At 70.8% G+C, this 57386-nt stretch carries 48 protein-coding genes (1 of these 48 running past the window's edge); 26 read left to right on the top strand and 22 right to left on the bottom strand.

All coding sequences use genetic code 11. The annotated features are described in order from the left end of the window. The 3 genes in view from ACPW96_RS17090 to ACPW96_RS17080 are tightly spaced (at most 5 nt apart) and all read left to right on the top strand, a layout consistent with a single transcriptional unit that may run on beyond the window. A protein-coding gene (locus ACPW96_RS17090) for a Gfo/Idh/MocA family protein (RefSeq protein ID WP_425823306.1) crosses the window boundary here: on the top strand, positions 1–359 show its end. 769 nt of this gene lie to the left of the window's left edge; only the last 359 of its 1128 coding nucleotides appear in the window; its start codon lies beyond the left edge, outside the window; it ends in the stop codon at positions 357–359. Between the two features lie 5 nt (positions 360–364). Continuing rightward, positions 365–1672 (top strand): dihydrodipicolinate synthase family protein, encoded by a 1308-nt coding sequence (locus ACPW96_RS17085; protein ID WP_425884501.1) that lies wholly within the window; start codon positions 365–367, stop codon positions 1670–1672. Then, the gene (locus ACPW96_RS17080; RefSeq protein WP_425884500.1) at positions 1669–2628 is read left to right on the top strand and encodes a sugar phosphate isomerase/epimerase family protein; all 960 of its coding nucleotides are present in this window, start codon (positions 1669–1671) and stop codon (positions 2626–2628) included. The genes ACPW96_RS17085 and ACPW96_RS17080 overlap by 4 nt, the downstream gene beginning before the upstream one ends. Before the next feature lie 24 nt (positions 2629–2652). On the opposite strand, the gene ACPW96_RS17075 is transcribed toward ACPW96_RS17080, so the two are convergent. From ACPW96_RS17075 to ACPW96_RS17060, 4 genes are all read right to left on the bottom strand, one after another. Continuing rightward, entirely contained in the window at positions 2653–3453 is an 801-nt protein-coding gene (locus tag ACPW96_RS17075) for a ThuA domain-containing protein (protein ID WP_425822989.1), read from the bottom strand. A 97-nt stretch (positions 3454–3550) separates the two neighbouring features. Next, positions 3551–4294 (bottom strand): cupin domain-containing protein, encoded by a 744-nt coding sequence (locus tag ACPW96_RS17070; protein WP_425884499.1) that lies wholly within the window; start codon positions 4292–4294, stop codon positions 3551–3553. Beyond that, a complete protein-coding gene (locus tag ACPW96_RS17065; protein WP_425884498.1) occupies positions 4291–5253 on the bottom strand; it encodes a PmoA family protein in 963 nt (320 codons plus the stop codon). Before ACPW96_RS17065 ends, ACPW96_RS17070 begins: the two co-directional genes overlap by 4 nt. Beyond that, entirely contained in the window at positions 5250–6404 is a 1155-nt protein-coding gene (locus ACPW96_RS17060; RefSeq protein WP_425884497.1) for a Gfo/Idh/MocA family protein, read from the bottom strand. Before ACPW96_RS17060 ends, ACPW96_RS17065 begins: the two co-directional genes overlap by 4 nt. 193 nt (positions 6405–6597) lie before the next feature. On the opposite strand from ACPW96_RS17060, the gene ACPW96_RS17055 reads away from it, so the two are divergent. Beyond that, a complete protein-coding gene (locus ACPW96_RS17055) occupies positions 6598–7635 on the top strand; it encodes a LacI family DNA-binding transcriptional regulator (RefSeq protein WP_425884496.1) in 1038 nt (345 codons plus the stop codon). 129 nt (positions 7636–7764) lie between these two features. On the opposite strand, the gene ACPW96_RS17050 is transcribed toward ACPW96_RS17055, so the two are convergent. The 4 genes from ACPW96_RS17050 to ACPW96_RS17035 form a co-directional block, all read right to left on the bottom strand. After that, positions 7765–8985: an ROK family protein gene (locus tag ACPW96_RS17050; protein WP_425884495.1), complete on the bottom strand. Its 1221-nt coding sequence runs from the start codon at positions 8983–8985 to the stop codon at positions 7765–7767. A 21-nt stretch (positions 8986–9006) separates the two neighbouring features. Then, positions 9007–10038: a sugar phosphate isomerase/epimerase family protein gene (locus tag ACPW96_RS17045; RefSeq protein ID WP_425884494.1), complete on the bottom strand. Its 1032-nt coding sequence runs from the start codon at positions 10036–10038 to the stop codon at positions 9007–9009. Between the two features lie 53 nt (positions 10039–10091). Then, entirely contained in the window at positions 10092–11309 is a 1218-nt protein-coding gene (locus ACPW96_RS17040; RefSeq protein WP_425884493.1) for a Gfo/Idh/MocA family protein, read from the bottom strand. 166 nt (positions 11310–11475) lie between these two features. Beyond that, positions 11476–12525: a substrate-binding domain-containing protein gene (locus tag ACPW96_RS17035; RefSeq protein ID WP_425822975.1), complete on the bottom strand. Its 1050-nt coding sequence runs from the start codon at positions 12523–12525 to the stop codon at positions 11476–11478. A gap of 182 nt (positions 12526–12707) precedes the next feature. Between ACPW96_RS17035 and ACPW96_RS17030 the strand changes: the two genes are divergently transcribed. From ACPW96_RS17030 to xylB, 3 genes are read left to right on the top strand one after another with little or no spacing between them, the layout of a single operon-like run. Next, positions 12708–14225, top strand: a complete 1518-nt coding sequence (locus ACPW96_RS17030; RefSeq protein ID WP_425884492.1) for a sugar ABC transporter ATP-binding protein — start codon at positions 12708–12710, stop codon at positions 14223–14225. Then, entirely contained in the window at positions 14222–15280 is a 1059-nt protein-coding gene (locus ACPW96_RS17025) for an ABC transporter permease (RefSeq protein WP_425822971.1), read from the top strand. Before ACPW96_RS17030 ends, ACPW96_RS17025 begins: the two co-directional genes overlap by 4 nt. Then, a complete protein-coding gene (gene xylB, locus ACPW96_RS17020; RefSeq protein WP_425884491.1) occupies positions 15277–16734 on the top strand; it encodes a xylulokinase in 1458 nt (485 codons plus the stop codon). Before ACPW96_RS17025 ends, xylB begins: the two co-directional genes overlap by 4 nt. 1 nt (position 16735) lies before the next feature. Here the strand turns inward: xylB and ACPW96_RS17015 are convergent, their stop codons facing one another. From ACPW96_RS17015 to ACPW96_RS17000, 4 genes are all read right to left on the bottom strand, one after another. Further along, complete coding sequence (locus ACPW96_RS17015) at positions 16736–17578, bottom strand: hypothetical protein (RefSeq protein WP_425884490.1); 843 nt, start codon at positions 17576–17578, stop codon at positions 16736–16738. A gap of 213 nt (positions 17579–17791) precedes the next feature. After that, a complete protein-coding gene (locus tag ACPW96_RS17010; protein ID WP_425884489.1) occupies positions 17792–20539 on the bottom strand; it encodes a PQQ-dependent sugar dehydrogenase in 2748 nt (915 codons plus the stop codon). A 176-nt stretch (positions 20540–20715) separates the two neighbouring features. Then, on the bottom strand, positions 20716–21819 hold the full coding sequence (locus tag ACPW96_RS17005; protein WP_425884488.1) for a glycerate kinase: 1104 nt from the start codon (positions 21817–21819) through the stop codon (positions 20716–20718). Next, positions 21816–22877 carry a LacI family DNA-binding transcriptional regulator gene (locus tag ACPW96_RS17000; RefSeq protein WP_425884487.1) on the bottom strand — a complete coding sequence of 354 codons (1062 nt, stop codon included), beginning with the start codon at positions 22875–22877 and terminating at the stop codon, positions 21816–21818. Before ACPW96_RS17000 ends, ACPW96_RS17005 begins: the two co-directional genes overlap by 4 nt. A gap of 116 nt (positions 22878–22993) precedes the next feature. Between ACPW96_RS17000 and galT the strand changes: the two genes are divergently transcribed. Together galT and galK are read left to right on the top strand one after the other, a co-directional pair. After that, on the top strand, positions 22994–24151 hold the full coding sequence (gene galT / locus ACPW96_RS16995; RefSeq protein WP_425884486.1) for a galactose-1-phosphate uridylyltransferase: 1158 nt from the start codon (positions 22994–22996) through the stop codon (positions 24149–24151). Continuing rightward, on the top strand, positions 24148–25311 hold the full coding sequence (gene galK / locus ACPW96_RS16990) for a galactokinase (protein ID WP_425884485.1): 1164 nt from the start codon (positions 24148–24150) through the stop codon (positions 25309–25311). The genes galT and galK overlap by 4 nt, the downstream gene beginning before the upstream one ends. A gap of 61 nt (positions 25312–25372) precedes the next feature. On the opposite strand, the gene ACPW96_RS16985 is transcribed toward galK, so the two are convergent. Beyond that, positions 25373–25918, bottom strand: a complete 546-nt coding sequence (locus tag ACPW96_RS16985) for a gluconokinase (RefSeq protein WP_425884484.1) — start codon at positions 25916–25918, stop codon at positions 25373–25375. 298 nt (positions 25919–26216) lie between these two features. Between ACPW96_RS16985 and ACPW96_RS16980 the strand changes: the two genes are divergently transcribed. Next, a complete protein-coding gene (locus tag ACPW96_RS16980) occupies positions 26217–27707 on the top strand; it encodes a carboxylesterase/lipase family protein (RefSeq protein WP_425884483.1) in 1491 nt (496 codons plus the stop codon). A gap of 20 nt (positions 27708–27727) precedes the next feature. Here ACPW96_RS16980 and ACPW96_RS16975 read toward each other — a convergent pair whose 3' ends face one another. After that, positions 27728–28711: an LLM class F420-dependent oxidoreductase gene (locus ACPW96_RS16975; RefSeq protein WP_425822951.1), complete on the bottom strand. Its 984-nt coding sequence runs from the start codon at positions 28709–28711 to the stop codon at positions 27728–27730. A gap of 108 nt (positions 28712–28819) precedes the next feature. Here ACPW96_RS16975 and ACPW96_RS16970 point away from each other — a divergent pair, with 108 nt between their 5' ends. Further along, positions 28820–29218, top strand: coding sequence for a hypothetical protein (locus ACPW96_RS16970; protein ID WP_425884482.1), 399 nt, complete (start codon positions 28820–28822; stop codon positions 29216–29218). Positions 29219–29309: 91 nt separating this feature from the next. On the opposite strand, the gene ACPW96_RS16965 is transcribed toward ACPW96_RS16970, so the two are convergent. The 6 genes from ACPW96_RS16965 to ACPW96_RS16940 all read right to left on the bottom strand — a co-directional run bounded on the left by ACPW96_RS16965 (position 29310) and on the right by ACPW96_RS16940 (position 37850). Then, complete coding sequence (locus ACPW96_RS16965) at positions 29310–32465, bottom strand: S8 family peptidase (RefSeq protein WP_425884481.1); 3156 nt, start codon at positions 32463–32465, stop codon at positions 29310–29312. A gap of 153 nt (positions 32466–32618) precedes the next feature. Then, positions 32619–33515: a DNA-methyltransferase gene (locus ACPW96_RS16960; RefSeq protein ID WP_425822945.1), complete on the bottom strand. Its 897-nt coding sequence runs from the start codon at positions 33513–33515 to the stop codon at positions 32619–32621. Continuing rightward, positions 33512–34561, bottom strand: coding sequence for a lipoate--protein ligase family protein (locus ACPW96_RS16955; protein WP_425884480.1), 1050 nt, complete (start codon positions 34559–34561; stop codon positions 33512–33514). Before ACPW96_RS16955 ends, ACPW96_RS16960 begins: the two co-directional genes overlap by 4 nt. Positions 34562–34623: 62 nt before the next feature. After that, entirely contained in the window at positions 34624–34950 is a 327-nt protein-coding gene (locus ACPW96_RS16950; protein WP_425822941.1) for a hypothetical protein, read from the bottom strand. A gap of 142 nt (positions 34951–35092) precedes the next feature. Then, complete coding sequence (locus tag ACPW96_RS16945; RefSeq protein WP_425884479.1) at positions 35093–36646, bottom strand: glycoside hydrolase family 6 protein; 1554 nt, start codon at positions 36644–36646, stop codon at positions 35093–35095. A gap of 352 nt (positions 36647–36998) precedes the next feature. Further along, on the bottom strand, positions 36999–37850 hold the full coding sequence (locus tag ACPW96_RS16940) for an alpha/beta fold hydrolase (protein ID WP_425884478.1): 852 nt from the start codon (positions 37848–37850) through the stop codon (positions 36999–37001). A 127-nt stretch (positions 37851–37977) separates the two neighbouring features. On the opposite strand from ACPW96_RS16940, the gene ACPW96_RS16935 reads away from it, so the two are divergent. Both ACPW96_RS16935 and ACPW96_RS16930 read left to right on the top strand, forming a co-directional pair. Continuing rightward, entirely contained in the window at positions 37978–38436 is a 459-nt protein-coding gene (locus ACPW96_RS16935) for a MarR family winged helix-turn-helix transcriptional regulator (protein WP_425884477.1), read from the top strand. Then, positions 38433–39797 carry an MFS transporter gene (locus tag ACPW96_RS16930; RefSeq protein ID WP_425884476.1) on the top strand — a complete coding sequence of 455 codons (1365 nt, stop codon included), beginning with the start codon at positions 38433–38435 and terminating at the stop codon, positions 39795–39797. The genes ACPW96_RS16935 and ACPW96_RS16930 overlap by 4 nt, the downstream gene beginning before the upstream one ends. Positions 39798–39998: 201 nt before the next feature. Here the strand turns inward: ACPW96_RS16930 and ACPW96_RS16925 are convergent, their stop codons facing one another. Further along, complete coding sequence (locus ACPW96_RS16925; protein WP_425884475.1) at positions 39999–40736, bottom strand: FadR/GntR family transcriptional regulator; 738 nt, start codon at positions 40734–40736, stop codon at positions 39999–40001. A gap of 115 nt (positions 40737–40851) precedes the next feature. Between ACPW96_RS16925 and ACPW96_RS16920 the strand changes: the two genes are divergently transcribed. From ACPW96_RS16920 to ACPW96_RS16880, 9 genes are all read left to right on the top strand, one after another. Continuing rightward, positions 40852–42249 (top strand): MFS transporter, encoded by a 1398-nt coding sequence (locus ACPW96_RS16920; RefSeq protein WP_425884474.1) that lies wholly within the window; start codon positions 40852–40854, stop codon positions 42247–42249. Beyond that, positions 42246–44024, top strand: a complete 1779-nt coding sequence (locus ACPW96_RS16915) for a dihydroxyacetone kinase family protein (RefSeq protein ID WP_425884473.1) — start codon at positions 42246–42248, stop codon at positions 44022–44024. The genes ACPW96_RS16920 and ACPW96_RS16915 overlap by 4 nt, the downstream gene beginning before the upstream one ends. Position 44025: 1 nt before the next feature. Beyond that, on the top strand, positions 44026–44505 hold the full coding sequence (locus ACPW96_RS16910) for a ribose-5-phosphate isomerase (protein WP_425884472.1): 480 nt from the start codon (positions 44026–44028) through the stop codon (positions 44503–44505). Beyond that, complete coding sequence (locus tag ACPW96_RS16905) at positions 44505–45314, top strand: triose-phosphate isomerase family protein (protein ID WP_425884471.1); 810 nt, start codon at positions 44505–44507, stop codon at positions 45312–45314. The genes ACPW96_RS16910 and ACPW96_RS16905 overlap by 1 nt, the downstream gene beginning before the upstream one ends. Beyond that, positions 45311–46105 (top strand): sugar phosphate isomerase/epimerase family protein, encoded by a 795-nt coding sequence (locus tag ACPW96_RS16900; RefSeq protein WP_425884470.1) that lies wholly within the window; start codon positions 45311–45313, stop codon positions 46103–46105. The genes ACPW96_RS16905 and ACPW96_RS16900 overlap by 4 nt, the downstream gene beginning before the upstream one ends. Then, on the top strand, positions 46102–47019 hold the full coding sequence (locus tag ACPW96_RS16895; RefSeq protein WP_425884469.1) for a phosphogluconate dehydrogenase C-terminal domain-containing protein: 918 nt from the start codon (positions 46102–46104) through the stop codon (positions 47017–47019). The genes ACPW96_RS16900 and ACPW96_RS16895 overlap by 4 nt, the downstream gene beginning before the upstream one ends. An 11-nt stretch (positions 47020–47030) precedes the next feature. Beyond that, a complete protein-coding gene (locus ACPW96_RS16890; protein ID WP_425822919.1) occupies positions 47031–47795 on the top strand; it encodes an SDR family NAD(P)-dependent oxidoreductase in 765 nt (254 codons plus the stop codon). Next, entirely contained in the window at positions 47792–49663 is a 1872-nt protein-coding gene (locus tag ACPW96_RS16885) for a hypothetical protein (RefSeq protein WP_425884467.1), read from the top strand. The genes ACPW96_RS16890 and ACPW96_RS16885 overlap by 4 nt, the downstream gene beginning before the upstream one ends. A 67-nt stretch (positions 49664–49730) precedes the next feature. Next, positions 49731–50150, top strand: coding sequence for a hypothetical protein (locus ACPW96_RS16880; protein WP_425822915.1), 420 nt, complete (start codon positions 49731–49733; stop codon positions 50148–50150). Positions 50151–50234: 84 nt separating this feature from the next. Here the strand turns inward: ACPW96_RS16880 and ACPW96_RS16875 are convergent, their stop codons facing one another. Beyond that, positions 50235–51158: an NAD-dependent epimerase/dehydratase family protein gene (locus tag ACPW96_RS16875; RefSeq protein ID WP_425884466.1), complete on the bottom strand. Its 924-nt coding sequence runs from the start codon at positions 51156–51158 to the stop codon at positions 50235–50237. An 87-nt stretch (positions 51159–51245) separates the two neighbouring features. On the opposite strand from ACPW96_RS16875, the gene ACPW96_RS16870 reads away from it, so the two are divergent. From ACPW96_RS16870 to ACPW96_RS16855, 4 genes are all read left to right on the top strand, one after another. Beyond that, positions 51246–53873 carry a family 78 glycoside hydrolase catalytic domain gene (locus ACPW96_RS16870; protein ID WP_425884464.1) on the top strand — a complete coding sequence of 876 codons (2628 nt, stop codon included), beginning with the start codon at positions 51246–51248 and terminating at the stop codon, positions 53871–53873. A gap of 66 nt (positions 53874–53939) precedes the next feature. After that, complete coding sequence (locus ACPW96_RS16865; protein ID WP_425884462.1) at positions 53940–54917, top strand: sugar-binding transcriptional regulator; 978 nt, start codon at positions 53940–53942, stop codon at positions 54915–54917. Positions 54918–54974: 57 nt separating this feature from the next. Beyond that, positions 54975–55802: an FAD-binding protein gene (locus ACPW96_RS16860; protein ID WP_425884460.1), complete on the top strand. Its 828-nt coding sequence runs from the start codon at positions 54975–54977 to the stop codon at positions 55800–55802. 388 nt (positions 55803–56190) lie between these two features. Next, complete coding sequence (locus ACPW96_RS16855; RefSeq protein WP_425884458.1) at positions 56191–57234, top strand: hypothetical protein; 1044 nt, start codon at positions 56191–56193, stop codon at positions 57232–57234. Positions 57235–57386 lie beyond the last annotated feature (152 nt).

Below are 57386 nucleotides of genomic sequence, written 5' to 3'. Positions count from 1 at the left end.
TCCGCGTGAACCGCGACGAGCTCGTCGAGTTCCACGTGGACGGCACCCACGGCTCGGCCGTGGTCGGCCTGTTCGGCGCCAAGATCCAGCCCCGCAACGCCACCCCGAAGCCGGTCTGGAACCCCGATCTGGCCGACGACCACGACTACGACGCCGACTGGATCGACGTACCGACGAACGAGATCTTCCAGAACGGCTTCAAGCAGCAGTGGGAGGAATTCCTCGTGTCGGTCGTCGAGGGCACCGACTACGAGTTCGATCTCCTCTCCGGCGCGCGCGGCGTGCTGCTGGCCGAGGCCGGCCTGCAGTCCAGCCGCGAGGGCCGCAAGGTCGAACTGCCGAAGCTCGCGCTGGGCTGACGTTGATGCTTCGACAGAGCTCAGCGACCGGGCAACTCACGCTCCTCGACGTCTCGGGCGCCACGACCCGCATCGAACTCGCCCCGGCGCCCTCGTTCTCCAAGCCCACCGCAACGCTGCGCAGCCGCGTGGCGTACGCCGCCGCGCACGTGGTGCCGGTGGCGTGGGGCGAGAACACCCCCGGCAGCCCGGCCGACATCGATTGGGACTCGACCCTGGCGTTCCGCCGCCACGTGTACTCGTGGGGTCTCGGAGTCGCCGACGCCATGGACACCGCGCAGCGGAACATGGGCCTGGACGCCACGGCGACGCGGGAGCTGATCGCCCGCAGCGCTGAGGTCGCCCGCGAAGAGGGCGGCTCGGTTGTCGTCGGCGTCAACACCGACCACGTCGATGAGGAGTTCATCGGCCTGGACGCGATCATCGACGCGTATAAGGAGCAGCTGCACTTCACCGAGGAGCAGGGGGCGGGCCCTGTGCTCATGGCCAGCCGCCACCTGGCTCGCGCGGCGACGTCGGCCGACGACTACCGCCGCGTCTACCGCGAGGTGCTCTCGGCGGCCACCACGCCCGTCGTGCTGCACTGGCTCGGAACGGCCTTCGACCCCGTGCTCGCCGGCTATTTCGGCTCGAGCGATTGGCCCGCGGCATCCGAGGTGCTGCTGGAGGTCATCGCGGAGAACACCGACAAGATCGCCGGCGTCAAGATGAGCCTGCTGGATGCCGCGGCCGAGGTGTCGGTGCGCGAGCGCCTCCCCGAATCGGTGCGCATGTTCACCGGCGACGACTTCAACTACGTGGGCCTGATCGGCGGAGACTCGCTTCCGGCCACGGGAACGGTCCCCGAGCCTGTCGAGGGGTCGAGCGCACGGCATGCCGCCCAGAGAACGGGCTCGCTGAGCGCCGAAGCCGTGCACTCGACGGCAACCGGTACCCTCGCGGCCGAGCGGGGACACTCCGACGCGCTCCTCGGCGCATTCGCGGCTCTCACGCCCGTCGCCTCGGCGGCCATCCAGGCGCTCGACGCGAACGACCCCGACGCGTACCTCAGCATCCTGGGCCCGACCGAGGAGCTCAGCCGGCAGGTCTTCGCCGCCCCGACGTTCTACTACAAGACCGGCGTCGCGTTCCTGTCGTGGCTGAACGGCCACCAGAGCGCCTTCCAGATGGTCGGCGGCCTGCACTCGGCGCGGAGTCTCCCGCACCTCAGCGAGATCGTCCGCCTCGCCAACGCCTCGCAGGCGCTCGAGCGCCCGGAGCTGGCGGCCGAGCGCTGGAACGGCCTGCTGCGCCTGAACGGAGTGGACGCATGACCGCCGGAGACACGGTCACGACAAGCACAGACACGGTCACGACAAGCACAGACACGGCCACGACGAGCGCAGCCACGGCTTCGCGGCCGGATCCCCGCCTCTCGATCAACCAGGCGACGATCAAGTACGCCGACCTCGCCACCGCCCTGCGGGTCACCGCCGAAGCCGGCGTGCAGGCGATCGGCCTGTGGCGCGAGCCCGTGCAGGCGGTCGGCCTGAAGACCGCCGCGGAGCTGCTGGCGGCCTCCGGTCTGCGCTTCACGACGCACTGCCGCGGCGGATTCTTCACGCTCCCGGAGGGACCCGCCCGACGCGCTGCCATCGACGACAACCGTCGCGCCATCGAGGAGGCGGCGACCCTGGCCGCGGCCGGCGCGGAAGGATCCACGGCGATCCTCGTGCTCGTCGCCGGCGGCCTGCCCGAGGGCTCGCGCGACCTGATCGGCGCGCGCCGGCGGGTGCGCGACGCGATCGGGGAGCTGGTTCCGGATGCCGCGGCCGCCGGCGTCACGCTGGCGATCGAGCCGCTGCATCCCATGTACGCCTCCGACCGTGCGGTCGTATCGACGCTCGGCCAGGCCCTGGACATCGCCGCGGACTTCGAGCCGTCGGTGGTCGGAGCGACCGTCGACACCTTCCACATCTGGTGGGATCCGGACGTGCTCGCACAGATCGCGCGAGCGGGCCGCGAGGGCCGGATCGCGACCTACCAGGTGTGCGATTGGAAGACCCCGCTGGCCGCCGACGTGCTGCTCAGCCGGCACTATCCGGGCGACGGGGTCATCGACTTCGGCTCGTTGACCGGCGCCGTGGTGGATGCCGGGTACACGGGCGACATCGAGGTCGAGCTGTTCAACGAGGACATCTGGGCGACCCCGCACGACGAGGTCGTACGCCGCACGGCCGCGGCCTTCGGCGCGGCGGTCAGCCCGCACCTCGCGCCGCTGGGGCGCTGACGCCCTGCTGAACCGACCCGGCGCTCAGCCCTCGGCATCCAACCGCGCGGCCCAACGTGCGGCGCCGCGCAGCAGGTCGACGTGCTCCGGGGACGCGAAGGACCGCTCGTCATGCCCGAGGGCGGATACGACGGCGCGCGTCGCACCGTACTCGTGCGTCCACACCAGCGGATGCGTCCGGCCCTCGTGCTCGTGCACCGCGAGGACCGTGACGTCGGCGTCGACCGCCAGGTCCGTGTAACGCTCGTCGAACAGCCGAAAGGCGCCGGTCTCGCCGGTGGTGACACGTGCGGTGACCGGATGCCGCGCCAGGACGCGCACCGTCGCCTCGGAGATCTCCGGATGGAATGACCGCCCCTCGATCCACGCGCCGCCGATCGCCGAGCGCCACTCGGGATAGTCGCGCAGCGTCGAGACCGCGTTGTGCACCGCGAGGATGCCGATGCCACGGTCGAGTGCGGCACGCAGTCCTGCCACCGCGGCATCCGGAGCACCGTGGCCCGTCTCGCCGTTCCGCCACGGGTCGCCCGCGTTCACGACCAGCAGGTCGGGCGGCTCGGCGTCGGGAAGGACCACGCCGTGGGGAAGGGGCGCGCCCTCGGGAAGGACCGAGCCGTCGGAATGGTCCGCGCCGTCGAGATCGAGCGCCCTGTCGGGAAGGACCGCGCCCCCGAGGCCCGCGAGCGCGGAGTCCAGGTCGTCCTCGAGGGTCACGGTCCAGCCATCGGCCTCGAGCGCCTCGGCGATCAGGCGCGAGGTGGAGACGAACGGGTGCCAGGGGTCCGAGTAACGGCCCGTTCCTGCGGCGACGATCGCGTGCGGCATCCGGTCAGTCTCCCTCATCGGTTCGGTTGTCTCGCGCGGATCGCTCCCGCGCCGAGTTCGGCCGCACTGTCTTCGTCAGGGCTTCCGGGCAGCACGTTCAGTCGACGTCGTAGGTGCGCAGCAGGCCGCACATCCCGAAGCGACGCTCGCCCTCCGCGCCGGAGCTGGAGCGCGGCTCCGCAGCGCCCAGCAGCGCGGCCGATCCGGAGGCGATCTCGGCCAGCAGCTGCTCGCCGCGGCGGGCGTCGGCGAGCACGCTGTCCTCGCGCAGCCGCGACCACTCGACGGAACGCGGAGCGACGAGCGCCGCGGCCCGCTCGTAGAAGCGCTCGAGCGGGGCGAGGTCGCCGCCCTGCACCGCCGCCCGCAGCGCCACGAAGCCCCGCACGGCGGCGTCCCGCCGGGCACGGGCGGCCTCTGCGGCCGCGGACCGGTCGGGCGCGGCATCCGGCAGCCGTGCCGCCTCGCCGTACCGCTCGGCATCCGCGAGCACCTCGTCGGCGAACGTCATCACCGCGTCGCCCGCCTCGGGCAGGCCGCGGTTGCTCATGATCACGACGACCTCGAGGCCGCCGCCATTGACGACCCGGTGGATCGTGCCGGGTGCGAACCATACGGTCGCGCCCGGTGCCAGGTCGTGCTCGCGGTAGCCGGTGCGGTCGAGGGTCTGAAGCGATCCGGAGCCCGCCGTGACGACGTAGGCCTCCGTCGACACGGTGTGCAGATGCGGGGTGCCGCCGGGCAGGCCGTCCGGACCGACGCCGAACCCGGCGGGCACGGCGTCGTCGTAGACGCGCAGCCGGCTCACCGACGTGCCGCCGGGAAACACGACGTCGGTCACACCGACACCCTGCTCTCGTCGCGCTCGGCCGCCTCGCTGCCGATGAGCGCCGCGAGCCCCTGATCCGCCAGGGCCTCGACCTCCGCGCCGGGGGCCGAGCCGTCGGCGATCACCACCGCATAGCGGAAGGTCACCTCTTCGCCGCGCGCGAGCAGCACCTCCTCAGAGAAGAACGGCGCCGGGCACATGCACGCGAACTCTTCGGTGCGCGCGAACCACTGCGGCGGGTGATGGATGTTGCCGGGGTCATCGACCATCACCAGAGTGGATGCCTCATCGATGCCGTCGTGCCGGCCGGTGAATCCCATCCAGGCGTGCCGGGTGCCCCGGAGCTCGTCGCCGCCGTCGCCGTCGACGGTGCGCAGCCGGCCGTTGGTGAACGATCGGGGTCCGCGCCAGAACAGCCCGCCGTAGCCGGCATTCTCGCGGCCCCTGGTGGTCGGCGATCCGATCCACAGATCCTCGGGGCCGACGTTGCGCATGCGCGACTCGAAGGTCAGGACCCATGCCCCCGCGGCGACGCCCGCATCGGGGAGCGTCGCCGTCAGGCTGCGGGTCTCGTCGATGATGTGCACGCCGGCCTGGGTGATCCACCTCAGGCGATGCGCGAGAACGGCAGAGTCGGCATCCGCCCGCAATTCGGTCAGCTCCGCGTGCTCGGCGCGTCCGTTGTTCTCGAGCTGCACGTAGAACCGGTCGCGCACGAAGGTCGGCCCACCCCAGAAGTTCTCGGTGCCCACATGAGGCAGCGACCACGCGATGCCCTTGTGCCACACGTGATCGTGCGGGCGGAAGAGGCTCACGAGGTGCCCCGCGCGGGTGCGGAGCGGGTGCAGGTAGGGCTTCGGCGACTCGAGCGGCACGGTGTCGGGCGCGTACACGTACTCGGCGAGCTCCACGCCGTCCAGCCGAACGGAGACGCTGCGATCGAGCTCGTGGACGATGCTGAAGCCGCTCATCGCGCCTCCCGCCTTGCCGACGGCGCGGCTGCAGCCGCCGAAGACACAGCGGCCCAGGGTGCGCCCGTGCCCTCCATGCTCTCGTAGAACGGATGCCCCGGGCCGATGTCCCCTGCCGCGATCGTGGTGTCGGTGAAGGCGGAGGCGTAGAGCGCCGCCGCCAGCGACAGGGTCTCGCGGGCATCCGTGATCGTGACGGGGGCCGGCGTGCCGGCCTCGCGTGCTGCGACGATCGCGCCGAACTGCGCGGCATGACCGCTCGGGACGCCGGTGGCACGCTCGGCCCACGTTTCGGCCAGTGCCTCCGAGCCGGGCGCCGGGGTGAGGCTCCAGTTGCCCGCGTCGTAGCCGTAGAGGTGCACGAGCTCGGCCGTCGCGTTCTCGAAGTCGAAACGCAGCCGCGAGACCTGGCTCGGTGACACAAGGGAGTTGAGCACGGTGGCGATCGCCCCGTTCTCGAATGTCACGATCGCGGCCGAGACGTCCTCGGTCTGAGTGGTGCGGGCCTGCCGAGCGGCGACGGCGCGGACCGTGGACCACGGCCCCAGCACCGAGAGCAGCAGATCCATCTGGTGGATGCCGTGCCCCATGGTCGGCCCGCCGCCCTCGACATCCCACTTGCCGCGCCACGGCACGGCGAAGTAGTCCTCGTCGCGGTACCAGAGCGTCTCGCAGACGGCCACCAGGGGACGTCCGAGCAGACCCTCTGCGAGCGCCGAGCGCAGGGCTTCCGCACCGGCGCCGAATCGCTGCTGGAAGAGCCCGATGGCGCTGATGCCCGTCTCGAGCTCGACGGTATGCAGGCGGTCGAGCTCGGCGAGGGACAGCGCCGGGGGCTTCTCGATGATCGGGACCGACCCGCCGCGCAGCACCTCGATGGCAAGCGGCACGTGCGAACCGGGAGGGGTGCAGATGTGCACGTAGTCGGGTCGCGTCTGCTCGAGCAGCTCGGCCACGCTCCCGTACGTCGCGGGCACCGCGAACCGCTCGGCGAAGTCCCGGGCTCGGGTGGGGTCCAGGTCCACGACTCCTACGAGCCGGGCGCCCTCGGGCTGCGTGCAGCCCGGCTGGCTGTCGCCGAGGTGGAGGAGTGCCTCGGCGTGCGCGTGGGCGATGGCGCCCGTGCCGACGATGGCGGAGGTGATGGTCATGACTCTCTTCCGGTGGCGTGAACGTCGGTGGTCGGCGCAGACCCTCGCGGCGACGACGGCGCACTCTGGCGAAGGAGAGATCGCCACCGTCGGCTTGATGGGAAAGCGCTTGCCCGGTGCGCCTCCAGTCTCGCATCCTCACCGGCGGCGCGCAAGGCGCAGCAATCGCTTTCCGGGCCCTAGACTCTCGGCTGTGACGGATGACACGGGAAATCAGCATCGGTCAGCGGCGACCCTGCACGATGTTGCCCGCGAAGCCGGCGTCTCGCTCGCCACCGCCTCCCGCGTGCTCAACGGATCCGCACGGAAGGTGGCCGAGAGCTACCGCGAACGCGTCGAAGAGGCGGCCGCGCGCCTCGGCTACACGGCGAACCTCTCCGCTCAGGCGACCGCGCGCGGGACGTCCGCGATCATCGCTCTGCTTGTCGCCGACATCGCCGACCCGTACTTCGGGCAGCTCGCCGCCGGCGTGGCCCGCGGCGCCGACGAGGCGGGTCTCGTCGTCACGATCGCGATCACCGAACGGGATGCCGAGCGCGAGGCCCGGCTCGTCCGCGCCCTCCGGGGCCAGCGCCCGCAGGGGCTGATCCTTGCGGCATCCCGGACCGAGGACGAAGACGGCGACGGCGTCCGAGCCGAGCTCGACGCCTTCGGTGCCATGGGCGGGCGGGTCGTCGCCCTCGGCCCCGGTGGGGGCGATGTGCGATCGGTGGCCGTGGACAACGTCGGTGGGGCGCGCGCCCTCGGCGCCGCCCTCACGGGCCTCGGCTATCGCGACGCCATCATCCTCGGCGCGAGCAGTGGCGTGCGCACCTCGGATGACCGCATCGCGGGTTTCACCGACGGCTTCGTCTCCGGTGGCGGGCGGGTGCGAAACATCCTGCGCGGCGGCTTCGCGCGGGAGGCCGGGTACTCCCTGATGACCGAGGCCCTGGAGGAGGGAGTGGAGCCGGGCACCCTGGTCTTCGGCGTCAGCGACGTCGTGGCGATCGGTGCGCTCTCCGCCATCCGCGACGCGGGCCGTGAACCCGGGGCCGACATCGCGGTCGCGGGCTTCGACGACATCCCGACCAGCCGGGACGTCCGCCCCGACCTCACCACCGTGCACGTGCCCCTGGAGGATCTGGGCTACCGCGCCCTTCGCGCGGTGATCGAGGACGAGTGGACGGGCGACGCCGCGCCCCTGCCCCTCGACGTGCTGGTGCGCGCCAGCACCCCGGCGCGCAGCTGAGCCGGACGCGGGGTCCGACGCATCAGGGATGTGCACCGGGTCAGGTGATGGGCACGGGATCAGGACGATCGGGGCGCCAGCGGCCTGAACTGGCGCACATCGCCTGAAGCCGCGCACAGGGGCCGGGCGCTAGACCGTGGCCGGCTCGAGCTCGAGCGGCATCAGCGTCGGGTCCTCGAGCACCGGGGCGAAGACCATCTCCGCGGCCCCGACCAGCAGCACGTCCTGTCCGAGCGTCGCCGCCACGAACCCCACGTCGTACCGCGCTCCTGGCAGGGCGACCCCGAGGTGCGACGCGATGCCGGCCTCGCCGACGACCTTGAGCAGCGTCGCGAGGAACCCCCCGAGCACCACGCGCCGCGGGTTCAGCCCGTTGACGATGTTGCGGAGCGCGATGCCGAGGTATGCCACCTGCCGCCGGACCTCCCGTGCTCCCGCGCTGTCCGGCTCCCGCCAGGCGAGCGCCAGCGCGGCCGGCAGGCGGTCGACATCCGCATCGTCAAGGCCCACCGCCCGGAGCAGCGCGTCGCGGCGCACCTCGGTCTCGAGGCATCCGATCGCCCCGCAATGACACGCGGCGCCCGCCGATTCCACGAGCGTGTGCCCGTACTCGCCCGCGTAGCCGCCGGCGCCCATCAGCAGGGTGCCCCCCTGCGCGATGCCCCCGCCGATGCCGCTCGCACCGCCGTTGAGGTACACCACGACGTCCACGCCGCGGGCGGCCCCGAAGACGCTCTCGGCCACCACGCCGCAGCTCGCATCGTTGCCGGCGACCACCGGCATCCCGGTCACCTTCGCGAGGATCGCGCTCACGGGCGCCTCGCGCCAGCCCAAGTGCGGGGCGAGCAGCACCCGGCCGTCCTCGCGGCGGACCAGCCCCGGCACCGCGAGCCCCATCCCGAGCGTGCGGTACGACGCGTCCAGTTCCGGCCGCATGCCGTCGACGATCGCCGAGACGATGTTCACGAACTCCGTGGGTGTAGGGATGCGCTCGTTCTTGTAGCGCACCCGCCGGATCACCCGCCCGCCGAGCGAGACGATGCCGACGTCGACGGCATCGATCTCGGGGTTCACGGCGATGGCGACGGTATCATCCGCCGCGACCACCATGGGGCTCGGCCGGCCGACCTTGCGCGTGGGGTGCGGCTCGCTCTCCTCCACCAGTCCCCTCGCCCGCAGCTCGGAGACGAGGCCGCCGACGGTCGAGCGGTTGAGCCCGGTGGCACGGGTGAGCTCCGCCCGCGAGATGGGACCGTCGCGGTGCGCCAGCCGGAGCACCTGGGTGAGGTTCTGCCGGCGGACGACATCGAGGGTCGTCCCGGGCGAACGCGACACCTCCTCACCCGACATCCGCAGCCCCCTCTGTCTGAGTCAGCGCGTGGAGAACGCCGCGTCGAAGGCCGCCGCGGGCGCCGCGAAGGCGTTGCGCTTCACGAACTCGAGCGCCTCCGGTGCGCCGAGCAGGCGGTCCATTCCCGCGTCCTCCCACTCGACCGAGATCGGTCCTTCGTAGCCGATGCTGTTCAGCGCGCGGAACGACGCCTCCCACGGCACGTCGCCGCGCCCGGTCGACACGAAGTCCCATCCGCGTCGGAGGTCGGCCCACGCGAGGTGCGATCCAAGTCGTCCGTTGCGGCCGTTGCCGACGTTCAGCTTCACGTCCTTGCAGTCCACGTGATAGATCAGGTCCTGGAACTCGAGGATGAAGTCCACCGGGTTCAGCTGCTGCCACATGAAGTGCGACGGGTCCCAGTTCAGGCCGAAGGCGGGGCGGTGCCCGATGGCCTCGAGCGTGCGCACGGTCGTCCAGTAGTCGTACGCGATCTCGCTCGGGTGCACCTCGTGCGCGAAGCGCACGCCGACCTCGTCGAACACGTCGAGGATCGGGTTCCAGCGGTCGGCGAAGTCCTGGTAGCCGGCGTCGATCGCCTCCTGCGACACCGGCGGGAACATCGCGACGTACTTCCAGATGCTCGAGCCGGTGAAGCCGACGACCGTCTTCACGCCGAGCTTCGCGGCGAGGCGGGCGGTGTTCTTCATCTCCTCGGCCGCGCGCTGACGCACGCCTTCCGGGTCGCCGTCGCCCCAGACGCGGTCGGACAGGATGTCGCGGTGACGCTGGTCGATCGGGTCGTCGCAGACCGCCTGGCCCTTGAGGTGGTTGGAGATGGCCCAGACCTTGAGGCCGTGCCGCTCGAGCAGGTCGAGGCGACCCTGCACGTACTCGTCGTCGTCCCAGCGCCAGGGGTCGAGGTGGTCGCCCCAGCAGGCCAGCTCGAGCCCGTCGTAGCCCCAGCCGGCGGCGAGGCGCGCCACCTCTTCGAGCGGAAGATCGGCCCACTGGCCGGTGAACAGGGTGATCGGGCGCGAGGTCGCGCCGGTGTCGTGAACGTTGTCGGACATGGTGGTTGCCTTTCAGGAGAAGAGTGTGGATGCCGGCGTGGGCCGGCCGCGGGCTATCCGGCGGTGGGGATCCAGGCGCTGCCCGAGAGCGAGCTCTGCTCGACCGCATCGAGCACCCGCTGCACGTGCAGGCCGTCCTCGAAGGAGGGGCGCGGCTGCTCCCCGGCGGCGATCGCCTCGATCAGGTCGACCACCTGGTGCGAGAAGCCGTGCTCGTACCCGAGCATGTGGCCGGCCGGCCACCACGGCGCGAGGTAGGGGTGGTCCGGCTCGGTGACGAGGATCGTGCGGAAGCCCTGCTCGGTGGCGGGGAGCGTCGCGTCGTAGAACTGCAGCTCGTTGAGGCGCTCGAGATCGAACGAGAGAGCGCCGAGCGATCCGGAGACCTCGACGCACAGCGCGTTCTTGCGCCCGGTGGCGAAACGGGTCGCCTCGAAGGAGCCGAGCGCGCCGAACCCGCCTGAGGGGTTCGAGAATCGGCCGTTGAAGAGGGCGACGTCATCGACCGTGACCTCGCCTCGTTCGTCGGAGGCCGTTCCGCCCTTCGACAGGCTCAGGGACCGGTCGGCAGTGCCCGGGAGCGGACGCTCCCTGACGATCGTGTCGATCACCCCCGAGACGCTCTCGAGCCGGAGACCCGTGATGTATTCCGAGAGGTCCACGGCGTGGGCGCCGATGTCGCCGAGGGCACCCGATCCCGCGCGGTCCTTCTGCATGCGCCAGGTCAGGGGCGCTTCGGCATCCATCAGCCAGTCCTGGCGGTACGACGCTCGCACCTGCCGCACGTCGCCGATGCGCCCCGCCGCGACGAGGTCACGGGCGAAGGTGGCGGCGGGCACTCGGCGGTAGGTGAAGCCCACCATCGACCGGATGCCCTTCTCGGCCGCGCGGGCAGCGGCATCCACCATCGCCTCCGCCTCGGCGACGGTGTTCGCGAGCGGTTTCTCGCAGAGCACGTGCTTGCCCGCGTCCAGCGCCGCGATCGCGATCTCGGCGTGCGTGTCGCCGGGGGTGACGATGTCGACGACATCGATGTCATCGCGGGCGATCACCTCGCGCCAGTCGGTGGCCGACTCGCGCCAGCCCCACTTCTCGGCGGCGGCGGCGACCGCGGACGCGTCGCGGCCCACCACGACGTCCATGGACGGCTGGGCGGCAAGGTCGAAGAAGCGCGGCGCCACGCGCCAGCCCTGGGAATGCGCGGCGCCCATGAAGCCGTAGCCGATCATGGCGACGCGCAGCTTCTCGGCGACGGGTGGGGTGTCGGACACGGGGAGATCCTCCGGTTGTGCGGGGGCGGGTGAGGGAAGCGGCGAGGAATCGGAGAGACGGGCGAGGAATCGGAGAGATGGGGTGATCGGAGCGGAGAGATGAGGTGACGAGAGGGGACACCCGCGAGCGGCGGACGCCCCCTCTCAGAGAGCGGAATGCCGCGGCTCAGGACTCGAATGCGAGGTCGATGTATTCCTCCACGTTGTCCTTGGTCACGACGGGGGCGTCGAGCACGATGCGGTTGGCCACACCGGGCGTGATGAGGTCGCTCATCGTCTTGCCCTGGGCGATCAGGCGGGCGAGGGCGATGCCGTCCGCTGCCTGCGTCGAGGGGTAGATGATGGTGGCCTTCAGCACCGAGTCATCCGCCTGGATGAGCTCCATGGCGTCCTTGCTGCCGGCGCCGCCGACCATGAAGAACTCGTCGCGACCCGACGACTCGATGGCGGCGAGCACGCCGATGCCCTGGTCGTCGTCGTGGTTCCAGATGGCGTCGATCTTCGGGTTGGCGGACAGCAGCTGAGACGTGACCTCCTCGCCGCTCTCGACGGTGAACTCGGCGGCAACCCGGGCCGACACCTCGAGTCCGCAGTCGGACAGCGCGTCGGCGAAGCCCTCGGAGCGGTCCTGCGTCAGCGGGAGCGCGTCGATGCCGGCGATCTCCGCGACGACCGCGTCGGGGTTGTCGCCGAGCTGCTCGCAGATGTAGGTGCCGGCACTGACGCCCATGCCGTAATTGTCGCCGAGGATCGTCGCCCTGGCGGCGAACGGGCTGGAGAACTCGCGGTCGACGTTGACGACCGGGATGCCTGCCTCCATGGCGGCGATGGCGGCCTCGGTCATCAGGTCGCCGTCACTCGGCAGCAGCACGATGGCGTCGACGCCGTCATTGACGAACTGCTCGACCGCCGCGATCTGGGCGGTGACGTCGTTGGTGCCCTCGGCGGTCTGCAGGTCGACGTCGGGGAAGCTCTCGGCAGCCGCGATGGCGCCCGAGTTGATGGCGGCGAGCCAGCCGTGGTCGGCGGCGGGACCCGAGAAGCCGATCGTGACCGTGTCGCCCGTCTCGGCGTTCTCTTCGGAGGTCGTGCCCTGGTCTACGACATCCCCTTCGTCCGCCCCGCTGCCGGTGCAGCCGGCGAGGAGGGCGATGGCGGCGAGCGATGCTCCCGCCCCGAGCGCGAGCCGTCGCCCGAGCGTCAGTTTCCGTGTCATGTGCTGTCTCTTCCTTGAGTGTGATGCGGGTGTGCTGCAGGTGCGCCAGCCGGCCGACGCGCTCGGCGTCGTTCCCCCAATTGGCGTTTGGCACAACATAACAGCCGATCCGGGGCTCGTCTACCCTGCCCCGCCAGGAGCAGACGGGTGCGCTCCAGCGGACCGTCTGTTATGTTGCGAGCATGATCAAAGTCGACCAAGAGGTGCTCCTCGACGTGCGAGGGATCACCAAATCCTTCGCCGGGGTGCGCGCTCTTCGCGGCGTCGACCTGCAGATCGTGCCGGGCGAGGTGCATTGCGTCCTCGGTCAGAACGGTGCAGGCAAATCGACGCTCATCAAGACCCTCGCGGGCGTGCACCGCCCCGACGACGGGACCATCTCCTGGCAGGGCCAGGTGGTCGAAATTCCGAACCCGCAGGCCGGCCTGGCGCTCGGCATCGCCACGATGTACCAGGAGCTGGATGTCGTCGACGGCCTGACGATCGCGGAGAACATCTTCCTCGGGCACGAGCTCGCGCGTGGCGGCTTCACAAAGCGCTCGGAGGCGCACCGCGAGACGCGCGCGCTGCTGAAGCGCCTCGGCCACGGCAACCTCTCGCCGAACCTCGAGGTGGGGCAGCTGAGCGCCGCGAACAAGCAGATCGTCAGCATGGCGCGAGCGCTCTCGCACGACATCAAGCTCATCATCATGGATGAGCCGTCGGCCGTGCTCGACAACGAAGAGGTGAAGAACCTCTTCCATGTCGTGCGGGAACTGACATCCGAGGGGATCGCCGTCGTCTACATCACGCACCGCCTCGAGGAGATCCGCGAGATCGGCGACCGCATCACGGTGCTGAAGGACGGTGCCAGCATGGCCACCGGCCTGCTGGTCTCGGAGACGCCCACCCCCGAGCTCATCAAGCTGATGACGGGCCGCGCGGTCTCGAACGTCTTCCCGCCCGCCGCAGCGCGGCCCGCCGATGCGCCGGTCGTGCTCGAGGTGGACGGGCTGACGTCGGCAGGCGTGTTCGAAGACGTCAGCTTCACGGTGCGTGCGGGCGAGGTGCTCGGGCTCGCCGGGCTGGTCGGCTCCGGCCGCTCGGAGATCCTCGAAACCGTGTACGGCGCGCGGCGCGCGACCTCCGGGACCGTGCGGGTGGCCGGAACCCGCCTGCGCAACGGCTCCGTCGTGCACGCCGTCGAATCGGGGATCGGGCTCTCTCCCGAAGAGCGCAAGAGCCAGGGGCTCGTGCTCGAAGAGCCGATCTTCGTCAACGTCACCCTCGCCTCGTTCGGCCGGTTCGCGAAGGCCGGCTTCCTCGACGAGCGCGCCGAGCGCAAGGCCGCGCGCGAGCAGATCGAGGCGCTCGAGCTGCGCCCCGCCGACCCGGACCGCCCGGCGATCACCCTTTCCGGTGGCAACCAGCAGAAGATCCTGCTGGCGCGCTGGCTCGTGCACGGCACGCGGGTGCTGCTGCTGGACGAGCCGACACGAGGGGTGGATGTCGGCGCTCGCGCCGAGATCTATGCGCTCATCCGCCGTCTCGCCGCAGCGGGCAACGCCGTCGTCGTCGTCTCGAGTGAGATCGAGGAGGTGCTCGGGCTCGCCGACACCGTTCTCGTCATCGCCGACGGCCGCGTGCTGAGCACCGTACCCGCGAACCAGATCGACGAGCACGGCGTGCTCGACCTCGTGATGAAAGGATCCGCCGCGTGAGCGATCAGACCCGGGCCGAGACCGTCGGCTCCGCACCACAGCCGGCGCACGCCGGGCCCCCCACTCCCGTCGGTCCGGCCACGCCGGCGTGGCGCCGCGTGCTGAGCGGCTCAGCCGGCCGCAACTTCGGGCTCGTGCTCGCGCTGGTGATCATCGTGATCATCGGCGCGATCACCGCCGGCGAGAGCTTCACGAGCATCAACAACGTGCTCGTGATCCTCCGCCAGGCATCCATCATCGGCGTGGTCAGCATCGGCATGACCTTCGTCATCATCTCCGGCGGCATCGACCTGTCGGTCGGCGCCGTCATGGGGCTCGCGTCGGTCGCCGCGACGCTCGATGCCATGCAGGAGTTCACCGAGGCGACCCACTGGATCTTCATGGTCCTCGTCGCGCTGGGTGTCGGCGTCCTCGCCGGGTTCATCAACGGGATCGTGATCGCCTACGGCAAGGTCGTGGCCTTCATGGCCACCCTCGCCATGCTGGTCGCGGCCCGTGGCCTCGCCGAGATCCTGGCCGAGAGACGCACCCTGCGCGTCGACTCACGCGACTTCATCGAGGCGTTCAACGCCGATATCCTGGGCATCGACATCCTGATCTGGATCTTCGTCCTCGCCGCGGTGCTCGGGTGGGTGCTGCTGAACCGCACGACGTTCGGTCGCCGCACGGTCGCGATCGGCGGCAACCGCGAGGCGGCGCGCCTGGCCGGCATCAACGTCAACCGCCATACCGTGTGGATCTACGTGCTCTCGGGCCTCGCCGCCGGCATCGCGGCCGTCATGATCCTCGGCCGCACCACCGCCGGCACGTCCACCCACGGAACCCTGCTCGAATTGGATGCGATCGCTGCCGTCGTGGTCGGGGGCACCCTGCTCGTCGGGGGCCGTGGAACGATCACCGGCACCGTGTTCGGGGTGCTGATCTTCGCGACGCTCAACAACGTGTTCGTGCAGAACAACCTATCCTCGTCGGTGCAGAACGTCGCAAAGGGCGTCATCATCGTGGTCGCGGTGCTGCTGCAGCAGCGCTTCGCGCGCCGGGGAGCTCGAGAGTGACCGCGGCGCAGACGACAGGAGCGAACAGGAGGCTCGTCGCGGGGGTCGACTCCTCGACCCAGAGCTGCAAGGTGCTCGTCGTCGATTCGGCGACCGGCGCCGTCGTCCGCTCGGGACGGGCGTCGCACCCGGCCGGCACGTCGGTCGATCCGGCCGCGTGGTGGGACGCGCTGCGCTCGGCGATCGCCGATGCGGGCGGGCTGGCGGATGTCGATGCGCTCTCGATCGGCGGTCAGCAGCACGGCATGGTCGCCCTGGATGCCGAAGGCAGGGTCGTGCGCGACGCGCTGCTGTGGAACGACACCCGCAGCGGAGGGGCCGCCCGGGCGCTGCGCGACGAGGTCGGCGATGAGCAGTACGCCGCCCGCACGGGCCTCGTGCCCGTCGCGTCGTTCACCGCGACCAAGCTGCGGTGGCTGCGGGACGCCGAACCCGACAACGCCGCGCGGGTGGCCGCGGTGGCGCTGCCGCATGACTGGCTGACGTGGCGCCTGGCGGGGTTCGGGCCGGAGGGCGAGTCGCCCCTCGGGCCCGACCTCTCTGCGCTCACGACCGACCGCTCCGACGCGAGCGGGACGGGCTACTGGTCCGCGGCCACGGGCGAGTACGACCGCGAACTGCTGGTGCGTGCGCTCGGGCGGGATGTCGTGGTGCCGCGCGTGCTCGCACCGGACGGGCGGGCCGGGTCCACCGTCGAACAGGAGGGCATCCCCGCCGGCATCGCGCTCGGCGCCGGTGCCGGCGACAACGCGGGCGCGGCCCTCGGCCTCGGCGCGTCGGTGGGCGACGTCGTGGTGTCCATCGGCACCAGCGGCACCGTGTTCGCGGTCACCGACACCCCGGCAGCCGACGCCACGGGCGCGGTCGCCGGGTTCGCCGACGCATCGGGGGCGTATCTTCCGCTGGTGGCGACGCTGAACGCGGCGCAGGTCGTGGACGTCACGGCCGCCCTGCTCGGCGTCGATCACGACGGGTTCGGGGCGCTGGCGCTTTCTGCCGCGCCCGGAGCCGGCGGGCTCGTGCTGGTGCCGTACTTCTCGGGCGAGCGCACTCCGGATCTCCCTGACGCGACGGCGCAGCTCGCGGGGCTCAGGCTCGGCTCGACGACGCGCGAGAACGTCGCGCGCGCCGCGATCGAGGGCATGCTCTGCGGTCTCGCCGATGGGCTCGAGGCGATCGTCCGGGTCGGCGCCGACCCGCAGCGCCTGCTGCTGATCGGCGGCGGCGCCCGGCTCGAGGCGACGCGCCGCATCGCGGCCCAGGTCTTCGGGCTGCCGGTGACGGTGCCTCCGCCCGCGGAGTACGTCGCCCTCGGCGCGGCGGCCCAGGCGGCGTGGATGCTGAGCGGCGAGCGCCCCTCGTGGACGATCGAGGGCTCGGAGACGCTGCCGGCGGATCCGCGGCCGGAGATCCGTGAGGGCTATCGGGCGGTGGCCGGGCAGGTGCGGGGCTGAGCTACCGGGCCGAGACCGCACGGACGCGGCGGCTGCGGAGAACCCGCGTGACGATGGTCGAGCCGACCACGACAGCGACGCCTGCCCCGAGCGCGATCGCGAGCGCCGGAAAACCGCCGAGCGCCGACGATGTCCCCGCCCCGACGAGGGCGTAGCAGGCGGCCACCGCGTACCAGAGCGAGCCGCCGCTCGTCACCACGAACAGCACGGCCGTACCGGCAGCGGCGGCGATGACGAGGAGCTGCCACGTCGTCCCCCACGGGCCGGTGATCGGAGCGCCGGTCGCCTGGAGCACCGTCGCGACGTTGACGAAGAGGGCCATCGAGGTCCACCCTGCGTAGAGACCCTCCGAGAGATACAGCACTCCGCGGTCCAGCCTCGTCCAGGTCGCCAGCTCGGCGCGAGCGGCGCTGATCCGTCGCCAGGCCACGAAGTGGGCGCCGACGATGAAGACGAAGACCACCAGTGTCAGCGGCGACTCCTGTCCGAGCGATGCGGCGGCGAGCCACGCGCCGAAGCCTGCGTAGACCACGCACAGCGGCGCCACGAGCCGGTCCATCAGCACAGAGTCCCGCACCGCCGGTCGGAACTGCAGCACCGCGTAGAGGATGCTGGCGACGATGATGACGGCCCAGATCGAGAACATGGCACCAGGGGGCACCAGCGGCGAGAACTCAACCCCCGACTGCAGCTGGTTGGGGAAGAGCACACTGAAGATGAGGTTGGATACGAGCTGGCCGACGGCGAAGAAGAGAACCAGGCCCCTGCCCAGCCGCAGGCGGTCCGACAGTGGCCTGCGCGAGCGCTCGACCTTTGACGACGATGTCCTCAGTGATTCACTCATTTCGCTAGTTTATCTAGCGAAATGAGTGAAAGGGCCAATTCAGCCGAGGCCGCGCGCGAAGCGCCGTCCCGCCTCGCGCAGCCAGTCGCCGGGTCCTCCATAGCGGCCTCCGGCGAACCGGCGAGGTCGTTCCGCGAGAGGGATGCGGCGGACGCCGAGTGCTCGAGCCTTCATCGGTCGGCGCCGAGCCGCAGCGCCTGCTCTTGGCCGCCGTCACCGAGCTACGACTTGCGAGGGCGCTGCCGTCCCGATGCCGACGGCGGTGATCGCGCTCACCGTGAGCGTGTAGGTTCGCCCGGCGACGAGCCTCGTGAAGGCGAAGGTGCGAGCGGTGGGAAGAAGCGTCGTCGACCAGGGCCCGCCGCCATCGAGATCCGTGCCGTCCCGGGCGACGCGGTAACCCGTGATCGGCTGCCCGCCGGTGGTGCTCGGCGGCAGCCATGACAGGGTCGCGCCGGCAACCACGGGGGTCGTGGCAGTCACTGAGGTCGGTGGTCCGGCGAGCGTGCCTGCGACGGTCCTCACCGTCGCCGACGACGCCGGCCCCGCGCCGGCCGATGAGATGGGCTGCACGCTCAGCGTGTAGAGGGAGGCCGGAACCAGCTTCGCGAAGGTGAAGCTGGTCGTCGTCGCCGGCACGGTGTACGACCATGGTCCCGCCCCGGCTGTGTCCGTGCCGTCTCGAGACACTCGGTATCCACTGAGGGGCGCCCCTCCGGTGATGGCCGGAGGCATCCAGCGGAGTGTCGCGGCATCCTGACCGGTCTGCGCCGCCACAATCGAGGCAACCGGGCCCGGGGGTGCCGGCCGCAGCCGCAGGGTCGCCGTGTACGTCGTCGCGACGGGAGGCGTGGTGATCGTGTGGCTCGCGGCGCCGCCGTCCGACCACGAGGCGAACTCGTACGCCGTGCCGTCGGCGGTGGACTGCGTCGGCACCCGAACCTGCAGCAGCGCGCCCGCCCACGAGCTGAGAGTGGTCGGACCGGAGTAGGGAGTGCCGCCTACGAGCACGGTCCGGCCGGTCGGCGTGGTCGCGAATGTGACATTCACGCGCTGGGGCGCGAAGGTACGCGTCGTCGTGGTCGAAAGGCCCTTGGAGTCGGTCGCCTTGAGGATGACGCGGAGGTCGCTCGTTGCAGCCGCGGCCAGGTCCTCCGGGCCAGGGGCGACGAAGGTCGCGGTTGCCCCCGTCACCGGACCGAGGAAGGGATGTGTGTGCCCGCCGTGCCGGCGTTCGATGGTCCACGTGAGTCTGCTGGCCGCCAGGGTTCCGTCCTCGGCGTCCGTGGCGCTGCCCGAGACGGTGTACGTGCTGCCGACGACGAACGTCGCGCCGACCGCGGGTGCAGCAATCACGGGCCTCGGAGCGTGATTGCCCGAGCTGATCGTGACCGTGGCTGCCGGAGAGACGGCGCCCTTCGCGTCGCGGACGCGGAGTGTCGTCGTCCAGGTTCCGGCGCGGAACGAATGCGTCGTGCTCGGCGTGGTGGTCGTGAGCCCGGTCGTGCCGTCGCCGAATGCCCAGATGTAGGTGAGCGCGTCCCCGTCGGGGTCGGTGGACCCGCTGCCGCTCAGCGTGACGTTCAGCGGTGCCGCTCCGGATGACGGCGTCCCGGTCACGACCGCGGTGGGTGCACGGTTCGCCGTGCCGGTGTAGCGGAGCTTGTGGACGGTGCCCCCGCCGGCGTAGGAGGTGTAGTACAGCGACGTGGTCGCTCCATCGCGCGCGAAGGCGAGAGCGACCGCGCTGCCCACGCCGAGCCCGGTGACGAGGTCGGTCGCGGTGCCGGCAGGGCTGAGCGAGCGGATCTTGCCGCAGACGTAGTCGGCGAAGAGGTACGACCCGGTGTGGGCGGCCGGCCAGATGCCGTTCGGAACGTACGCGCCGCCCGTGATCGACCTGCACCCGGTGGAATGCCCGTACGCGTAGACGGGGTCCGTGAGGCCGGAGGGCGCGGGCGCTCCGCAATCGGACTCGGCGCCGGTTCGCGCGCATCGGCCTTCGCGCATGTTCCAGCCGTAGTCGGATCCCTTGATCCCCTGGTCGATCTCCTCCCACGCGTTCTGCCCGACGTCGTTGATCCGGAACACCGTCCCGGAGGCGTTCGGATCGGCTGCGATCCGGTAGGGGTTGCGCAGTCCGGATGCGAAGGTCTCCTGGCACACCATGCCCGCCGGCGCGGGACCGCGAGCACAGGACGCGCTGTTGTCCCCCCTGAACGGGTTGTCGGCCGGCACCGCCCCGGCCCGCGTGATGCGCAGGATCTTGCCGTTGAGGATGTTCGGGTCGCGGCTCGCATCGTTGGCGCCGCCGCACCCGCTCCCGCCCGGATCAGCCACCCCGCCGCGGTAGTCGCACCCGCCGTCGCCCGTGGAGACGTAGAGATTGCCGTCCTTGCCGACGAACAGATCACCGGCGTTGTGGTTTCCAGCCGGTGAGAGGATGCCGTCGATCAGGACCGACTCCGTCGCGGGGTCGATCGTCCCATCCGCCCGCATGACGAATCGCGACACGCGGTTCGTCGGCGCCCCGGCCGGCAGGACGGTGCCCGATGCGTTCGTCGGGCACGCGGCGTCCGACCCCTTCCGCGTGTAGAACACGAACACCGCCCGAGTGGTCGGATCCGGATCCGCCGCCAGACCGAGCACACCGCGCTCCGAGTTGGCGCAGATCTTCGCACTCAGATCGAGCACGGGTGTCGGGGCAACCACCCCGCCCGAGATGGAGTACACCGGGCCACGCTGCGACGCGACCAGCAGGCGACCGTCCGGCAGCGGGGCGAGGGCGGTCGGCGCGACCACGGCGCCGACCACCGAAGTCGAGAATCCGGCAGGCGTAGCGACAGCCGCCGACGCGGTGGCTCTCGCCGCCGCGGGCGGCGCATCGGCCGGCACGGCTGCGGAGACAACGAGGAGAGCGGCGAGCAGGATGGCGGGGACGCGCATGACGGTCCAGTTCACGGAGACCAGGTCGAGAGACGTGTGATGGTGCTCCAGCAGGAGCAGGTGCTGCTGGTGCGATTGGAGACGATCGAGTGATCGAGGTGGGCCGCCACGTGCACGCTAGCACTCGACGGTCTTCGGCGACAGCCGGGTCGTGAACGGCTCGCGGCTGCTACAGATGCGCCGAGGACGGGTCAGCCGAGGTCGCGGGCGAAGCGGCGGCCGGCCTCCCAGAGCCAGGTGGCGGGGTCCTTCATGGCCGCCTCCGGCGAGCCGGCGAGGTCGGTGAGGGAGAGCGACGCCGCGAAGGCGGAGGTGTCGGCATCCGGGGTGATGCGCCCCGCAACCAGCGCGACGGGCGTCGGGCCCGCGGCCTCGGCGACGTGAGCCGGGACCTTGCCCGCCGCGGACTGGCCGTCGAACGAGCCCTCGCCGGTGACGACGACGGATGCCGCCACCGCGGCCGCCGGCAGCCCGAGAAGCTCGGCCACCGCCACCGAGCCGGGTTCGAGGGTCGCGCCCCAGGCGAGCAGGCCGAAGCCCGTTCCGCCGGCGGCGCCGGCGCCCGGAGTGAGGGGGTCGACCTCCGGCAGCAGCGCCGCCAGCTTCGCCAGGGCGGCATCGAGCGCCGCGACGTCGTCGGGGGTGGCGCCCTTCTGCGGACCGAACACCGCGGCGGCGCCGCGCCGCCCGAGCAGCGGGTTGGTCACGTCGCTCAGCGCCCGCACGCCACCGGACGGAAGCGCGGGGAGGCCGGAGACCGAGGCCGCCGACGCCAGGCCCGCACCGCCGAGGGGAACCTCGGCTCCGGCGGCATCCAGCACTCGCGCGCCGAGCGCGCGCAGCATCCCTGTGCCGCCATCCGTGGAGGCGGAGGAGCCGAGGCCGACGACGATCCGCGAGACGCCCGCCTCGAGGGCCGCGGCGATCGCCTGACCCAGACCGAAGGTGTGAGCCGCCAGCGGCCGAAGCTCGGTGAGCAGCTCGATGCCGCTCGTGGCGCCCAGCTCGACGATCGCGGTTCCGCCGGGTGCATCGTCGGAGGCGGGCAGCCGCAGCCAGAACGTCTCGACCTCCCGATCGGCGGGCCCGACCACCGTCACGGGCACCCGTTCGGCGTCGGGCACCGCGGTGGCGAACGCCTCCAGCGTCCCCTCGCCACCGTCGGCCATGGGAAGCAGGCGGATGTCGTCGTCTGGGCGCTCCTGCCGCCAGCCGGCGGCGATCGCCTCCGCGGCATCGGCCGCGGCGATGGTGCCTTTGAAGGAATCCGGGGCGATGACGACGGTACGGGTCACGGTGCCACGCTAGCGGCCGGGCCGGTGCTTTCGCGCACCACGAGCCGGGTCGGCACGACGTCCCGCCACAGCGGCGGGAGCACCGCGGGCTCCTCGCCCTGGGCCGGTTCCGCAATCGGACCTCCCTCGATGCGGGCGACCAGCGCCTCCACGGCACGCTGCCCCAGAGTGTCGAAGTCCTGCCGTACGGTCGTCAGCGGTGGTGTGTAGTCCGCGGCATCCGCCACGTCGTCGAAACCGATCACGCTGACCTCGCCCGGCACGGACCGCCCCTCGCCGTGCAGGGCTCGCAGTAGTCCGAGGGCCATCTGATCGTTCGCGACGAACAGCGCCGACACGTCTGGTCGAGGGGCGAGTTCCAGCCCCGCGACGTGGCCGGATGCCGCACTCCAGTCGCCTCGGATCACTGGGGGTGCCACGATCCCCGCCTCTTCGAGCGCCGCACGCCAGCCGGCCTCGCGCTCGGCCGCGGCGTACGACGTCTCCGGCCCACCGAGGTGCCACACCGTCGGGTGGCCGAGCGCCAGCAGATGCGCCGTCGCGATATGCGCACCCCCGGCATGGTCGGACTCGACGACGGCGAACCGCTCGTCCGGCGGCGAATCGACCACGACGAGGTCGAGCGCGCGCGGCAGCTCGGCGCCCCGGGCGAGCGCCGTCGCCTCATTCAGCACGATCGCGCCGTCGACGCCCTGGTCGCGCAGCGTCGTGAACGCCCCGTCGAGCCCCGAGCGATCGGTGGGCGAGACGACGACCAGCGCATACCCCTTGGTGGATGCCGCGGCCGACACCGCTTCGAGCATCCGGGTGTTGCCCACCGTGGCGAGGGTCGCGACCACGACGCCGATGCTCTGGCTGCGGCCGGTGCGCAGCGCGCGGGCCGCGCGGTGCGGCCGATACCCGAGTTCCGCCATCGCGGCCTCCACGCGGGCGCGGGTGGTGGCATCCACTCGAGGATGACGGTTCGCGACCCGGGAGACGGTCTGGCCGGACACTCCCGCGAGGGCCGCGACATCCGCCATCGATGCGCGCCCTCGTCCCAGAATCGATTCGTCCACGTCCACCTCCTCCCGACGGCATGTTGACGTTATCACGGCGACGCGCTAGTCTGCATGTTGACGTAAACACGCTCGCTCCGGTCTCCCGCATCGCCGCGCCGGGGACGGAGCACGACATGGAGGTCTCCGTGAACACTGCCATCGCCCTCGGCGCGGGAGTCGTGAAGCGCCCCACGCGCCTCGCCGACGGCCGTGAGCTCGTCTACTACGACGACCCCGACACCACGCTCGGCGAGGTGCGCGCCGTCGACCAGCGGACACTCGACCCGCGCCCGGCGACGGCGACGATGCGCCAAGACGTGCTCACGGGCGACTGGGTGTCGATCGCGGCGGCTAGGCAGAACCGCGCGTTCCTGCCGCCGGCGCACCTGGATCCCCTCGCCCCGCAGTCGCCGGCCAACCCCTCCGAGATCCCGGCCCTGTACGACGTCGCCGTGTTCGAGAACAAGTCGCCGTCGTTCGGCCCCGCCCTGATCCACGAGCACGAGGGCGCCCCCGCCGCATCCGACCCGCCCCTCGGACTCGACGACCTCGGCACCCTCGGCCTGGGGCGCTCCCGCACGTCCGTCGGCCGGTGCGAGGTGGTGTGCTTCAGCCCCGAGCACGAGGGATCGTTCGGCGGTCTCACGCAGACCCGCGCCCGCACGGTGATCGAGGCGTGGGCGGACCGTACCAGTGCCCTGCAGGCCCTTCCCGGCGTCGAGCAGGTCTTCCCGTTCGAGAACCGTGGCGAGGCCATCGGTGTGACCCTGCCCCACCCGCACGGTCAGATCTATGCCTATCCCTACGTCACGCCACGCACTCAGCGCCTGCTCGCCTCGATCGACGCGTACGGACCCGAGCTGTTCGCCGACATCCTCGCGTTCGAGCGCGACTCGGAGCGCGTCATCCTGAGCGGTGAGCACTGGACGGCGTTCGTGCCGTTCGCGGCTCGCTGGCCGCTCGAGGTGCACCTGCTCCCCCACCGCCATGTGCCCGACTTCGCCGCCACCACGGCGGAGGAACGCGACGAGCTGGCGCCTCTCTACCTGCGACTGCTGAAGGGCATCGACGCCCTCTACGACACCCCCACTCCCTACATCGCGGCGTGGCATCAGGCGCCGGTGAACGCCGGACGCGACACGGCCCGCCTGAACCTGCAGCTGACCTCGCCCCGCCGGGCGGCGGACAAGCTGAAATTCCTCGCTGGCTCCGAAGCCGCGATGGGCGCGTGGATCGCCGACGTCGCCCCCGAGACCCAGGCCGCGCGCCTGCGAGAGGTGGTGCCCGCATGACCGCCCAGGATGCCGCGACGGCGCTGCTGCGCGAGGTGACCGGCCACGAGGCCGACGGAGTCTGGTCGGCCCCCGGCCGCGTGAACCTCATCGGCGAGCACACCGACTACAACGAGGGCTTCGTGCTGCCGTTCGCCATCGAGCACCGCACCGCGGCCGCCGTTGCGCGGCGCGAAGACGACGTGATCCGTGTGATGTCGACCTTCGCCGAGGAGCCCGTTCAGGTCTCCCTGGGTGAGCTCGACGACGCCATCGCGCGCGGGGGGCTCGATTGGGCGGCGTACCCGCTCGGCGTCGCGTGGGCGCTGCGGCGGGCGGCGCCGGACGCCGAGACCTTCGGCGTCGACATCGCGATCGCCTCGGATGTGCCCGTGGGCGCGGGGCTCTCGTCCTCCGCCGCCATCGAGGGCTCTGTCGCGTCGGCCCTCAACGACGAGTGGGACGCCGGGCTCTCCCGCGTCGAACTCGCTCGCGTGGGGCGCACGGCCGAGAACGACGCCGTCGGGGCGCCGACCGGGATCATGGATCAGATGGCCTCGATGCTCGGCGTGGCCGATGCGGCGACCTTCCTCGACTGCCGAACCCTCGAGACCGACTCGATCGAGCTGGGCTTCGGCCCCGCCGGGCTCACGCTGCTCGTCATGGACACGAACGTCGAGCACTCCCACGCGACCGGCGGATACCGGGAGCGCCGGGAGTCCTGCGAGGCCGGCGCCGCCGGGCTCGGCGTCTCGTCGCTGCGCGATGTCACGGTCGAGGACCTGCCCCGCGCGGAGCAGGTGCTGGATGATGTGACCTTCCGCCGCGTGCGGCACATCGTGACTGAGAACCAGCGCGTGCTCGACACCGTCTGGACGCTGCGCTCCGCCGGCCCGCGGGCCATCGGCGAGCTGCTGGTCGCGTCGCACGCGTCGATGCGGGACGACTTCGAGATCTCGGTGCCGGAGCTCGACCTCGCGGTCGAGACCGCGCTGGCGAATGGAGCCATCGGAGCCCGCATGACCGGAGGCGGCTTCGGCGGTGCCGCGATCGCGCTGATCGACGACGAGAAGACGGCGGATGTCGGAGCGGCCGTGACGGCCGCGTTCGCGGCATCCGGCTTCACGGCCCCCACCATCTTCACCGTCCGTCCATCGGAGGGTGCGCGCCGCGACGCGTGAGCGGCGGCGGGGGGGCAGGATCCCGTCAGAGTCCCGGCCGGTCGCCGGCGCCGACCGGGGCTCAGGCCGGCAGTCCTGCCAGCACCTCGTCGACGATCTCATCGGGAGCCTGGGCGATGTCCACGACGACGCCTGCCTCGTCGGGCGTGAGCGGCTCGAGCGTCGCGAGTTGCGACTCGAGCAGCGCCGGCGGCATGAAGTGGTCGGCGCGGGCATGCATGCGGGCGGCGAGGACGGCCGGCTCGCCGTGCAGGTGCACGAAGAAGAGGGGTGTTCCGGCATCCCGGCGCAGCGCGTCGCGGTAGGCACGGCGCAGCGACGAGCACGCCATCACGACCCGGCGCGGGTTCGAACCGGGGTCGAGCGGCGATGCGTTCGCTGCATCGCCTTCGGGGTGGTCGATGTGCTCCGCCACACGCTTCAGCCACGGGGCCCGATCCTCGTCGGTGAGCGGGATGCCGGCCGCCATCTTCTCGCGAGCATCGTCGGAGTGCAGGTCGTCGGCGTCCAGGAAGATCGCGCCGAGGCGCTGAGCGAGGGCGGCGGCGATCGTTGACTTGCCGGAGCCGGAGACCCCCATCACGACAAGGGCGGAGGGTGCGGGCATGTCTCCATCATGCCCGGCGGTATGGCGCGGCGCTGGAGCCGGGCCTCTCGCGCTGCGCAGATGTCGCCAACTTCGGAGAATCGCGCGAACTTCGGACGATTCGGCAGGAATCGTCGGAAGTACATGACATTCTCCGAAGCTCGGGGCGCGCGGGAGGCGACGGGAGGAGGGGATGCCCAGGGACCGAGCCCCCGCGTTCAGTCGGACACGAACAGCGGGTCCGACTGAACGAGATTCGGTATATCGGGTCGCGCCCGGCACGATGGAACCGTACGACTGTCCTCTCAAGGAGGAATCGATGACCGACGCACACATCGGTGACGCCAGCGGTTCCGTCGTGCACACCGCCGCCGGGTCGGTGCGCGGGTTCTGGCGCGGCGGCTCGGCAGCGTTTCTCGGCATCCCGTTCGCGGAGCCGCCCGTGGGCGCCCTGCGGTTCGCCGCCCCGGTTCCACAGCGGGCGTGGAAGGGAGTGCTCGAGGCGACCACGATGGGCGCCACACCCCAGCGCGGCGGCGACGGGGGGACCACCCTCATCCCGGAGCCGTCGGTCAAGGGGGACTCCACCCTCAACGTCAACGTCTTCTCGCCATCGCCGACCCCGGATGCCGCGCTGCCGGTGCTCGTCTACATCCACGGCGGCGCGTACTTCTCGGGATCGCCGGCGAGCCCGTGGTACGACGGAGCCGCGTTCAACCGCGACGGGGTCGTCACCGTGACCGTCTCCTACCGCCTCGGCTTCACCGGCTTCGGATACATCGAGGACGCCCCGGCCAACCGGGGCGTGCTCGACTGGCTGCTGGCGCTGGAGTGGGTGCGCGAGAACATCCGCGCCTTCGGCGGAGATCCGGACCGGGTCACCATCGCCGGCCAATCAGCCGGCGGGGGCGCCGTGCTCCGGCTGCTCGGCATGCCCGCCGCTCAGCATCTGTTCCGGGCGGCGTGGTGCATGTCGGGGGCGGCCGCCGACGTGCCGCTCGAGCGTGCGCGAGGCATCTCCGAACGTCTGGCGGCGCTCACGGGCGTGGCGCCGACGAGCGAGGGCTTCGGCACGCTGACTCCGGGAAAGATCAACCACACGCGCGAAGATGCGACGTACCCCGAGGGAGCGAGCCAGATCGACCGGCTCCGCGGCGTGCTCGGCCTCGGGCTGTCGCACGGACCCGTGCTCGATGGTGAGCTGCTGACCGACACGACGGTGGAGGCGATCGCAGCGGGCGTCGGTGCCGACAAGCTGCTCGTGCTCGGCGCTACCGACGACGAGTTCACGATGGCGACCGACGGCTACCGCGGCAAGCTGCGCTTCGTGCCGGCCGGGCTCGCCCTCGGTCGCGTGATCGGGCTGCGCGGTCCGCAGCGGCGCCCCTACCTCAAGGCGAACCGCGACGTGCGCCGCAAGGGCACCGCCGCCGTGCTTGGGCATTACGCCACCGACCGGATCTTCCGCACGCTCGTCGCCCGGGTCGCCGCCGCCCGCGGGCCGGCGCCCACCTGGGTGTACCGGTTCTCGTGGGTGTCCCCGACGAAGGGGTGGTCGTGCCACTGCCTCGACGTGCCCTTCTTCTTCGACCACCTCGACGCCGAGCGCGTGGACAGGATCGCCGGCGAGGACCCGCCTCCCGCCCTCGCGGACGCGGTACACGGCTCGGCCGTCGCCTTCGTGCGCACGGGAGACCCCGGCTGGCCGGCGTGGTCGAAGAATCCGGGCACGACGCGCGTGTTCGGCGGCCCGCCATCCGCTCCCGACACGATCCCCGACGGCTACGCCGAAGTCGCCGCGCTCCTCTAGAGCGAACCCGGCGACCGCCTTCAGGCGAGCGCGGGGATCACCCTGCTCTCGAACAGCTCCTGGCTCGAGGTGTCGTAGGCGGAGTCAGGGAAGTAGTGGATGGCGTAGCCCAGCCCGTGCTTCGCGCGCTCCGACAGCCGTTCCACGACGCGGTCGGGCGTGCCGACCGCGTCGGACCCCTCGAAGTCGCGCGCGATGGCGTCGGCCCGGTCCTCGCCGACGAAGGGCAGCACCCGCGCGCGCAGCGCGGCGATGCGCTCGCGCACCTCCGCCTCGGTGTCGCCGATGATCGTGTTGAAGTTGGACGAGCGCGTGATGCTCGCGAAGTCACGGCCGAGGTCGTCGCAGTGTCCGCGCAGCACATCGCTCTTGTGGTCGAACTCCTCGAGCGAGCCGGCGAAGTTCGTGTAGGCGGCGTACTTCGCCGCGACCTTGAGCGTCACCTTCTCGCCGCCTCCGGCGATCCAGAACGGGATGCCGTCCTGCAGCGGGCGGGGCTGAACGATGGCGCCGTCCACCTGGTAGTGCTTGCCGTCGAGGGTCGCCCGACCCGTGGTCCAGGCCTGGTCCATGATCTCCACACCCTCGCGCAGCTTGGCGAGGCGGTCGGGGATCGGCGGGAAGCCGTACCCGTAGGCGCGCCACTCGTGTTCGTACCAGCCGCCGCCGATGCCCATCTCCACCCGGCCGCCCGAGACGATGTCGACCGTCGCGGCCACCTTGGCGAGGTACGCCGGGTTGCGGTAGCCCATGCACGTGCACATCTGACCCAGCCGCACTCGGGAGGTGGATGCCGCGAACGCGGCCATGAGGGTCCACGCCTCGTGCGTGGCCTCGTCGCTGGGCACGGGGGTCGTGTGGAAGTGGTCGTAAACCCACAGCGACTCCCATGCTCCGGAGTCGGCACGCTGGGCGAGCCCGTTCATGACCTCCCACTGCCGAGCGGGCTCGATGCCCACGAGATCGAAACGCCAGCCCTGGGGAATGAATACACCGAATCGCATGGTGCAAGCCTAGGGTCGGTGATCGGCTACACGGCTCCTCAGGGGCAAGCGTTTCCCAGTCAACTCGGAGCGCCGCGCCCTAGGCTGAAGCCGACCAAGGGGAGTCGGATGTCTCGGTTACACATCGCCGCCGCCGCGTTCCTCCTTCTCTCTCTCACCGCGTGTTCCGGGGATTCCATGGACGATTCGACCGAGGCATCGACACGGCCGCCGTTCCTCACCACGACGCCCGGACCCGTCTCGGCATCCGGAGCACCCACCGACGTGCCTCCGGCCCGCTGGGACGCCATCGTGGCGGATCTGATCGCCAGGGACGTGACCGGCGCCCCCGAACTCGTCTCGGCGAAGGCGGTGACCTGGAACAACGGCGCACTGGGCTGCCCGAAACCGGGCGCCTCCTACACGCAGGCGCTGGTCGACGGCATGCGGGTCATCGTGCGCGTGGACGGGGAGACGTACGACTATCGCTTCGGTTCGACGGACTCGCCGAAGCTCTGCGAACGCTGAAGGGGAGTCGCGACCGGGACGCGGCATCCGCTTCGCACGGACGAAGGTGGCGCCCCGCAGAAGCGGAACGCCACCTTCGTCGCAGCAGCGGCTACTGGGCCTTGACCAGCAGGGCCTCTCCGCCCGACGCGTTGTCCAGAACGACAGCCATGACTCCGAGCGGCTTCTGGGCAGCGAACTCGTCCGCATCCACCGTGACCGGCACGGAGACAGTGCCGTTGCGGGGCACCGTGACGAACTGGCCGTTGCTCAGCGCCGGCGCCCACGGGTTGTAGGTCGCCATGCCATCGATCGCGTCCTCCCCGTCGTTCACCGAAGAGAAGCTCTCCACGGTGTAGCGGAACGTCGCGTTCTCCGCCGTGATGCCGAGGTCGCTGGCGTACAGCGGCAGCAGGATCGTGCTGCTGTCGGTCGGCGCAGACGCGAGGAAGCCCGAGGCGTAGGTGTTTTCTGTGGCAACCTCGTACTCGAACACCTGCGAGATGCCGTTCGCGGACCCGGCCGTGACGAGTCCGGCATCCGCCGAGAAGACGATCCAGTCGGGCTTCCCGTCGCCGTTCGTGTCGACGATCACGTCGAACTGGTTGCTCGCCGCATTCGACCAGCGGTTGTGCGTGTTGATCGCGAAAACGAGGAACTGGTCCTCGCCGTCGGCGAAGGACTGCACGCCCGCGGCACGCACGTCGTACCCGGTGTCGACGATCGACTCGGTCACGTCCTTCTCGTCGCTCAGACCCCACGTGTAGAAGTCCGCGTCCGCTGCGAGAGCCCCGAGAGGGTTCTTCAGCTTGATGGACTTCTCTCCGTCGGTGACCGAGGCGTCTTTGATCAGCGGGCTGCCGCCGGCGACTGCGACGCGACTGGTCGAGCGGGGCACGAGCAGGTACGGCACGCGCAGCGTGTCGGCGGAGGACTTCAGGACGATGTCGCCCGAGAACTCGTAGAACGAGAACTGATCCGGTCCAGCCGTCGACGAGCCCACCGCGCTGGTGGTGGCGCCGAGCGCCACCACGACCTTGGCCGTACCACCGGCCGGCACCGTGACCTTGCTCCGGCTGAGCACGATCTTCGCCTTCTCCGACTGAGCCGACGGCGCGGAGGTCACGCTGTAGGTGACGGCTTTGTCGCCGTAGTTGGTCACGGTGATCGTCTTCACTCCGCCGAACGCGAAGGACGACTCCTGGAAGCCGAAGCTGAGCGCCGGCTCGCGAAGCCATCCGCTCTCGGTGCGGAATGCGTCACCCGTCGCGGTCACCTGGGCGGCCACCGCCTGTGCGGCATCGACAAGGCCTACTCCGCCGCGCACGCCGTTCTGGCCCGCGACCTTCTCGGGGTCGGCCGTCGAGACCACCGCCGCGGCGACCTCGCTTGCCTTCCAACTCGGGTGCGCCTGGACGCTCAGCGCGGCGACTCCCGCGACGTGCGGAGCAGCCATCGACGTTCCCGAGTTGGTTCCGGGGCCGTTGCCGGTCCCGACGCCGGTAGAGACGATGGAGACACCCGGAGCCGCGACATCCACGCCGATCGCGCTGTCACCGCTGCGGGGGCCGCTGGAGCTGAACGACGCGTAGCCGCGGAACCCGGGGTTCTGCAGAGCCGCAGCGGCGATGGAGGCGGTCTCGCCGTCCACGAGCTTCGGCCCATCGGACTGCTTGACGCCGAGGAACGGGATGGTGACCGTGTACTCCTTCCCATCGTCGGGGTTGGACGTGATCGGGCCCTCGAACGGCGGGTAGTCGTCGCTCGTGTTGATCATGACCGCCGCGGCAGCGCCCGCCTGCTGGGCGAAGATCGCCTTCGCCACGCGGGCGCAGAGGCCACGGGTGGAGACGGCCAGCTGGTTGCCCCCGGGCACGACCCCGGCGAACTTGTACGCCGCCGTGGAGCAGCCGAGCGACTCGTCCTCTTCGGCGGTCGCGGGGTTGTCGGCGAGACGGACGACCGTCATCTCGGGCAGGCCGGCGAGGTCCGCGCCGTTGGCGTTGATCGCGGGGATGGCCACACCGTCGACGGTGATCTCGGCACCAGGGAAGCTCTCGGTGCTGTCCACAGCCGCGACCGTGATCACGCCATCGCCGTTCCCGGCGAGATAGGGGCTCGGACCCTCGTTGCCCGCGGACCGGACGACCACGACACCCGCGCCGACCGCGTTGGAGACCGCTACCTCGTCCGGGTCGCCGGCCTGAGCGTAGGGCGAGCCGAGGGACATGTTGAGAACGTCCATCCCGTTGTCGACGGCCCAGTCGATGGCGGGCACGACGACGTTCGTCGAGCCGGCGCAGCCGAAGACCCGGAGCGCGTAGAGGTCCGCCTGCGGCGCGACGCCGGGACCGATGTCGAACGGCGTCGACGGGGTGGACGCGTCGTAGGGGCCCGTGTAGGCCGTGCCGTCGGCAGCGACGCCGTTGCCGGCGGCTGTGCCGGCCACATGGCTGCCGTGCCCGTTGCAGTCGAGCGGGTTGGGGTCGGGCATCGGCACACTGGCGTCGTCATCGGCGTTGTACGCGTCGCCGACGAAGTCGTAGCCGCCCTTGATGCGGGGCGCTTCGGGTCCGAAGTACGCCGGATCGGCGGGGTCCGCCTCCGCTGCGTTGGCCGCTGTCCACGCCTCCGGCGTACCGGGGCCGGCGAAGTTGGCGTGGGTGTAGTCGATGCCGGTGTCGATGATGCCGATCTTGACGTTCTCGCCGGTGTATCCGGTGTCCTGCCAGACCTGGGGCACGCCGAGGAACGGCACGGAGACCGCGTTGTCGAGGGAGTACTTCTTGACGGGGTGCACCGCGACCACGTTGGGCAGCGCTTCGATCGCGTCGACCTGCTCTACCGGGATGGAGGCCTGAATGCCGTTGTAGGCCGACTGCATGCGGGCTTCGATCGTGCCGCCGCTGCCTTCGATCGACCCCGCGATGGCATCCTGCGCCTTCTTGAGCGTGCTCTTGATCGATTCGCGCTCGGCGGTCGTCAGCTCGCTGCCCTTCTCGGCCTGGACGACGGCGACGGGGTCGCCCTCCATCTCGACGACGACCGTCACACGCCCGTCTGCGCCGACGCTCATCGGGCGGACTTCCGTGCCGACAGGGCCACGCGTGGGCGACTGCTGGAACCTCGACGACGGACCTTCGTCCGGGGCGGCGGCGAGGGATCGCTGGTCCTGCGCGAATGCGGGTACGCCGCCGGCAACCAGCAATCCGGAGAGCGTCACCCCCGCAACCACGACTCGAGACAGACGGCTGCGGGTGAGACTCATGGGGCTCCTTGTGGGATGGGCATGCGGATACAGCAAGGCACACCCCACCACTCGAAGCGGCGGGGGATGAGGAAAGAATATGCATCCGCCGTGAATTTCCAACAGTCTTGTGAGGCCACTGGACCGCGGGTATGATCGCGCGCCGCGTGGGACTTAGTCTGCGCCGATGCGAGCCTGGGTTCCAGCCGGCACCGGAGACGCCGTCGCTGCCGGCATCCGCGCCCTCATGACCGCGATCGCCTCGGGGTTGTCGTCGACGAGCACCGCGTCGCGCCCGAGCGCCGCAGCGACCGCGCCGGTCGTCCCGCTGCCCGCGAAGAAGTCGAGCACGCGATCGCCTGGCCGGGTGGAGGCCTGGATGATCCGGCGCAGGATGCCCTCCGGCTTCTGCGTCGGATATCCGGTCTTCTCGCGCCCCGTGGTCGGGACGATGGTGTGCCACCAGACGTCCGTCGGCAGCTTGCCGCGCTCGGCCTTTTCGGGCGTCACGAGTCCGGGTGCCATGTACGGCTCGCGGTCCACGGCATCGGAGTCGAACCAGTACCGGTCGGGATCCTTGACGTAGACGAGGATCGTGTCGTGCTTGGTGGGCCACCGCCTGCGGGTCTTCGCCCCGTAGTCGTACGCCCAGATGAGTTCGTTCAGGAAGCACGCCCGCCCGAACATCGCGTCGAGCAGGACCTTGGCGTAGTGCGCCTCGCGGTAGTCGAGGTGGAGGTAGAGCGTCCCGTCCGGAGCGAGCAGGCGCCACGCTTCGAGCAGGCGAGGCTCGAGGAAGGCCCAGTAGTCGTCGAACCGGTCGTCGAAGGTGCGGAGGTCCCCTCTCAGCCGCTCGTATTCGCGACCGTGGAACCCGCGCCGGATGGTGGCGTCGGCGACCGGGCCGGGACCGGCCGACCGAGCCGACTCGACCTGACGGGCCTGCACCCGCCCGGTGTTGAACGGCGGATCGAGGTAGACAAGCGTGAACGAGGCGTCCTCGAACGTGCGGATGATCTCGAGGTTGTCGCCCTCGTGGATCCGGACGCGGCCACCTGGCGGCCCGCTCACGGCACGCGGCGCAGCCACTCGACCGTCGCGAACTTCGCCGCGACCAGCGCCTCCGCCTCGGCGTATTCCTCCTCGGTGATACGCCCCGGCTCGGCGCCGTACAGGCGGGAGAAGGTCTCGATGAATCGCTGGATGATCTGCTCGCGAGGCAGGCCGGTCTGGCTGCGGAGGGGATCGACGCGCTTCGCCGCCGAGGTGGTGCCCTTGTCACTGAGCTTCTCCCGGCCGATGCGCAGCACCTCGGTCATCACCTCGCCGTCGATGTCGTAGCTGAGGGTCGCATGGTGCAGCACCCCGCCGTTGGCCAGGCGCTTCTGCGCCGCGCCGCCGATCTTCCCGGTCGGGCTCGCGATGTCGTTCAGCGGCTGGTACGTGGCCTCGATGCCCAGCGAGCGCAGCGCCTGCAGCACCCAGTCGTCCAGGAAGGCATAGGAGTCGGCGAAGGTCATGCCCGCGACGAGGGATGCCGGCACATAGAGCGAGTACGTGATGATCTGACCGGCGGCCATCATCATCGCCCCCCCTCCGGAGATGCGGCGGACGACATCGAAGCCGTGCCGGGATGCGCCATCCGGGTCGACCTCGTTGCGATACGACTGGAAAGATCCGATCACCACGGCCGACTCGTCCCATTCCCAGAGACGGAGGGTCGGGCGCCGCCGCCCGTCGCCCACCCGGGCGGTGAGCACCTCGTCGAGCGCGAGGTTCATGCGCGGCGACACGGCCTTCTCGTGGACGACCTCCCACTCGAAGTCCCGCCATCCAGGCGCCGTGACGAGGGCGCGGCGCACGGCCGTTCCGACGGACTCGGGAGTGAAGCCGAGCAGCTGCGCCCCATCGGGGAGAGCGCCGCGCACCGCCGCGGCGATGGCCGCGGCATCCGCCTCGACCGGAAGGCCCGTCACGGCGGCGTCGATCGCGTCGAGAGCGGTGTCGGGCTCCAAGAAGAAGTCGCCCGCGAGGTGGAAGTCGGCGATGCGGCCTTCCTCGACCTCGAGGTCGACGACGACCAGCTTGCCGCCGGGGACCTTGTATTCGCCGTGCATGCGCTCAGCCTACGGCGACGTGCTCGGGAGGCGGCGGGGGCGCGCGCCGCGGAAGCTCGGGCTCAGTTGATCCCGGGGATGATCAGCCAGCGGTTGATCAGCACGATCCACAGACCGATGACCACGAGAGCCGCGATCGTCACGCCGATGGCGTGCTTCGCGCGGAGGATGAGGCCGATCACCAGCACGACGATCGTGGCGATTCCGAGGACGAGGGAGCCGAACGGGATGCCCGGCACGAAGTGCGACAGCAGGAACAGCGCGGCCACGACTGTCTCGAGGACCCCGAACAGCGTCCCGCCCTTTCCGCGCAGCCGCAGGATTCCGTCGATGAGGGCGAGCACGCCGCCCGCGAGGGCGATGATCAGGAGCCAGGAGAGGGTGATCACGGTGGGGGGACCTTCCGATCGGGAGCGCAGGCCGAGGGCGGCGCGCACGGAGCTGGGGGGCGGAGCGCCGAGGCGCGGCCAAGCCTAACGTCAGCGAGGGCGCCGGATGCGGTATCCGGCGCCCTCGCGTGTTCTCACGTGGTCAGCTGGACGTGCAGGGCTCGCCGTTCAGAAAGAACAGCCATGGTGCGTCCGCCGCCCCCTTGCCGGTCAGGACGACCGCCGCCTTCTTGCCCGGGGCGAGCTTCGGCAGCAGTTTCGTGCCCGTCACCGTGAGGTCGGCCCCGGTCTGGCTGTACGAGCCGCCGACCACTCTGGTCACCTTCTGGTCGCCCTCGAAGCTCCACGACAGGGTCCACGGGTCCGTGGTCGTCGTGCCGTTGTTCTGCACGACCAGCGCAGAGACGAACCTGCTGCCGATCTGCGTGTCCTTCACCTTGACGTGGCACGTCAGGGGCGTGAGCGGCGGATTGGACAGCGCGACCAGCTCCCGCGCCTGCTCGGGGAACCACTGGCCCGCGGCCGGGTCCTCGATGCCGCGCGCCGGATCGAGCGGGCCGCCGGTGCCGCGATAGCACTTGCCGTCGGATTCACCGGGCACCTTGATCCAGAGGTACGCATCGATGAGCGCGTTGCCGGTCGTCGTCGAGGGAACCTCACCCGCTCCGCGACCCGGAGGGTTGCACCACACCTCCGGGTCGGGATAGGCGCCGGCGGGAGCGGTCCAGGGGCCCTGGCCGTTGCGGCTCGTGTCGATCACGAAGTGCGCCTGCACGGCGGGGTCGCGCGTGAGGCCGGTGTCTGCGAAGGCCTTGTCGTAGGTCGCATCGGTCAGTCCCCATGTCGAGAAGTCGTCGGGGTTCGCGGGGTAGTACTGGCTGCCGCAGTATGACGGCTCCCACCAGCTGTTCTGCGAGAGGTAGACGCAGTCCGAGATCCACTGGCCGTACTTCTGCAGGCGCTCCGTCTGCACGTAGTTCGAGGCGTTGAGGAAGAACCCGTCGGCCTTCGCGACCCCGCCCAGGATCAGGCGGTTGGAGATGTCGCCGACGCCCAGCCAGCCACTGTGGGTGCCGTCGAGGTACACCGATGTGGCGGCAAGCGCCGCGAATGCGTCCACGGCGTGGTTGAGCTGCGCGTAGCGGTTGCCGACGGCGGTCGCGGGGTCGAGCTCGGCGGGCTGGCACCACTCGGCGTTGCCGTTGATGTCGGTGTTCCACGGGATGATGCCCAGGCCGTCCGGCTCCAGGATGATGGTGGCGGCGCGATCCCCGATGCCCGCGGCGAAGCCGTCGATCCACGCGTTGTACTCCGCGGTGTCGGCGGCGCCGCCCGCGGAGTACTGCGCGCAGTCGCGGAACGGCAGGTTGTAGGCCACGAGCACGGGCATCTGACCCTTGGCCGCCGCGTCGGAGACGACCTCGTCGACCGCCACCTGCACTTCTGCGGCGGTTCCGCTGGTGAACCAGTTGGCCGACGGGATGCTGCCCAGCAGCTGGGCGTCGGCCCGTGCCTGGCCGCTCAGGGACTGGGCCGCCTCGAGGGTCGTGCTGTAGGGGTTGAGGTAGAGGTCGGAACCGGCGAGGTCACCGGGTTCTGCCGCGGACGCGGGTGCGATCGCGGTGAGGGATGCCGCGACCACGCCGACGGCGGCGAGCGCCGCCCAGCGGGCTCGGGTGCGGAACAGGTGTGTCATGTCTCTCCAGGGTCTTCGTCGACCATCGCGTGCGCTGTGCGCGCGTGGATTACCGCGGGTGACCGGTCGTGGGAGCGCTCCCACGGACACGTTCAGAGCCAGGATGCCGTGAGAGCGCTCCCAAAGTCAAGGGTCTGGTGCGCGCGGCATCCGCCCGTCGGTGCAACGGTGGACCTCGCTCTGCGGCAATGAGTCGCGAGGGTGCGGCGATGAATCGCGAGGGTGCGGCAATGAATCGCGAGGGTGCGGCGATGGACAGCGCGAAAGCAGGAGATGGGCGCGAATGCAGGATGCCGAGGGCAACAACGTCCTGTTCTCGCGCTGTTCTCCTGGTTCGGTGCACACCACCCGGCTAGTCGCGGACGGCGAACCGCCGGTCGAGCCAGGCGAGCAGGTCGCCGCGAACGTCTTTCTGCTGCACCTCGTTGAAGACCTCGTGGCGCGCGCCGGGATAGACGAGCGTCGTGACGTCGGTGAGCCCGGACCGGGTGCGGTAGGAGTCGGCGAGCCTGTGGACGCTCTGCGGTCCCCCGACCGGATCATCGCGCCCCACCATGAGCAGGACCGGGATGTCGTGGCCCAGGTTCCTGCGCGGGCGCCCGTAGAACCGCAGCTGGTCGCGAAGGGTGAACAGCTGTGCGGCCGGCGTGACGGTGGTCAGCGGATCCTCGAGGAAGGCCCTGCCCACGCCGAGGTCGGACGCCAGCCACTCGGTCCCCATCGCCTCGGCCGTCTGCCACCTCGCGTTGAGCCGGCCGGCGTGCAGCGATCCCGGGAGGCGCAGTGCAGACCCGCTCAGCGCGAGGGCGTCGTAGGCCGAGGGGTGGGCGTTCAGCAGAATCTGGGCGATGAACGACCCGCCGGAGTGTCCCAGGAGCACCAGCGGAAGCTCGGGATTCTCTTCTCTGATCAGCTCGGTCATCTGCCAGACCGCGGCGACGGCAGCCCGGAACCCGCCGGGGCCAGGGCGACCGAGCTTGGTGCTGTCGTTCCCATGGTGGGCCATGCCGGTGCGACCGTGGCCCCGGTGATCGTTGGCGTACACGGCGAAGCCGTCGGCGGTGAGTGCGTCGATGAGGGCGCTGTAACGCCCCGCGTGCTCCCCCAGGCCGTGGACGAGCTGGACCACCGCGCGTGGCGTCGTCCTCGCCGGGTAGACGTCGTAGACGATGGCGATGCCGTGTGCATCGATGAACTCGGGCATGACGCGAGCCTAGTTGCTGGGGCGTCGCCGTCTCTCGACAGGGCACCCGAACCCACTCCGTGACGATCCAGCCTCCACGCGGGACCATTTACTTAGCAAGGCTAATGAGCTATGCTAAGTAAATCTTATGAGTGCTTCCGTTCTTCCCGCATCCCCTCCCGCCGACACCTCTCTGCATGACGCCGCCTCGGATCTGCGCATGGCCACGTTCCGGCTCGCCAGGCGCCTCCGCGCGCAGCGCGCCGTCGACACCATGAGCGACGGCCAGTTCGCCGTGCTCGCCGCTCTGCACATCCACGGCGGCCACACCCTCGGTGAGCTCGCCGACCGCGAGCGCGTCAGCGCGCCGTCGATGAACCGCACGGTGAACTGCCTCGAAGAGTCCGGCTACCTCACTCGCACCGCCGACGCCGTCGACCGGCGCAAGGTCAACATCGAGCTGACGGATGCCGGCACGAGCGTCGTCACCGAGACCGTTCGCCGCCGCGACGCCTGGCTGGAAGAGGCGCTTGCCGAACTGACGCCGAAGCAGCGCGCGACACTGGCCGCGGCATCCATCGTCATGCGAGAGCTGGCCGAGCGATGAGCGCCATGTTCCGGTCGTTCTCGATCTTCAACTACCGGGTCTGGTTCATCGGCGCCCTCGTCTCCAACATCGGCGCGTGGATGCAGTCCACGGCCCAGAGCTGGGTCGTGCTCACCCAGCTCACCGACAACGACGCCGGCGCGATGGGCATCACGATGGCGCTGCAGTTCGGGCCGCCGCTGCTTCTCGTCGGGGTCACCGGCTGGGTCGCGGACCGCTTCGATCGGCGCAGGCTGCTGATGATCACGCAGGGGCTGCTGATGGTGCTCGGCGCGGCGCTGGGCGTGCTGATCCTGTCCGGGGTCATGACGCTGACCCTGATGTACGGCTTCGCCCTGGCACTGGGCGTCATCGGCGCATTCGACAACCCGGCCCGCCAGGCGTTCGTCACCGACGTCGTGTCACGAGAGAACGCGTCCAACGCGGTGGCGCTGAACGCGGCATCCTTCAACGGAGCGCGGATGATCGGGCCCGCCGTCGCCGGCGTGCTCATCGTGCTGGTGGGCACGGGCTGGGTGTTCCTGCTCAACGCCGTGACCTTCTTCGGCATGATCATCGCCCTGCTGCTGATCCGCACGAAGGAGCTCGTCCCGCGGGTGCGCAGCACCGGCTCCTCCCGGCTTGCGGACGGGTTCCGCTACGTCGGCAAAAGGCCGGATCTCATGGTGACGTTCGCGATGGTGTTCCTGCTCGGCGCGTTCGGCATGAACTTCCCGATCTTCGCCTCGACGATGGCGATCGAGTTCGGACAGGGCGCCGACGGGTTCGGGCTGCTCAGCTCCATCCTCGCGATCGGCTCGCTCGCCGGCGCACTGCTGGCCGCCCGGCGCGATCAGGCCCGCATCCGGGTGGTCGTGCTGGCGCTGCTCGGCTTCGCCATCGCCTCGGTGGCCTCGACCCTGATGCCCGGCTACTGGAGCTATGCCGCGACGCTCACCCTCGTCGGCTTCGCGGTGGTGACCGTCATGACGACCGCGAACGGCTACGTCCAGACGACGACCGACCCCGCGCTGCGCGGCCGGGTGCTCGCCCTCTACATGGCCGTCATCATGGGCGGCACGCCGGTCGGCGCGCCGATCGTCGGGTGGGTGGCCGCCGAATTCGGTCCCCGTGCCGCGATCCTCGTCGGCGCGACCGCCGGACTCGTCGCGTTCCTGATCGGCGTCACGTGGATGCTGGCCTCCGGCCGCGTGCACCGCCACGCGTCCAAGCGCTTCCGCCTGACCCTCGACGAGACCAGGCCGCTGCGCGTGGTCTCGCCCGAGGAGTACAGCGACGCGGTCGCCGGCACGACGCCGATCCCGCTCCCCAAGCGGGAGGGTGCACGCGCCGACAAGCTGCGCGCCCGCGAGGCGGGCTAGCCGGGGCCATCCCGAATGCCCGTCGCGCGTACCGCCGAGTGCACGGCTTAGCGCCGAGTGCACGGCGTGCCGGCGGCAGTATCCCGTGCACTCGTCGGGAAGCCGTGCGCTCGTGTTGCCCGACGGGAAGCCGCGCCTCGTGTCCGTGCCGGCCGCCTCGCGTGGGGGGTCCGGCGCGCCCGCGAGGCGGACTAGGCAGGGTCAGGCGCGGGGCGTCTCCGACAGGCGGGCGGATGCCGTGGCCATGTGGGTCGCCATGGCGGATGCCGCGGCATCCGGATCGCGACGCAGCAGCGCCTGGTAGACCGCGTCGTGCTCCTCGAGCGCCCGCACGGCGTGCGCCTGATCGTGCACGGCCCGGTCGGCCCACACCCGCAGCAGCGAGCGGACGACCTGCAGCATGTCGAGCAGCACCTGGTTGTCCACTCCGGCCGCGAGCGCGTGGTGGAAGTCCAGGTCGGCCTGCACGAACGCCTTGAGGTCATCCACCGAGGCGCGCATCCGGTCGACGTGGCGGCCGAGCGTGGCGAGCTGGCGGTCGGTGAGCCGCGCGGCGCCGAGCCTCGCCACGTAGATCTCGAGCCCCGAGCGCAGCTCCAGAAGCTCCGCGGTGTTCCGCTCCCCGATCAGCAGTCCCCACCGCAGGGTCTGCGGAAGCAGCTCGCTCGAGGTCCCGCGCAGATAGGTGCCCGAACCAGGGCGCACGTCGACGATCCCGAGGATCTCGAGCGCGGCGAGCGCCTCGCGCACCGCCGAGCGGCCGACGCCGAGGGTGGATGCGAGTTCCCGCTCCGGCGGCAGCCGCGTGCCGGGCGCCACCTGGCCGCTGGTGAACAGGTCGAGCAGCCGCGTGGCGACCCCCGATACGGCGGATCCGGCGGGCATCGAGCCCAGTGCGGCCGTGATCTCGGCCGAGGAGTCAGCGGCGTAGGCGGGCATAACGCCCAATGTACTCGGAAAACTTTCGCTTGCAATTGGTCAACCGGTTTGCCAAAATAGTCGCAGGCGTCATCCCCGGCGTCGCCAGAATCGACGACGATCCTCAGGAGTCACCGTGGACAGCACCCCCGTCGTGACGGGCATAGAGTCGCCCGTTGCCAAATCCGCCATACGCAAGGTCTCCCTGCGCCTGGTGCCCTTCGTGGCGCTCATGTTCTTCATCAACTACCTCGACCGCACCGCCATCGGGTTCGCCGCCCCGAACGGCATGAACGAGGACCTCGGACTGAGCGCCGCCCAGTTCGGCTTCGCCTCCGGCGTCTTCTTCATCGGGTACATCCTGCTCGAGGTGCCCTCCAACCTCGCCCTCCACCGCTTCGGCGCCCGGCGCTGGCTCGCCCGCATCATGGTGAGCTGGGGCATCGTCGCGCTGCTGTTCACCTGGGTGCAGAACTTCGAGCAGCTCGTCGTGCTGCGGTTCCTGCTCGGTGTCGCCGAGGCCGGGTTCTTCCCCGGTGCGATCCTCTTCCTCAGCCTGTGGGTGCCCTCGCAGTACCGCGGCCGCATCCTCATGCTCTTCTACTTGGCCCAGCCGCTCACCACCGTCATCGGCGCCCCGTTCGCCGGCTGGCTGATTCAGCAGGACGAGGTCTTCTTCGGGCTCGCCGGCTGGCGCTTCATGTTCTTCGGCGTCGCCATCCCCGCGATCATCGTCGGGATCATCGCCTGGTTCTACCTCAGGGACAAGCCGGCGGATGCCCCGTGGCTCACCAAGGAGGAGCAGGTCTGGCTCACGGAGTCGATCGCCGCCGAGCGCAAGGTCACAGAGAAGTCCGAGAAGCACGTCTCCGTACGCTTCGCCTTCAGCAGCGGCCGCGTGTGGATGCTGTCCTTCATCTACTTCGGCTTCATCTACGGCCTCTACGCGCTGGCGTTCTTCCTCCCCACGATCATCGAGGGGTTCCAGACGGCGGCCGGCACCGAGTTCGACGTCTTCCAGAAGGGCCTGATCACGGCGATCCCGTATCTGCCCGCCGCGATCGCGATGTACTTCTGGTCGCGTGACGCCTCCCGCCGCGGCCTGCGCACCTGGCACATCGCCGGCCCCGCCGTGCTCGGCGCCGTGACGATCCCGCTCGCCCTGTTCGCCGGCTCGCCCGCCGCGACGATCGCAGTGATCACCCTGACCGCGATGGCGATCTTCGCCGCGCTGCCCAACTTCTGGACCCTCCCGACGAAGTTCCTCACCGGCGTGGCCGCGGCCGCCGGCGTCGCGCTCATCAACACGATCGGCAACCTCGCGGGCTTCAGCGCACCGTTCGTCACCGGCGCCGTGGCGGACTGGACCGGTGGCTACGAGATCCCCATGATGATCGTCGGCGGAGTGATGCTCGTCTCCGCGATACTCATGGTCGTGCTCGCACGTCAGAACAAGGCGGTTGTCACCGCCGCCGGCCTCGCGGCCGCGCAGGAGAAGGCGGATGCCGCAGCGCTGAGGGCACCCCGCCCATGACCCGGCTGTGGAACGAGCCGTCCGCGTTCGCGGACGAGATGATCGACGGCTTCGTCGCCGCGAACGGCCGGTACGTCCGGCGCGTTCCCGGCGGCGTGGTCCGCAGCACCGTGGTGCCCGACGGCCAGGTGGCCGTCGTCATCGGCGGCGGCTCCGGCCACTACCCCGCCTTCGGCGGGCTCGTCGGGCAGGGTCTTGCCCATGGCGCCGCGATGGGCAACCTGTTCGCGTCGCCCTCGACGCAGCAGGTGCAGTCCGTGGCGAACGCGGCGCACCGGGGCGGCGGGGTCTTCTTCTCCTACGGGAACTACGCGGGAGACGTGCTGAACTTCGACGCCGCCCAGGATCGCCTCCGCGCCGAGGGCATCGCCTGCGCCACGGTGACGGTGACGGACGACATCTCGAGCGCCTCGATCGAGGAGCGCCACAAGCGTCGGGGCATCGCGGGGGACCTCACGGTGTTCCGCATCGCCGCCGCGGCCGCCGAGGCCGGGTACGACCTCGGCGAAGTCGAGCGGGTCGCCCGGCTCGCCAATGACCGCACCCGCTCGTTCGGCGTCGCCTTCACCGGCTGCACCCTTCCCGGAGCGGAGCAGCCCCTGTTCTCGGTGCCGGAGGGGCGCATGGCGGTGGGCCTCGGCATCCACGGCGAACCCGGCATCGATGAGACCGACGTGCCCACCGCGGACGAGCTGGCCGAGCTGCTGACCGGCCGGCTGCTCGCCGAGCTGCCCGACGGCATCGACAGCGCGGACGGGCAGAAGCTGGTGCCGATCCTGAACGGGCTCGGCGCCGTCAAGTACGAGGAGCTGTTCGTCGTCTACCGCCGCGTCGCCGCGCTGCTGCAGGAGGCGGGGGTCGAGGTCCTCGACCCGCACGTCGGCGAGTACTGCACGAGCTTCGACATGGCGGGCACCTCGCTCACGCTGTTCTGGCTCGATGACGAGCTGGAGCGGCTCTGGGACACACCCGTCGACACCCCCGCGTACCGCCGCGGCTCGGTCGTCGCGGCCGCGCAGGACGAGCGGGCAGCCTCGGTCGAAGACACCGCCGCGATCCCGGCGGCCAGCGCCGAGTCGCGCGCCCTCGCCCCGGTCGCCGCGCGTGCCGTCGCCGCGGCATCCGAGATCGTCGATGCGCACGTGGATGAACTCGGTCGCCTCGACCAGATCGCCGGCGACGGCGACCACGGCATCGGGATGCAGCGAGGCGCCCGCGCCGCGCGTGCCGCCGCCCAGCACGCCGCGGAGCTCGGGGCCGGCGTCGGCACCGTGCTCGCACACGCCGGCGACGCGTGGTCCGACCGGGCCGGCGGCACATCCGGCGCCCTGTGGGGCGTCATCCTGCGCTCGATCGGCGAGACGATCGGCGACGACGACGCCCCCGATGCGATCGGCGTCGCCGCGGGTGTGGCCGCCGCCGCCCGAGGCGTCACCGACTACGGCAAGGCCGAGGTCGGCGACAAGACCATGGTCGATGCCCTCGTCCCGTTCAGCACGGAGCTGACGATCGCTGCGGACTCTGGCGCCTCCCTCGCCCACGCGTGGGCCGCCGCCGCGGAGGCCGCGACCCGCGCCGCCGCAGCGACCGCCGAGCTGCTCCCCCGCATGGGCCGCGCACGGCCGCACGCGGAGAAGAGCCTCGGCACACCCGACCCCGGTGCGCACTCGCTCGCCCTCATCGCGACCGCGATCGGCGAGCTGCTCGCGGAATCGACCGGGGCGCCGGATGCCGCCGATGCGTCCGCCACCCCAGAATCCACCGAAAGGAACTGACATGCCCGGAGAATCCCAGCCCCTGCGCCTCGTCGTCGGCAGCGACGACGCCGGCTTCGACTACAAGGAGATCCTGAAGGCCGACCTCGAAGCCAATCCCGGGGTCGCGTCGGTCATCGACGTGGGCGTGGACGCCGACGGGCACACCGCCTACCCTCGCGTGGCGATCGCCGCCGCCGAACTCGTCGCCTCCGGTGAGGCCGACCGCGCGCTGCTGGTCTGCGGCACCGGGCTCGGCGTCGCGATCGCGGCGAACAAGGTGGCCGGCATCCGCGCCGTCACCGCGCACGACAGCTTCTCCGTCGAGCGCGCCGTGCTCTCCAACGACGCCCAGGTGCTCACGATGGGCCAGAGGGTCGTCGGCATCGAGCTCGCCCGCCGCCTCGCGCGCGAGTGGCTGACCTACCGGTTCGACCCGTCGTCGGCGTCCGCCGAGAAGGTCGCCGTCATCGACGAGTACGAGCAGACCGGAAGCTGCTGATGACCGGGCGCGTGACCGTGGGCGTGAGCCTCAAGATGTACTTCGGGCATCGTGAGGCCCGCGCATGGTTCGCGCGCGTCGCGGAACTCGCCGCGCGGCATCCGGCCGTGTCGTCGGGAAGCGTCGAGTTCTTCGTCATCCCGACCTACCTGCAGATCGCCCGCGCAGTCGAGGCGTTCCAGGGCACTCCGACGATCATCGGCGCGCAGGATGCCGCGACCGAGGATTCCGGTGCCTTCACGGGCGAGGTCAGCGCGGCCGAGCTCGCCGAGGTGGGCGTCGGGGTCGTCGAGATCGGGCACGCCGAGCGCCGCCGTCTCTTCGGCGACACGGACGCAGTGGTTCGGGCGAAGACGCACGCCGCGCTTCGCAACGGACTTCGGCCGGTGCTGTGCGTCGGCGAGACCGAGCGGAGCGAGCCGCCCCTGGCGGCCGCTCGCACGGTGGCCCAACTGGTGGACGCGCTCGAAGGCGCCCCCGCCGGCCCGCTGATCGTCGCGTACGAGCCCGTCTGGGCGATCGGCGCGCCCGAGCCGGCGCCCGTCGCCCACATCCGGACCGTCACCCTGGCACTGCGCGACGCCGTAACCGACCGACCCGGCACCTCTGTCATCTACGGCGGGTCCGCGGGCCCCGGGCTGCTGAGCGCACTGGGCGACGCCGTCGACGGGCTGTTCCTCGGGCGCTTCGCGCACGATCCCGTCGCGCTGGAGGCCGTGCTCGACGAGGCCGCGGTGCTGGCGATCGAGCGAACCGAGGGGCTCGACCGGCTCGACGGGCTCGACGGGCTTGAAGGGCTCGAAGCATGATCGGCCTCGGCACCTACGCCTTCTTCTGGCAGCACTCCGACCGCGTCGACGAGCCGCTGTCTCTGATCGGCGCACTGCAGGCCACCCGCGACCAGGATGTGGGACTGTTCCAGATCTGCGACTACGCGCCGCTGCTCGTCATGAGCGCTGCCGAGATCGCTGACGCCGCCGCCGCCGCGCGGGACCTCGGCCTCGTGATCGAGCTCGGCACAAAGGGCGTCGACCCGGGGCACCTCGAAGCGTTCCTGCGCCTCGCCGACACCTTCGGCGCCGCGCTCGTGCGCAGCATGCTGTACGCCCCCGAGTCGCGTCCCTCGCTGGAGCAGGCCGAGCGGATGCTGCGCACGGCGCTGCCCGCCTACGAGGCATCCGGGGTCACGCTCGCCCTCGAGACGTACGAGCAGGTCGCCACGGACGACCTCGCGGGCCTGGTCGAGCGGATCGACTCCGAGCACCTGGGCATCTGCCTCGACCCGGGCAATGTCGTCGCCCGGCTCGAGACGCCGCGGGCCGCCGTCGAGCGCTGCGCCCCGCTGACCAAGAACGTCCACGCCAAGGACTTCGCCTTCGCCCGCCAGGACGGCTGGGTGGGCTTCACCTACTCCGGCGCCCCGATGGGCACCGGACTGCACGACTACCCGCACCTGCTGAGCGCTGTCAGGCCCGACGAACGCGGCATCAACCAGATCGTCGAGCACTGGCTCCCCTGGCAGGGCGACCCCGAGACCACCGTCACCACCGAGCGGGAATGGACCCGCATCACACTCGAATACCTGAGGAGCACAATATGAGTACCACCACCGACCCTTCGACAGGCTCAGGGACCGCCTCGACAGGCTCAGCGACCTACACGATCGCCGTCCTGGGAGCGGGCGGAAAGATGGGGATGCGCGTCTCCAACAACCTCGCCAGGACCGATCACACCGTCTACTACGTCGAGAACTCGCCCGCTGGTCAGGAGCGCACGCGCGAGGCGGGCCGCGAGGTCACCGAACTCGCGGATGCCGTCGCCGACGCCGACATCGTCGTCTTCGCCGTCCCCGACCTGGCGCTCGGGCCCGTGACGGCACAGGTCGTGCCGCAGATGAAGCCGGGCTCGATCGTGCTCACCCTCGACCCCGCCGCCGCGTACGCCGGGCTGCTGACCACCCGCGAGGACGTCATCCAGGCCGTCGCGCACCCGTGCCACCCGTCGATCTTCCTGCAGCGGCAGACCCCCGAGGAGTGGGCCGACACGTTCGGGGGCATCGCCGCCCCGCAGGACGCGATCGCCGCCGTCGAGTCGGAGGACCCGGCGAAGCAGGCGATCGTCGAGTCCACCGTGCGCGCGATCTACGCCCCGATCATCGACGTGCACTGGGTCTCGATCAAGCAGCTGGCCCAACTCGAGCCCACACTCGTCGAAACCGTCGCCTGCATGATCGGCGCCCTGCTCAACGAGGCCCTGCAGGAGACGATCAACACGATGGGCGTGCCCGAGGCCGCCGCCCGCAGCATCCTGTACGGCCACACGCAGGTCGCGCTCGCCAACGGCCTGCGCGGCGACAACCCCTTCAGCGATGCGTGCCTGATCGCGATGGACTACGGTCGCGAGAGCATCATCAAGGACGACTGGAAGAAGATCTTCCGCGACGACGAGCTCGACCGCAACCTCGCGCGGATGCTTCACCTCGACCACATCGAACGCAGTCACATCGAGCGTTGAGGAGCCACGCCATGACAGGTCGCCTCGAAGGCAAGACCGCGCTGATCACCGGGGCGGGCACCGGAATCGGGCTCGCCGTCGCGCTGCGGTTCGCGAACGAAGGCGCGCGGGTGGTCGTCGCCGATCGCGATGCGGATGCCGCCGATGCCGCGGTGAAGACGATCAACGCGCACCGCGCCGTCGCCGTCGTCATGGACATCTCCGACGAGGCGGCGGTGGAGGCGGCGTTCGCAAAGCTCCAGGCCGATGGCATGTCGCCGGACGTCGTCGTCGCCAACGCCGGCGTGCAGCTGTTCGGGCAGGACGCTCCGGCGGCCGACCTCGACCTCGACGTCTGGCGGCGCACCATCGACATCAACCTCACCGGCACGTTCCTCACCGTCAAGCACGCCGTGCGCTCGCTGCTGGCTCGCGAAGTCGGCGGCTCGATCATCCTCACCGGCAGCCCCACCGGCCTGAACGGCGAGGGCAAGGACTTCACGGCCTACAGCGCCTCGAAGGCCGGCATCCACGGGCTCGCCCGCACGGTCGCCGCCGCCTACGCCGACAGGAACATCCGCGTGAACACGGTCGTGCCCGGGTACACCGAGACGTCGCTCGTCAGCGCGATCTCATCGGATCCCACTTCGCGCGCCGCCATCATCGGCCGGATTCCCCTGGGCCGTGCCGGCAGCCCGGCCGACGTCGAGGGCATCATGGTGTATCTCGCGAGCGACGACGGCGCTTTCGCGACCGGCGCGCTGTTCGCCGTGGACGGGGGCATGACGACGCTGTGACTCCCGAGGCGGGCGATGGGGCGGATGCCGGTGGCGGGACGGATGCCGGGGGCACGACAGCACCCGGCTGGTGGTCGCCGTCCCGGACGTGGTCCTGCGGGGACTGGTCGCTGGAGCTGCGGGGCGACGAGCTCGCCGACATCCGGTTCCGGCGACGCCTGCTGCTGCGCGGCGTGCGCGCGGTCGTGCGCGACGCGGACTGGGGCACGGTCCCGACGCGGGTGGTGGATGCCGAGCCCGGCGAGTCGCAGCTCACGGTGCGGCTGGCGATGGAGGGTCTCGGGCTCTCGGTGCACGGCACCCTGACGGCCGCCGTGGAGGGCGATGCGCTCGAGATCCGCTGGCGGGCCGTCTCGGCACAGGCGGCGGAGACGAACCGCGTGGGGCTCGTGCTGCTGCACCCGCCCGCTCTGGCGGGCGGGCCGCTCACGGTGCGGCATCCGGATGGCACCACCACGGCGATGCGATTCCCCATCGACATCAGCCCGCATCAACCCGCCCTCGACATCTCCGGGATGGACTGGCGCTTCGATGGGGGCGAGGCGCGGCTCTCGCTCTCGGGCGACGTGTTCGAGATGGAGGACCAGCGCAACTGGACCGACGCCTCCTACAAGACGTACAGCCGGCCCCTGGCGCTGCCCTTCCCGTACTCGCTCGCCGAGGGGGAGGTGCTCGAGCAGACCGCCCGGCTCGAGGTCGCGCCGGCCGATGCGCTGGGGGCGGGCACCGCCGCGTCGCAGGCGGCGCGACACCGTGCGACGCCGCCCGGAAACGACGCGGCGGGGCCCGTGGATCGAATCGAACTCGTCGCGGCGGGTGCGTTCCCATCGATCGGTGTCGCGGCATCCACGGCGCCTGATCCCGCACCCGGTCCGGCGCCAGGACCCACGCTCGCCGGGGCATCCGGCTCGGCACCCGGCACCGCGTTCGTACTCGTCGAACTCGATCTGGCCACCCCCAACTGGCGTGCGGCGCTCGAGCGGGCGGCGCGGTCTGGAGTACCCCTCGACGTACGGGTCGTCGCGGACATCCGCGACGACCTGCACTCCGTGGTCGACGCGCTGAGCGCGCTCCCGGTGACGCGCATCGGAATCTACGACAGGCTCGACTCGATCACTCTCCCGCCGTTGCGGGATGCGCTTCGCCGGGCTCTCTCCGACAGGGGTCTCGCTCTCCCCGTGATCGGCGGAGCGAGGTCCCACTTCACAGAGCTGAACCGCGGCGCCCGGCTGGTCCCCGGCGACCTGGATGCCCTCACGTTCTCGGTGACCCCCCTCTTTCACACCCTCGATACGGAGCAGCTGGTCGAGTCGGTCCCCATCCAGCGCCTCGTCGCCGAGCAGGCCGTCCGGATGGCGGTCGGCCGGCCGGTGCACATCGGGCCGGTGACCCTCCGACCCCGATTCAACAACGTGGCGACTCGGCCCGCGCCGACACCCGCCGCGAGCGATCTCTCCGAGGGATACGGGGCCGCGTTCACGGATGCAGACGACCCGCGCATGGCCGCGCCGGAGCTGGCGGCCTGGACGGTGGCGAGCGCCGCCGCGCTTGCGGTGGACGGTGTGGCGACCCTGTGCTACTTCGAGGAGTGGGGGCCCCGCGGCATCCGCTCGTCCGACGGCTCCCCCCGCCCCGTCGTCCAGGTGCTCGGCTGGCTGTCCGAGCTCGACGGGGCGAGCCTGTTCAGCGGGCCGAGCCGCGACGGGACCGTGTGGGCCCTCGGCGGGAGGCACGAGGGGCGAACGACGGTGATCGCGGCGAACATCGGCCACCGGGACCGCGAGGTCACCGTCTCGACACCTGCCGGAGAGGTCGTGCTGCGCCTCGGTTCCGGTGAGGCGACGCGAGTGGCGCTCACCCCTCAGTAGGACCGCCGCCGATCCTTGCGTGAGCCGCCCTCGCCCGCAAGACTCGGAGAAAGGAAGCGGGTAGTCCATGAGCACCAGATCTGCCACGAGTCTTCTGCTTCTGCTTGCCACGAGTCTTCTGCTTCTTGCAGGGGCGGCGATCGTCCTCGTCGGGGGCGTGGGCGGTTCGGGATTCGCGCTGCTGGACCGCGATGCAGAGTCCGCGGACGCGCTGCCCGCGGACCTCGCCGGCGACGCGTACGACAGCGTCGACACCGCGAGCGCGCGGTGGGTCGCGGAGCACGACGGCGACCAGCTGTACCTCGCGAGAGGCACGGAGGTGGGCACCGTCTGCCTTCTCGTGCACCGGGAGGACTGGGTGGTGGGATGCGGCGGCCCGCAGCTCGGCGTGAGCAACGCCACACGGACGTACTACGTGCAGCCCGACGCCGACCCAGACCCGGTGACCGGCACGAAGGTGACCGAGAACGTCTTCGTCAAGGGCTGAGGGGCGGCTGCTCGAGGATCGTACGGGCGAGATCGTCCGGTCGTGTGAGCTGCGGCCAGTGCCCCCTCGGCAGGTCGACATAGGTCACGTCGCGGCGGGGATCCCCGGCGCAGAGCCGGACGAGGAGCGGGATGGGTCCCACGAGGCGGACGCGGCCCCCGACCGCGCCCGCCAGTCGTGCTGCGCGCGGAACCCGAGCTCCTTCTGGATGAGCCGCGTCGACATGAGCGACTCGAACTCTCCGAGATCGGGAGCCACGGGCGTGCCGGGGAACCACCGTTCCGCGAGTTCCCGCGAAGGAGCGGCGCAGCCGGATTCCGGTGCGGCGACGTTGTAGACCCGGTAACCAGGGGTGGCGCCGGCGAGGGCGAGCGAGACGGCCTGCGCTCCGTCGCGCGCATCGATCCACGACCCGAGAAGGTCGCGGCGATAGCCGGGCTCGGCCGCGCGGTCGAACGTGGCATACTCGCCCTCGCCCACCACGTTGGTGAACCGCAGGGCCGTGATCGAGACATCCGGCCCCCAGAGCGCGAGCTGTGCGGCCACCGCCTCCTCGGCCACCTTGCCGAGGCCGTACGTGTTGTTCGCACGGGTCCAGCCCTCGTCGGCGGGAAGGGACGGAGGGGGTTCGCCGAACGGAAAGCCCATCGCCGTGATGCTCGATGCGAGAACGATCGTGCGGATGCCGGCGCGATGCGCGGCGAAGAGCACGTTGAACGACACCGCGACGTTGCTGCGGAACGTCTCGGCGTCCGGCACCAGGCCGTTCACCGGGATGGCGGCCAGGTGCACGAGAGCGTCCAACCCGCTGTGCCGAGCGGTGACGCCGAGCATCGCGTCGAGGGTCTGGCCGTAGTCGGCAAGGTCGACGCGGGTGAACCCGGGGCCAGGGTCGCCCGCCAGGTCGAAGCCGATCACCTGATGACCTTCGTCTCGCAGCCGCGCCACCGTGGCCCGGCCGAGCTTTCCGGCGCTCCCGGTGACCCCGATGACCATAGGCTCGCCCATACAGATCCCCCTGCGTCCCGCTCTCGCGCTTTCTCAGCCGGTGTTGCATAATGATTCTATAGTGAATGCAACCGATACGGAGCTGTCGTGGATGTGATCGTCGAATCGCCTCGGCTGGAGCACCACCGCGAAGCGTTCGGCATCGGCGAGGAGGCCCCACGGCTCTCCTGGCGGGTTCTCCAGGCGCCGGCGGGATGGCGGCAGTACGCCTATCGCGTCGTGATCGAGCGGGGCGAGGCGCCGGCGTCGGAGCTCACGGTCTGCTCCGGCGAGCAGGTGCTCGTCGATTGGCCGGACGCTCCGCTCCGGTCGCGCGAGTCCGCGCGCCTCAGCGTCGCCGTGCGCGGCGCGGACGGCGAGTGGTCGGCCCCGTCCGACCCCACGACGCTCGAGGCCGGACTGCTCTTCCCCGACGACTGGATCGCCCGCCCGGTCGGCGCCACCTGGACCGAAGACCCCGACTCGGACGAACGCCGGCCCTCCCTGTTGCGCCGCGAGTTCGCGGTCGCGCACGGACTCGTGCGGGCGCGGCTTTATGCGAGCGCGCACGGCCTCTACGAGGCGGAGGTGAACGGCATGCGGGTCGGCGACGACGCCCTCTCCCCCGGCTGGACCGTCTACGGCCGCCGGCTGCGGTACTACACCCACGACATCACGGCCATGCTCGAGGAGGGTCCGAACGCCGTCGGCGCCTGGCTCGGTGACGGCTGGTACCGCGGTCGCCTCGGCTGGCGCGGCGGGTTCCGCAACCTCTACGGCAACGATCTGTCCTTCCTCGGTCAGCTGGAGCTGACCTACGCCGACGGGCGCCGCGAGATCATCGCCACCGACGACTCGTGGCGGGCCGCGCCGAGCCCGATCCTCCGCTCCGGCATCTACGACGGGGAGGACCACGACGCACGCGAGGAACGCGCGGGGTGGAGTCGGCCGGGCTTCGACGAGACCGGATGGGAGCGCGCGGCGATGCGCCACCGCGACCCGGCGACGCTCGTCGCGCCGACAGGACCGCCGGTGCGCTGCACGCAGGAGGTCGCGCCCGTCGCGGTGCTCACCGGCCCGAGCGGCAGCCGCATCCTCGACTTCGGCCAGAACCTCGTCGGCCGGGTGCGCATCCGGGTGCGCGGCGAGGAGGGGCGCACCGTCACCCTCCGCACCGCCGAGGTGCTGCAGGACGGCGAGCTCTACACCCGTCCCCTGCGTGGAGCGCGCTCGAGCGACGGCTACACGCTGGCGGGCCGGGCGGAGGGCGAGACGTGGGAGCCGCGTTTCACATTCCACGGCTTCCGCTACGTCGAGGTGTCCGGATGGCCCGGTGACCTGGATGCCGCGGCGGCGAGCGGCGACCTGGTGGCCCGGGTCTACCACTCCGACCTCGAGCGCACGGGGTGGTTCGAGTGCTCGGACGCCTCCGTGAACCGCCTGCACGCGAACGTGGTCTGGGGGATGCGCGGCAACTTCGTCGACATCCCGACCGACTGCCCACAGCGCGACGAGCGCGTCGGCTGGACCGGCGACATCCAGGTCTTCGGACCGGCGGCGTCCTCGCTGTACGACGTGAGCGGCATGCTGACCGGCTGGCTGCGGGACCTCGCGATCGAGCAGCTGCCCGACGGCACGGTCCCCTGGTACGTGCCCGTGATCCCCGCCCACCACATGTGGACGCCGATCCGTCCCGGTGCTGCATGGGGCGATGTGGCGACGCTGCTGCCGTGGACGCTGTACGAGCGCTTCGGCGACGCCGGCGTGCTGCGCGCCCAGTTCGGCAGCGCCCGCGCGTGGGTCGACCTCGTGGAGCGCCTGGCCGGACCCGGCCGGCTCTGGGACACGGGCTTCCAGCTCGGCGACTGGCTCGATCCCGCCGCCCCGCCGCAGGACCCGGCCGATGCCCGCACCGACCGCCACCTGGTCGCGACGGCCTACTTCGCCCGCTCCGCACGCGCGGTGGCCGACATGGCCGACGCGCTCGGGCTGACGGATGAGCGGGCGCGATACTCGCGCCTCGCCGACGAGGTCGCGGCCGCTTTCGCGGAGCGCTACGTCGGCGCCGACGGCACGATGACGAGCGACGCGCAGACGGCTTACGCCCTCGCGCTCGCGTTCGAGCTGATCCCGGATGCCGCACGCAGGGACACCGCCGCGGCACGCCTCGCCGAGCTCGTGCGAGAGGCAGGCAACCGCATCGCGACGGGGTTCGTCGGCACCCCGCTCGTCACCGACGCGCTGAGCGCGCACGGCCACGTCGACACCGCATACGCCCTGCTGCTCGAACGGGAGTGCCCCTCCTGGCTCTACCAGGTGGACATGGGCGCGACGACGGTCTGGGAGCGCTGGGACGCCATGCTGCCCGATGGCACGGTGAATCCCGGCACGATGACGAGCTTCAACCACTACGCCCTGGGCGCGGTCGCCGACTGGCTGCACCGCGTCGTCGCGGGTCTGGCACCCGATGAGCCGGGCTACCGCGTCATCCGCTTCGCGCCGCGCCCCGGCGGCGGGCTGACCACGGCGACGGCCAGCCACCTGACCCCCTACGGTGAGACTGCGATCACCTGGACGATGCTCGAGGGGGAGCTGGTCGTACAGGCGACCGTTCCCGTCGGGGCACGGGGTGTGCTCGACCTTCCGGGCCGGGAGCCCGAGACGCTTCCCCACGGGATGCACACCCGCCGCATTTCCGTCGGAACCGCAGAACTGGCCTCCCGGGCCGCCAACTGAATATCGTTTCCCCCATGCCGCGGCGCGCACCGGTGCCCGCCCGCGACAACCGATCGGAGACCGCACGTGTCGACCAACCGCTACACCCGTCCGCATGACGGTCACGTGCGCCTGCTCACCAAGGTCGCGCGGATGTATCACGAGCGCGGCGTGCGGCAGGCGGACATCGCCGCCGCCCTGAGCATCTCGCAGGCCAAGGTCTCCCGCCTGCTCAAGCGGGCGGAGGCCCTGGGCATCGTGCGCACGACGGTCACGGTCGCCCCTGGTGTCTACTCGGAGCTCGAGGAGACGCTCGAGGCGAAGTACGGCATGGCCGAGGCGGTGGTGGTGGATGTCGACCCCGAGGCCGACGAGCGCGAGCTGCTCGCGGCCATCGGCGCCGGGGCGGCCGCCTACCTCGAGGCGACCCTCTCGGGCACCGACCGCATCGGCGTCTCGTCGTGGAGCCAGACCGTGCTGGCGATGGTGGACCGGATGCGGCCCTTCACCGCGCGCGGAGCCGTCGAGGTCGTGCAGCTGCTCGGCGGAGTCGGCGCGCCGGAGGCGCAGAGCCACTCGAACCGCATCCTCGGCGAGCTGGCGCGCATGCTCGGCGCAGAGCCGGTCTACGTGCAGGCGCCGGGGATCGTGGCCGGCTCGGCCATCCGCGACAGCCTGCTGGCCGACCCCTCGATGCAGGAGGTCACGCGGCACTGGCGCGAGCTGAGCATGGCGATCATGGGCATCGGAAGCATCGAGCCGTCGAATGTGCTGGCCGAGAGCGGCAACGCGTTCTCGCCCGCCGAGCGCGCCGCGATGATCGAAGCCGGCGCGGTCGGCGATATCTGCCACCGCATCTACAGCGCCGACGGCTCCCTCGTGCGCGGCGAGTTCGACGATCGCATCATCGCCATTCCGGTCGAGGATCTCCTGCGCATCCCCCGGCGCGTCGGCATCGCAGGCGGCGAGCACAAGCTCGAGGCGATCCACGGCGCCCTCTCGGGCGGCTGGGTGACCGCGCTCGTGACCGACCTCGGAACCGCCGAGCAGCTCGCCGAGCGCTGACTGAGCTGGAGTCCCGGGAGTGATCGCTACGCGGAACGGGAGACGGGAACCGCCGCGATGAGCGGCGGCCCCGCAGGCACGACGTGGGCGGAGACGTACCGGTTCACCGCGTCGACGCTGCACAGGCCCTCTTCAATGGGTGAATTGCGGGGGGTCATCACCTCGGGGACCCGGGTGCGGGCACTCGGCACGCGACACTCCTTCACCGACCTCGCCGATTCGGCGGAGCTCGTCTCGCTCGAGCGACTGATCATCGAACCGGTGCTCGACGCCGACCGCAGAGAGGTGCGGGTCTCGGCAGCGATGTCATACGGCGCGCTTGCCGCATGGCTCGAGCATCGAGGCTGGGCCCTGCAGAACCTGGCGTCGCTGCCGCACATTTCCATAGGCGGAGCGGTCATGACCGCGACCCACGGGTCCGGACTTGCGAACGGCTCCCTGTCGGCCGCGGTGCGTGCCCTGGAGCTCGTCACGGGGGATGGACAAATCCTCAGAATCGACGACACGGATCCTCGCCTCGCCGGCGTCGTCGTCTCGCTGGGCGCGGTCGGAGTGGTGACCCGACTCAGCCTCGCGATCGTGCCGTCCTACCGGCTCCGCCAGCAGACGTTCGCCGTCGCCCGCTGGGCGGACCTCGTGCATGACGTGCCCGCCCTGATGTCCTCGGCGTACAGCGTGAGCATCTTCACCGACTGGCTGGACCGGCATGAGCTGCTCATCAAGTCTCGCGAGGGGGACGCCGACGCGGCCGACCACGTCGGCTCGGCGTTGACCGACCTGCCAGACACGGAGAACGTGACGCCGCGTCGCGGAGTGTGGGGACCGTGGTCCGAGCGCCTGGCCCCTGCAGTGAAGGTGGTGAAGCACTCGGGACAGGTGCCGTGATCCTTCTTCGGCACGTGACGTCCGAACGATGCTGCGAAAGCTAGGGGCTCCCTATCGAGGGAGGTAGTGGCAGGAACAGAAGCGGACCGGCGGGGATGAGCTGGCTTCCGTCGTAGCTCCTTCGAGCCACGGATTCCGTGAGCGTAGACGTTGGGGCTCCCCTGCTCGCGGTATCGGAGGTGAGCGATGATAGGGCCTTGTGCACAACCTTGCGGAGCGAGACAATTCCGCCACCCGAAGCCCTGAACACGGCACCGGTGAGGAGTCAGCGATAAACATTCGGCGCAGTACGGGAGTGGTCGCGGTTACCGTGTTTTTGCTAGCTGGCGTGTCGCCGCTTACGGCGGCGACAACGTCCGCGTCAGCGGTGGCGGTGCAAGCGAGGGGTATGCGGGATCTGGGCACCCTCGGTGGCCGGGAGAGCGACGGCGTTGACATCAACGTATGGGGTCAGGTCGCCGGCACCGCCGACACCGCGGATGAGAATGCTCGCGCCTTTCGATGGAGCCCGTCGGAAGGCATGAAAGACCTAGGGAGTGTCAGCGGCGCGAACAATTCACGTGCAATCGCCATTAACGATCTGGGTCAGGTCATAGGAGATGCCTTCACCGCCATGGGCCGACACGCGTTTCGTTGGACCGCTTCCGGCGGTATCCAGGATTTGGGCACCCTCGGCGAATACGACACCCAGCCGGCGGGAATCAACAATCTCGGGCAGGTGGCAGGGCGATCGCTGCTCTCGAACGGAAACTTCCACGCGTTTCGGTGGACGTCCACAGGGGGTTTGCGCGATCTGGGCACTCTCGGCGGTCCTAGCAGCGTGGCGACTGCCATTAACGATCTAGGCCAGGTCGTCGGCGGGGCCAAGCTTGCCGACGGCTCCACACATGCGTTTCGGTGGACAGCCGCAGGCGGGATGCAGGACTTGGGCGCGCTGGGCGGTCAATACAGCAACGCCACCGGAATCAACGTGCGCGGTCAGGTGATCGGGACCTACCGTCTGAACGATGGCGGCGATCGCGCATTTCGGTGGTCGGCATCGGAGGGAATGCGAGATCTCGGTGCCTTCTACCCCCACGCCATCAACGCGCTCGGCCAGGTGGTAGGGGTTGGCAGCGGTGTGCCCGGGCCGATTCGCGCGATTCGTTGGACAGCGTCGGGGGGCATGCAGGATCTGGGCACGCTCGGCGGTCGAGAAAGCTACGCATATGACATCAACGACCTCGGTCAGATCGTCGGGATGGCAGACACGAACGTGGAGTTCCAGCCGCACGCTTTTCGATGGACGCCGTCTGGCGGGATGACGGACTTGGGCACCCTCGAAGGCATGTACGACAGCACCGCGGGGGCGATCAACATACGCGGCCAGGTCACCGGAGTTTCTAGCATGGCGGACGGGGAACGCCGACACGCGTTCCGCTGGAGCCCCTAACAGCCGATCTCGATCCTCCTCCGCCAGGGACACGTCGCCGCGCCCACAGGCAGGGCAGAAAACGCACGCGCAGGGATCGCTCAGCGGGCACCCCCCAATTTCCGAGGCCAGCCTGGGCGCGTCCTCGGCGATCCACTGGTCGAGCACTTGTC

It is taken from the genome of Micromonospora sp. DT81.3 (assembly GCF_049847225.1).
GTDB lineage: Bacteria > Actinomycetota > Actinomycetes > Actinomycetales > Microbacteriaceae > Microbacterium.
The sequence above is the reverse complement of the archived record's forward strand: the minus strand, read 5'-3'. Positions and strand labels throughout refer to the sequence as shown.

What these genes read in the sequence shown, in the direction of transcription:
- ACPW96_RS17085 (WP_425884501.1), top strand. Translation starts at nt 365, where the DNA reads ATGCTTCGACAGAGCTCAGCGACCGGGCAACTCACGCTCCTCGACGTC.
- ACPW96_RS17080 (WP_425884500.1), top strand. Translation starts at nt 1,669, where the DNA reads ATGACCGCCGGAGACACGGTCACGACAAGCACAGACACGGTCACGACA.
- ACPW96_RS17075 (WP_425822989.1), bottom strand. Translation starts at nt 3,453, where the DNA reads ATGCCGCACGCGATCGTCGCCGCAGGAACGGGCCGTTACTCGGACCCC.
- ACPW96_RS17065 (WP_425884498.1), bottom strand. Translation starts at nt 5,253, where the DNA reads ATGAGCGGCTTCAGCATCGTCCACGAGCTCGATCGCAGCGTCTCCGTT.
- ACPW96_RS17060 (WP_425884497.1), bottom strand. Translation starts at nt 6,404, where the DNA reads ATGACCATCACCTCCGCCATCGTCGGCACGGGCGCCATCGCCCACGCG.
- ACPW96_RS17050 (WP_425884495.1), bottom strand. Translation starts at nt 8,985, where the DNA reads ATGTCGGGTGAGGAGGTGTCGCGTTCGCCCGGGACGACCCTCGATGTC.
- ACPW96_RS17045 (WP_425884494.1), bottom strand. Translation starts at nt 10,038, where the DNA reads ATGTCCGACAACGTTCACGACACCGGCGCGACCTCGCGCCCGATCACC.
- ACPW96_RS17035 (WP_425822975.1), bottom strand. Translation starts at nt 12,525, where the DNA reads ATGACACGGAAACTGACGCTCGGGCGACGGCTCGCGCTCGGGGCGGGA.
- ACPW96_RS17030 (WP_425884492.1), top strand. Translation starts at nt 12,708, where the DNA reads ATGATCAAAGTCGACCAAGAGGTGCTCCTCGACGTGCGAGGGATCACC.
- ACPW96_RS17015 (WP_425884490.1), bottom strand. Translation starts at nt 17,578, where the DNA reads ATGAGTGAATCACTGAGGACATCGTCGTCAAAGGTCGAGCGCTCGCGC.
- galT (WP_425884486.1), top strand. Translation starts at nt 22,994, where the DNA reads ATGGAGGTCTCCGTGAACACTGCCATCGCCCTCGGCGCGGGAGTCGTG.
- galK (WP_425884485.1), top strand. Translation starts at nt 24,148, where the DNA reads ATGACCGCCCAGGATGCCGCGACGGCGCTGCTGCGCGAGGTGACCGGC.
- ACPW96_RS16985 (WP_425884484.1), bottom strand. Translation starts at nt 25,918, where the DNA reads ATGCCCGCACCCTCCGCCCTTGTCGTGATGGGGGTCTCCGGCTCCGGC.
- ACPW96_RS16980 (WP_425884483.1), top strand. Translation starts at nt 26,217, where the DNA reads ATGACCGACGCACACATCGGTGACGCCAGCGGTTCCGTCGTGCACACC.
- ACPW96_RS16975 (WP_425822951.1), bottom strand. Translation starts at nt 28,711, where the DNA reads ATGCGATTCGGTGTATTCATTCCCCAGGGCTGGCGTTTCGATCTCGTG.
- ACPW96_RS16970 (WP_425884482.1), top strand. Translation starts at nt 28,820, where the DNA reads ATGTCTCGGTTACACATCGCCGCCGCCGCGTTCCTCCTTCTCTCTCTC.
- ACPW96_RS16965 (WP_425884481.1), bottom strand. Translation starts at nt 32,465, where the DNA reads ATGAGTCTCACCCGCAGCCGTCTGTCTCGAGTCGTGGTTGCGGGGGTG.
- ACPW96_RS16955 (WP_425884480.1), bottom strand. Translation starts at nt 34,561, where the DNA reads ATGCACGGCGAATACAAGGTCCCCGGCGGCAAGCTGGTCGTCGTCGAC.
- ACPW96_RS16945 (WP_425884479.1), bottom strand. Translation starts at nt 36,646, where the DNA reads ATGACACACCTGTTCCGCACCCGAGCCCGCTGGGCGGCGCTCGCCGCC.
- ACPW96_RS16940 (WP_425884478.1), bottom strand. Translation starts at nt 37,850, where the DNA reads ATGCCCGAGTTCATCGATGCACACGGCATCGCCATCGTCTACGACGTC.
- ACPW96_RS16935 (WP_425884477.1), top strand. Translation starts at nt 37,978, where the DNA reads ATGAGTGCTTCCGTTCTTCCCGCATCCCCTCCCGCCGACACCTCTCTG.
- ACPW96_RS16930 (WP_425884476.1), top strand. Translation starts at nt 38,433, where the DNA reads ATGAGCGCCATGTTCCGGTCGTTCTCGATCTTCAACTACCGGGTCTGG.
- ACPW96_RS16925 (WP_425884475.1), bottom strand. Translation starts at nt 40,736, where the DNA reads ATGCCCGCCTACGCCGCTGACTCCTCGGCCGAGATCACGGCCGCACTG.
- ACPW96_RS16915 (WP_425884473.1), top strand. Translation starts at nt 42,246, where the DNA reads ATGACCCGGCTGTGGAACGAGCCGTCCGCGTTCGCGGACGAGATGATC.
- ACPW96_RS16910 (WP_425884472.1), top strand. Translation starts at nt 44,026, where the DNA reads ATGCCCGGAGAATCCCAGCCCCTGCGCCTCGTCGTCGGCAGCGACGAC.
- ACPW96_RS16905 (WP_425884471.1), top strand. Translation starts at nt 44,505, where the DNA reads ATGACCGGGCGCGTGACCGTGGGCGTGAGCCTCAAGATGTACTTCGGG.
- ACPW96_RS16900 (WP_425884470.1), top strand. Translation starts at nt 45,311, where the DNA reads ATGATCGGCCTCGGCACCTACGCCTTCTTCTGGCAGCACTCCGACCGC.
- ACPW96_RS16895 (WP_425884469.1), top strand. Translation starts at nt 46,102, where the DNA reads ATGAGTACCACCACCGACCCTTCGACAGGCTCAGGGACCGCCTCGACA.
- ACPW96_RS16890 (WP_425822919.1), top strand. Translation starts at nt 47,031, where the DNA reads ATGACAGGTCGCCTCGAAGGCAAGACCGCGCTGATCACCGGGGCGGGC.
- ACPW96_RS16880 (WP_425822915.1), top strand. Translation starts at nt 49,731, where the DNA reads ATGAGCACCAGATCTGCCACGAGTCTTCTGCTTCTGCTTGCCACGAGT.
- ACPW96_RS16875 (WP_425884466.1), bottom strand. Translation starts at nt 51,158, where the DNA reads ATGGGCGAGCCTATGGTCATCGGGGTCACCGGGAGCGCCGGAAAGCTC.
- ACPW96_RS16860 (WP_425884460.1), top strand. Translation starts at nt 54,975, where the DNA reads ATGAGCGGCGGCCCCGCAGGCACGACGTGGGCGGAGACGTACCGGTTC.
- ACPW96_RS16855 (WP_425884458.1), top strand. Translation starts at nt 56,191, where the DNA reads ATGCGGGATCTGGGCACCCTCGGTGGCCGGGAGAGCGACGGCGTTGAC.